General features: G+C 53.9%; 56 protein-coding genes and 1 tRNA gene (2 of these 57 running past the window's edge). 33 read left to right on the forward strand and 24 right to left on the reverse strand.

The features are described from left to right. Together gltK and COO59_RS05160 are read left to right on the forward strand one after the other, a co-directional pair. Positions 1–278, forward strand: partial view of a glutamate/aspartate ABC transporter permease GltK gene (gene gltK / locus COO59_RS05155; RefSeq protein WP_103059016.1) — the 3' end only. Its footprint begins 400 nt before the window's first position; 278 of the gene's 678 nt are visible here — the last part of the coding sequence; its start codon lies beyond the left edge, outside the window; the stop codon is at positions 276–278. After that, positions 279–1,004, forward strand: coding sequence for an amino acid ABC transporter ATP-binding protein (locus COO59_RS05160; RefSeq protein WP_103058761.1), 726 nt, complete (start codon positions 279–281; stop codon positions 1,002–1,004). A 48-nt stretch (positions 1,005–1,052) separates the two neighbouring features. Here COO59_RS05160 and COO59_RS05165 read toward each other — a convergent pair whose 3' ends face one another. Further along, the gene (locus COO59_RS05165) at positions 1,053–1,535 is read right to left on the reverse strand and encodes a zinc ribbon-containing protein (protein ID WP_103058762.1); all 483 of its coding nucleotides are present in this window, start codon (positions 1,533–1,535) and stop codon (positions 1,053–1,055) included. A 286-nt stretch (positions 1,536–1,821) separates the two neighbouring features. Between COO59_RS05165 and leuS the strand changes: the two genes are divergently transcribed. From leuS to lipA, 13 genes are all read left to right on the forward strand, one after another. Continuing rightward, on the forward strand, positions 1,822–4,404 hold the full coding sequence (leuS, locus tag COO59_RS05170) for a leucine--tRNA ligase (RefSeq protein ID WP_103058763.1): 2,583 nt from the start codon (positions 1,822–1,824) through the stop codon (positions 4,402–4,404). Between the two features lie 14 nt (positions 4,405–4,418). Further along, positions 4,419–5,021, forward strand: a complete 603-nt coding sequence (lptE, locus tag COO59_RS05175) for an LPS assembly lipoprotein LptE (protein WP_103058764.1) — start codon at positions 4,419–4,421, stop codon at positions 5,019–5,021. Further along, the gene (holA, locus tag COO59_RS05180) at positions 5,018–6,049 is read left to right on the forward strand and encodes a DNA polymerase III subunit delta (protein WP_103058765.1); all 1,032 of its coding nucleotides are present in this window, start codon (positions 5,018–5,020) and stop codon (positions 6,047–6,049) included. The genes lptE and holA overlap by 4 nt, the downstream gene beginning before the upstream one ends. Further along, the gene (nadD, locus tag COO59_RS05185; RefSeq protein ID WP_103058766.1) at positions 6,050–6,694 is read left to right on the forward strand and encodes a nicotinate-nucleotide adenylyltransferase; all 645 of its coding nucleotides are present in this window, start codon (positions 6,050–6,052) and stop codon (positions 6,692–6,694) included. Positions 6,695–6,782: 88 nt separating this feature from the next. Beyond that, entirely contained in the window at positions 6,783–7,100 is a 318-nt protein-coding gene (gene rsfS, locus COO59_RS05190; RefSeq protein ID WP_085067631.1) for a ribosome silencing factor, read from the forward strand. A gap of 3 nt (positions 7,101–7,103) precedes the next feature. Then, positions 7,104–7,574: a 23S rRNA (pseudouridine(1915)-N(3))-methyltransferase RlmH gene (gene rlmH / locus COO59_RS05195; RefSeq protein ID WP_103058767.1), complete on the forward strand. Its 471-nt coding sequence runs from the start codon at positions 7,104–7,106 to the stop codon at positions 7,572–7,574. A gap of 34 nt (positions 7,575–7,608) precedes the next feature. Further along, on the forward strand, positions 7,609–9,513 hold the full coding sequence (gene mrdA, locus COO59_RS05200) for a peptidoglycan DD-transpeptidase MrdA (RefSeq protein WP_103058768.1): 1,905 nt from the start codon (positions 7,609–7,611) through the stop codon (positions 9,511–9,513). Positions 9,514–9,521: 8 nt separating this feature from the next. Then, positions 9,522–10,634, forward strand: a complete 1,113-nt coding sequence (gene mrdB / locus COO59_RS05205; RefSeq protein WP_103059017.1) for a peptidoglycan glycosyltransferase MrdB — start codon at positions 9,522–9,524, stop codon at positions 10,632–10,634. 10 nt (positions 10,635–10,644) lie between these two features. After that, positions 10,645–11,727, forward strand: a complete 1,083-nt coding sequence (gene rlpA, locus COO59_RS05210) for an endolytic peptidoglycan transglycosylase RlpA (protein WP_103058769.1) — start codon at positions 10,645–10,647, stop codon at positions 11,725–11,727. Positions 11,728–11,875: 148 nt separating this feature from the next. Next, complete coding sequence (dacA, locus tag COO59_RS05215) at positions 11,876–13,087, forward strand: D-alanyl-D-alanine carboxypeptidase DacA (RefSeq protein ID WP_103058770.1); 1,212 nt, start codon at positions 11,876–11,878, stop codon at positions 13,085–13,087. A gap of 98 nt (positions 13,088–13,185) precedes the next feature. Next, positions 13,186–13,449, forward strand: coding sequence for a DUF493 family protein YbeD (ybeD, locus tag COO59_RS05220; protein ID WP_038627466.1), 264 nt, complete (start codon positions 13,186–13,188; stop codon positions 13,447–13,449). Between the two features lie 114 nt (positions 13,450–13,563). After that, positions 13,564–14,223, forward strand: a complete 660-nt coding sequence (gene lipB / locus COO59_RS05225; RefSeq protein WP_103058771.1) for a lipoyl(octanoyl) transferase LipB — start codon at positions 13,564–13,566, stop codon at positions 14,221–14,223. 172 nt (positions 14,224–14,395) lie between these two features. Next, positions 14,396–15,361 carry a lipoyl synthase gene (gene lipA / locus COO59_RS05230; RefSeq protein WP_103058772.1) on the forward strand — a complete coding sequence of 322 codons (966 nt, stop codon included), beginning with the start codon at positions 14,396–14,398 and terminating at the stop codon, positions 15,359–15,361. A gap of 190 nt (positions 15,362–15,551) precedes the next feature. Here the strand turns inward: lipA and tatE are convergent, their stop codons facing one another. The 5 genes from tatE to COO59_RS21730 all read right to left on the reverse strand — a co-directional run bounded on the left by tatE (position 15,552) and on the right by COO59_RS21730 (position 18,779). After that, positions 15,552–15,752, reverse strand: a complete 201-nt coding sequence (gene tatE / locus COO59_RS05235; RefSeq protein ID WP_103058773.1) for a twin-arginine translocase subunit TatE — start codon at positions 15,750–15,752, stop codon at positions 15,552–15,554. A 160-nt stretch (positions 15,753–15,912) separates the two neighbouring features. Beyond that, a complete protein-coding gene (locus COO59_RS05240; RefSeq protein WP_103058774.1) occupies positions 15,913–16,704 on the reverse strand; it encodes a deaminated glutathione amidase in 792 nt (263 codons plus the stop codon). A 55-nt stretch (positions 16,705–16,759) separates the two neighbouring features. After that, positions 16,760–17,185, reverse strand: a complete 426-nt coding sequence (locus COO59_RS05245; protein WP_103058775.1) for a GNAT family N-acetyltransferase — start codon at positions 17,183–17,185, stop codon at positions 16,760–16,762. Between the two features lie 340 nt (positions 17,186–17,525). After that, positions 17,526–17,735 carry a transcription antiterminator/RNA stability regulator CspE gene (cspE, locus tag COO59_RS05250; protein ID WP_038627478.1) on the reverse strand — a complete coding sequence of 70 codons (210 nt, stop codon included), beginning with the start codon at positions 17,733–17,735 and terminating at the stop codon, positions 17,526–17,528. A 960-nt stretch (positions 17,736–18,695) separates the two neighbouring features. After that, positions 18,696–18,779, reverse strand: coding sequence for a small membrane protein YohP (locus COO59_RS21730; protein ID WP_445084017.1), 84 nt, complete (start codon positions 18,777–18,779; stop codon positions 18,696–18,698). A gap of 288 nt (positions 18,780–19,067) precedes the next feature. Here COO59_RS21730 and COO59_RS05260 point away from each other — a divergent pair, with 288 nt between their 5' ends. After that, a complete protein-coding gene (locus tag COO59_RS05260) occupies positions 19,068–19,313 on the forward strand; it encodes a hypothetical protein (RefSeq protein ID WP_103058776.1) in 246 nt (81 codons plus the stop codon). Between the two features lie 88 nt (positions 19,314–19,401). On the opposite strand, the gene gntT is transcribed toward COO59_RS05260, so the two are convergent. Continuing rightward, positions 19,402–20,718 (reverse strand): gluconate transporter, encoded by a 1,317-nt coding sequence (gene gntT / locus COO59_RS05265; protein WP_103058777.1) that lies wholly within the window; start codon positions 20,716–20,718, stop codon positions 19,402–19,404. 294 nt (positions 20,719–21,012) lie between these two features. On the opposite strand from gntT, the gene COO59_RS05270 reads away from it, so the two are divergent. Further along, positions 21,013–22,155: an iron-containing alcohol dehydrogenase gene (locus COO59_RS05270; RefSeq protein WP_205960849.1), complete on the forward strand. Its 1,143-nt coding sequence runs from the start codon at positions 21,013–21,015 to the stop codon at positions 22,153–22,155. On the opposite strand, the gene COO59_RS05275 is transcribed toward COO59_RS05270, so the two are convergent. The 7 genes from COO59_RS05275 to COO59_RS05305 all read right to left on the reverse strand — a co-directional run bounded on the left by COO59_RS05275 (position 22,152) and on the right by COO59_RS05305 (position 30,238). Then, complete coding sequence (locus COO59_RS05275; RefSeq protein WP_103058778.1) at positions 22,152–22,973, reverse strand: Cof-type HAD-IIB family hydrolase; 822 nt, start codon at positions 22,971–22,973, stop codon at positions 22,152–22,154. The two genes, COO59_RS05270 and COO59_RS05275, sit on opposite strands and share 4 nt — an antisense overlap. Positions 22,974–23,148: 175 nt before the next feature. Continuing rightward, a complete protein-coding gene (locus tag COO59_RS05280) occupies positions 23,149–23,853 on the reverse strand; it encodes a molecular chaperone (protein ID WP_240614086.1) in 705 nt (234 codons plus the stop codon). Between the two features lie 16 nt (positions 23,854–23,869). Beyond that, positions 23,870–25,477 (reverse strand): fimbrial protein, encoded by a 1,608-nt coding sequence (locus tag COO59_RS05285; protein ID WP_103058779.1) that lies wholly within the window; start codon positions 25,475–25,477, stop codon positions 23,870–23,872. Positions 25,478–25,578: 101 nt separating this feature from the next. Next, entirely contained in the window at positions 25,579–28,074 is a 2,496-nt protein-coding gene (locus tag COO59_RS05290) for a TcfC E-set like domain-containing protein (protein ID WP_103058780.1), read from the reverse strand. A gap of 8 nt (positions 28,075–28,082) precedes the next feature. Then, entirely contained in the window at positions 28,083–28,760 is a 678-nt protein-coding gene (locus COO59_RS05295; protein ID WP_103058781.1) for an EcpB family pilus assembly chaperone, read from the reverse strand. A 53-nt stretch (positions 28,761–28,813) separates the two neighbouring features. Continuing rightward, positions 28,814–29,413 carry a common pilus major fimbrillin subunit EcpA gene (gene ecpA / locus COO59_RS05300; RefSeq protein ID WP_103059021.1) on the reverse strand — a complete coding sequence of 200 codons (600 nt, stop codon included), beginning with the start codon at positions 29,411–29,413 and terminating at the stop codon, positions 28,814–28,816. Positions 29,414–30,161: 748 nt separating this feature from the next. Beyond that, positions 30,162–30,238, reverse strand: a tRNA-Arg gene (locus COO59_RS05305). 181 nt (positions 30,239–30,419) lie between these two features. Between COO59_RS05305 and folD the strand changes: the two genes are divergently transcribed. Both folD and ybcJ read left to right on the forward strand, forming a co-directional pair. Next, positions 30,420–31,286, forward strand: coding sequence for a bifunctional methylenetetrahydrofolate dehydrogenase/methenyltetrahydrofolate cyclohydrolase FolD (folD, locus tag COO59_RS05310; RefSeq protein WP_103058782.1), 867 nt, complete (start codon positions 30,420–30,422; stop codon positions 31,284–31,286). Beyond that, complete coding sequence (gene ybcJ / locus COO59_RS05315) at positions 31,286–31,498, forward strand: ribosome-associated protein YbcJ (RefSeq protein WP_103058783.1); 213 nt, start codon at positions 31,286–31,288, stop codon at positions 31,496–31,498. Before folD ends, ybcJ begins: the two co-directional genes overlap by 1 nt. Positions 31,499–31,577: 79 nt before the next feature. On the opposite strand, the gene COO59_RS05320 is transcribed toward ybcJ, so the two are convergent. From COO59_RS05320 to cysS, 3 genes are all read right to left on the reverse strand, one after another. After that, on the reverse strand, positions 31,578–32,669 hold the full coding sequence (locus COO59_RS05320; protein ID WP_103058784.1) for an oxidoreductase: 1,092 nt from the start codon (positions 32,667–32,669) through the stop codon (positions 31,578–31,580). Continuing rightward, the gene (locus COO59_RS05325) at positions 32,662–33,420 is read right to left on the reverse strand and encodes a DeoR/GlpR family DNA-binding transcription regulator (protein ID WP_103058785.1); all 759 of its coding nucleotides are present in this window, start codon (positions 33,418–33,420) and stop codon (positions 32,662–32,664) included. Before COO59_RS05325 ends, COO59_RS05320 begins: the two co-directional genes overlap by 8 nt. 209 nt (positions 33,421–33,629) lie before the next feature. Further along, on the reverse strand, positions 33,630–35,009 hold the full coding sequence (gene cysS, locus COO59_RS05330; RefSeq protein ID WP_103058786.1) for a cysteine--tRNA ligase: 1,380 nt from the start codon (positions 35,007–35,009) through the stop codon (positions 33,630–33,632). 244 nt (positions 35,010–35,253) lie between these two features. On the opposite strand from cysS, the gene ppiB reads away from it, so the two are divergent. From ppiB to purK, 4 genes are all read left to right on the forward strand, one after another. Further along, positions 35,254–35,748 (forward strand): peptidylprolyl isomerase B, encoded by a 495-nt coding sequence (gene ppiB / locus COO59_RS05335; protein WP_103058787.1) that lies wholly within the window; start codon positions 35,254–35,256, stop codon positions 35,746–35,748. Next, a complete protein-coding gene (gene lpxH, locus COO59_RS05340) occupies positions 35,748–36,464 on the forward strand; it encodes a UDP-2,3-diacylglucosamine diphosphatase (protein WP_103058788.1) in 717 nt (238 codons plus the stop codon). The genes ppiB and lpxH overlap by 1 nt, the downstream gene beginning before the upstream one ends. A gap of 145 nt (positions 36,465–36,609) precedes the next feature. Further along, complete coding sequence (gene purE, locus COO59_RS05345; protein WP_103058789.1) at positions 36,610–37,119, forward strand: 5-(carboxyamino)imidazole ribonucleotide mutase; 510 nt, start codon at positions 36,610–36,612, stop codon at positions 37,117–37,119. Continuing rightward, positions 37,116–38,183 carry a 5-(carboxyamino)imidazole ribonucleotide synthase gene (gene purK / locus COO59_RS05350; protein WP_103058790.1) on the forward strand — a complete coding sequence of 356 codons (1,068 nt, stop codon included), beginning with the start codon at positions 37,116–37,118 and terminating at the stop codon, positions 38,181–38,183. Before purE ends, purK begins: the two co-directional genes overlap by 4 nt. Before the next feature lie 36 nt (positions 38,184–38,219). Here the strand turns inward: purK and ybbP are convergent, their stop codons facing one another. Together ybbP and ybbA are read right to left on the reverse strand one after the other, a co-directional pair. Beyond that, a complete protein-coding gene (gene ybbP / locus COO59_RS05355; protein WP_103058791.1) occupies positions 38,220–40,628 on the reverse strand; it encodes a putative ABC transporter permease subunit YbbP in 2,409 nt (802 codons plus the stop codon). Further along, positions 40,625–41,311, reverse strand: coding sequence for a putative ABC transporter ATP-binding protein YbbA (gene ybbA, locus COO59_RS05360; protein ID WP_103058792.1), 687 nt, complete (start codon positions 41,309–41,311; stop codon positions 40,625–40,627). The genes ybbP and ybbA overlap by 4 nt, the downstream gene beginning before the upstream one ends. Between ybbA and tesA the strand changes: the two genes are divergently transcribed. The 5 genes from tesA (at position 41,282) to COO59_RS05385 (ending at position 45,082) form a co-directional block, all read left to right on the forward strand. Continuing rightward, complete coding sequence (gene tesA, locus COO59_RS05365) at positions 41,282–41,905, forward strand: multifunctional acyl-CoA thioesterase I/protease I/lysophospholipase L1 (protein ID WP_133158589.1); 624 nt, start codon at positions 41,282–41,284, stop codon at positions 41,903–41,905. The genes ybbA and tesA overlap by 30 nt on opposite strands. Before the next feature lie 28 nt (positions 41,906–41,933). After that, positions 41,934–42,707, forward strand: coding sequence for an SDR family oxidoreductase (locus tag COO59_RS05370; protein ID WP_103059023.1), 774 nt, complete (start codon positions 41,934–41,936; stop codon positions 42,705–42,707). An 80-nt stretch (positions 42,708–42,787) separates the two neighbouring features. After that, positions 42,788–43,645, forward strand: a complete 858-nt coding sequence (locus COO59_RS05375; RefSeq protein ID WP_103058793.1) for a co-chaperone YbbN — start codon at positions 42,788–42,790, stop codon at positions 43,643–43,645. Between the two features lie 55 nt (positions 43,646–43,700). Next, complete coding sequence (locus COO59_RS05380) at positions 43,701–44,618, forward strand: SPFH domain-containing protein (RefSeq protein ID WP_103058794.1); 918 nt, start codon at positions 43,701–43,703, stop codon at positions 44,616–44,618. Beyond that, a complete protein-coding gene (locus tag COO59_RS05385) occupies positions 44,618–45,082 on the forward strand; it encodes an NfeD family protein (RefSeq protein ID WP_103058795.1) in 465 nt (154 codons plus the stop codon). Before COO59_RS05380 ends, COO59_RS05385 begins: the two co-directional genes overlap by 1 nt. Positions 45,083–45,115: 33 nt before the next feature. Here COO59_RS05385 and cueR read toward each other — a convergent pair whose 3' ends face one another. Further along, entirely contained in the window at positions 45,116–45,523 is a 408-nt protein-coding gene (cueR, locus tag COO59_RS05390) for a Cu(I)-responsive transcriptional regulator (protein ID WP_103058796.1), read from the reverse strand. A 190-nt stretch (positions 45,524–45,713) separates the two neighbouring features. Here cueR and copA point away from each other — a divergent pair, with 190 nt between their 5' ends. The 3 genes from copA (at position 45,714) to ybaK (ending at position 49,876) form a co-directional block, all read left to right on the forward strand. Beyond that, positions 45,714–48,299, forward strand: coding sequence for a copper-exporting P-type ATPase CopA (copA, locus tag COO59_RS05395; protein WP_103058797.1), 2,586 nt, complete (start codon positions 45,714–45,716; stop codon positions 48,297–48,299). Between the two features lie 126 nt (positions 48,300–48,425). Next, entirely contained in the window at positions 48,426–49,229 is an 804-nt protein-coding gene (locus COO59_RS05400; protein WP_103058798.1) for a TraB/GumN family protein, read from the forward strand. A 167-nt stretch (positions 49,230–49,396) separates the two neighbouring features. Next, positions 49,397–49,876, forward strand: a complete 480-nt coding sequence (ybaK, locus tag COO59_RS05405) for a Cys-tRNA(Pro)/Cys-tRNA(Cys) deacylase YbaK (RefSeq protein ID WP_103058799.1) — start codon at positions 49,397–49,399, stop codon at positions 49,874–49,876. Here the strand turns inward: ybaK and COO59_RS05410 are convergent. Further along, the gene (locus tag COO59_RS05410; protein ID WP_103058800.1) at positions 49,873–50,739 is read right to left on the reverse strand and encodes a LysR family transcriptional regulator; all 867 of its coding nucleotides are present in this window, start codon (positions 50,737–50,739) and stop codon (positions 49,873–49,875) included. The genes ybaK and COO59_RS05410 overlap by 4 nt on opposite strands. A gap of 87 nt (positions 50,740–50,826) precedes the next feature. Here COO59_RS05410 and COO59_RS05415 point away from each other — a divergent pair, with 87 nt between their 5' ends. After that, positions 50,827–51,258 carry a multidrug/biocide efflux PACE transporter gene (locus tag COO59_RS05415; RefSeq protein ID WP_103058801.1) on the forward strand — a complete coding sequence of 144 codons (432 nt, stop codon included), beginning with the start codon at positions 50,827–50,829 and terminating at the stop codon, positions 51,256–51,258. Positions 51,259–51,296: 38 nt separating this feature from the next. Here COO59_RS05415 and ushA read toward each other — a convergent pair whose 3' ends face one another. Continuing rightward, positions 51,297–53,009 (reverse strand): bifunctional UDP-sugar hydrolase/5'-nucleotidase UshA, encoded by a 1,713-nt coding sequence (ushA, locus tag COO59_RS05420; RefSeq protein WP_103059024.1) that lies wholly within the window; start codon positions 53,007–53,009, stop codon positions 51,297–51,299. A 501-nt stretch (positions 53,010–53,510) separates the two neighbouring features. On the opposite strand from ushA, the gene ybaL reads away from it, so the two are divergent. Then, on the forward strand, positions 53,511–55,202 hold the full coding sequence (ybaL, locus tag COO59_RS05425) for a YbaL family putative K(+) efflux transporter (RefSeq protein WP_103058802.1): 1,692 nt from the start codon (positions 53,511–53,513) through the stop codon (positions 55,200–55,202). 35 nt (positions 55,203–55,237) lie between these two features. Here ybaL and COO59_RS05430 read toward each other — a convergent pair whose 3' ends face one another. Both COO59_RS05430 and hemH read right to left on the reverse strand, forming a co-directional pair. Continuing rightward, the gene (locus tag COO59_RS05430; RefSeq protein WP_103058803.1) at positions 55,238–56,542 is read right to left on the reverse strand and encodes an inosine/guanosine kinase; all 1,305 of its coding nucleotides are present in this window, start codon (positions 56,540–56,542) and stop codon (positions 55,238–55,240) included. 56 nt (positions 56,543–56,598) lie between these two features. Continuing rightward, on the reverse strand, positions 56,599–57,000 hold the end of the coding sequence (gene hemH / locus COO59_RS05435; protein WP_103058804.1) for a ferrochelatase. Its footprint extends 558 nt past the window's final position; only the last 402 of its 960 coding nucleotides appear in the window; the start codon falls outside the window, past its right edge — the gene reads right to left on this strand; its stop codon occupies positions 56,599–56,601.

Consider the following 57,000-nt stretch of genomic DNA (forward strand, 5'->3'; position numbering starts at 1 on the left):
TGGGCATGACGCCGCTCCAAACCATGCGGCTGATTATTCTGCCGCAGGCATTTCGCGCCATGGTGCCGCTGCTGCTGACGCAGGGCATCGTGCTGTTTCAGGATACCTCGCTGGTTTACGTATTAAGCCTGGCCGATTTCTTCCGCACCGCCTCTACGATTGGCGAGCGTGACGGTACGCAGGTGGAGATGATCCTGTTTGCCGGTCTGGTTTATTTCATTATCAGTATTAGTGCTTCAACGCTGGTCAGCTATCTAAAAAGAAAAAGGACGGTATAAATGATTACCCTGAAAAACGTTTCGAAGTGGTATGGTCACTTTCAGGTGCTGACCGATTGCTCAACCCAGGTGAATAAAGGTGAAGTGGTGGTGGTTTGCGGCCCTTCCGGCTCCGGCAAATCAACCCTAATCAAAACCGTAAACGGACTGGAACCTATTCAGCAGGGCGCGATTGAAGTCAACGGGATCCAGCTAAACGATAAAAAAACCAATCTGGCCCAGCTGCGCGCAAAAGTCGGTATGGTATTTCAGCACTTTGAGCTTTTCCCTCACCTCAGCATTGTGGAAAACCTGACGCTGGCCCAGATAAAGGTACTGAAGCGCAACAAGGAAGCGGCGCGCGACAAAGGCCTGAAGCTGTTGGATCGCGTTGGCCTTTCCGCCCACGCGAATAAATTCCCCGGCCAGCTCTCAGGCGGACAGCAGCAGCGCGTGGCCATTGCGCGCGCGCTCTGTATGGATCCGGTTGCCATGCTGTTTGACGAACCGACGTCCGCGCTCGATCCTGAAATGATTAACGAAGTGCTGGATGTGATGGTGGAGCTGGCCCATGAAGGCATGACGATGATGGTGGTTACCCATGAAATGGGCTTTGCTCGCAAAGTGGCTAACCGGGTCATCTTTATGGATGAAGGCAAAATTATTGAGGATACCCAGAAAGAAGCCTTTTTTGCCGATCCGCGCTCCGACCGCGCCAAAGATTTCCTGGCCAAAATCCTGCATTAATTTCTGTCGCTGGGGCAGCCTGATGGCTGCCCTGCCACTGCTTTGCCTTTACGGCGTAAAAGGCTGCCGTTGAAAATGGTCATGCCCGCATTCGGGACAGAGCGTCAACGTTTCCGGCGTATAGATCGCCCGGGTAAAGTGGCACTTTTCACAAACCAGGTTTCCCAGCCCAACCACCTCCCCGCTCTGATAAACGCCGTGGTGGTTCAGATCCTGAAAAACTTCGCGCCACTCCAGCTGGCTTTTATCGGTAATATCGGCCAGCTCTTTCCACAGGCTTTCGCGTATCACGCGCATAAAAACGCTGTCTGTCGGGTCGCTTTCACTTTCTTGATAGCTGCGGGCAAACTCCTCCAGATCGCGCCGTACCGCTCGCGTGACTTCATTAACCTCGTTGCGTGACAGATCGCTGTGCATCATAAGCTGTTGTCTGGCACGCTCCACCATGCCGTCGATATCGCGTTCGCCCTGGGTTAAACGCTCGCTAAGCGAAGAGATCAGTTGCTGATAATGCTGCGCCACCTTATTCATATTTTCTCCTGTTATCGCGATTAATGACAACGTGCCTGCGCTCTCCGCGCTTTGGGTTTGTCAGCACTCTGTATCGGCGTTGCCTTTAATTCTAGCGCTTATCGCGGGTTTACTCCGCCTGCGTCGTTATTCGCCGCAAATTCTGCAGGCACGCTTCCAGCTTACAGAGAAATGGCCTGCCGGTCGCCGTCAGGTGTTGTTGCAGCAAAGCCTTATCGGCTATGCTATGCGGATCTTATCTACACAGTTCAGGCTTCGCGCTACTCATAAAGGACCACAGGCTGCCATGCAAGAGCAATACCGCCCGGAAGAGATAGAATCTCATGTTCAACAACATTGGGATCAACAACAGACCTTCAAAGTGACCGAAGAAGAAGGCAAAGAGAAATTTTACTGCCTCTCAATGCTGCCCTATCCTTCTGGTCGCCTTCATATGGGCCATGTGCGCAACTACACCATTGGCGATGTGATTGCCCGCTACCAGCGTATGCTGGGTAAAAACGTACTGCAGCCGATCGGCTGGGATGCTTTCGGTCTGCCTGCGGAAGGCGCCGCGGTAAAAAATAATACCGCACCGGCACCCTGGACCTACTCCAATATCGAATATATGAAGAACCAGCTGAAACTGCTGGGCTTTGGCTATGACTGGAGCCGTGAACTGGCGACCTGTCAGCCGGAATATTACCGCTGGGAACAGTGGTTCTTCACCAAACTGTATGAAAAAGGCCTGGTTTATAAAAAAACCTCGGCGGTTAACTGGTGCCCGAACGATCAAACCGTGCTGGCGAATGAGCAGGTCATTGACGGCTGCTGCTGGCGCTGCGATACCAAAGTTGAGCGTAAAGCGATCCCGCAGTGGTTTATTAAAATCACCGACTACGCCGACGAACTGCTGAACGATCTGGACAAGCTGGAAGCGTGGCCGGAACAGGTTAAAACCATGCAGCGTAACTGGATCGGGCGTTCTGAAGGGGTGGAAATCACCTTTGACGTGGCCGAAAGCGAGGAGAAAGTCACCGTCTATACCACGCGTCCCGATACCTTTATGGGCGCGACCTACGTGGCGGTCGCCGCAGGTCATCCGCTGGCTACCCAGGCTGCGATGAATAATCCGGCGCTGGCCGATTTTATCGCCGAGTGTCGTAATACCAAGGTAGCGGAAGCTGAGATGGCTACCATGGAGAAAAAAGGCATGGCGACCGGCCTGTTCGTCATCCATCCGCTGAGCGGCGAAAAAGTGCCGGTTTGGGTGGCTAACTTTGTACTGATGGAATATGGCACCGGTGCGGTGATGGCCGTTCCCGCGCACGATCAGCGTGACTGGGAGTTCGCCACCCGGTACAACCTGCCGATTAAGCCGGTAGTGCTTAACCTCGACGGCAGCGAGCCGGACATCAGCGCAGCGGCAATGACCGACAAAGGCACGCTGTTTAATTCCGGTGAGTTTGACGGCCTTGACCATGAAGCGGGCTTTAACGCCATTGCTGACCGTCTGGCGGAAAAAGGCGTCGGCGTTCGTAAAGTTAACTATCGTCTGCGCGACTGGGGCGTTTCTCGTCAACGTTACTGGGGCGCGCCGATCCCGATGGTGACGCTGGAAGATGGCACGGTGATGCCAACGCCGGCAGATCAGCTGCCGGTGATCCTGCCGGAAGATGTGGTTATGGACGGCATTACCAGTCCGATTAAAGCGGACCCGGAGTGGGCGAAAACCACCGTTAACGGCCAGCCGGCGCTGCGTGAAACCGACACTTTCGATACCTTTATGGAATCCTCCTGGTATTACGCGCGTTACACCTGTCCCGACTACGATCAGGGCATGCTCGATCCCGCTGCGGCTAACTACTGGCTGCCGGTCGATCAATATATCGGCGGTATTGAACACGCGATTATGCACCTGATGTATTTCCGCTTCTACCACAAGCTGCTGCGTGATGCGGGCCTGGTCACCTCTGACGAGCCGGCGAAACGCCTGCTGTGCCAGGGCATGGTGTTAGCGGATGCCTTCTATTATCTGGGCGAAAACGGCGAGCGTAACTGGGTTTCCCCGGTAGAGGTCAATGTTGAGCGCGATGAGAAAGGACGCATCGTGAAGGCGACCGATAGCTCAGGCCGCGAGGTGGTTTACGCGGGCATGAGCAAAATGTCGAAATCGAAAAATAACGGTATCGACCCGCAGCTGATGGTTGAGCGTTACGGTGCCGATACCGTTCGCCTGTTTATGATGTTCGCTTCACCGGCCGAGATGACGCTGGAGTGGCAGGAATCCGGCGTTGAAGGCGCTAACCGCTTCCTGAAGCGCGTGTGGAAACTGGCTTACGAACACAGCCAGCAAGGCGCTACCGTCGCGCTGAATATCAACAGCCTTAACGACGCTCAGAAAGCGCTGCGCCGCGATCTGCATAAAACCATCGCTAAAGTCTCTGATGATATTGGTCGCCGTCAGACCTTCAATACCGCCATCGCGGCGATTATGGAGCTGATGAACAAGCTGGCGCGCGCGCCGCAGGAAGGCGAACAGGATCGCGCCCTGCTGCAGGAAGCGCTGCTGGCCGTGGTGCGTATGCTTTATCCTTTCACTCCGCACGCCAGCTTTACGCTGTGGCAGGCGTTGGGCGGTGAAGGTGAAGTTGATAATGCGCCATGGCCGGTTGCTGATGAAGCCGCTATGGTGGAAGACTCGGTGCTGGTAGTGGTACAGGTTAATGGCAAAGTGCGCGGTAAAATTACCGTGGCGGCGGATGCGACTCAGGAGCAGGTTCAGGCGCTGGCCGCGCAGGAGCATCTGGTGGCGAAATACCTGGACGGCGTAACTATTCGTAAAGTGATTTACGTCCCAGGCAAACTGCTTAACCTGGTTGTAGGTTAAGTTCAGGAGGAACTGTGCGACATCCGATTTTTACCTTTTTACTCGGCCTGGCGGTACTGGTTACCGCCGGCTGCGGCTTTCATCTGCGCAGCACCACTCAGGTACCGCATGAGCTACGTACTCTGGTATTGCAAAGCAGCGATCCTTACGGTCCGTTAGCGCGCACGGTGCGTCAGCAGCTACGCCTGAATAATATTACGATTGTGGAAGCGGAAAATGCGGGTACCCGTACCGATCTGCCTACCCTGCGCCTGTCAGCAGAGCGTCAGGGCCAGGATACGGCATCGGTATTCCAGAACGGCGTCACGGCGGAGTATTCGCTGGTGATGACGGTCAGCGCCCAGGTGGTTATCCCTAATAAGGGGATCTATCCTATCAGCGCGACGACCTATCGTTCGTTCGTTGATAACCCGTTGGCGGCGCTGGCGAAGGATGCCGAGCAGGTTATCATTCGTGATGAAATGCGTCAGCGTGTCGCAGAGCAGCTGGTACGTAAGCTGCTAACGGTACACACCGCGCAGTTGAATGATAAAGAGACCCAGCCGGAACCGGACGTACTGGCACCGGGTGAGGATTCGCCGGAAGTCTCCTCCTCTTCAGCTACCAGTCTGCAATGATCAGGATTTACCCTGAGCAATTACGCGCGCAGCTCCAGGAGGGGCTGCGCGCGTGTTATCTGTTAATGGGCACTGAGCCGCTGCTGCTGCAGGAGAGCCATGATGCGATCAAGGCCAGTGCGCAGCAGCAGGGGTTTATTGAGCATTTCAACGTAGTGCTGGATAACCAGACCGACTGGGACAGCGTGTTCAGCACCTGTCAGGCAATGAGCCTGTTTGCCAGTCGCCAAACGCTGACCTTAACGCTGCCGGAAAATGGCCCCAACGCGGCGATAGCCAGCCAGCTGGAGAAGCTGAGTACGCTGCTGCACAGCGACATCCTGCCGATTATTATCGGCAACAGGCTGACCAAAGCGCAGGAAAATAGCGCCTGGTTTAAAGCGTTGAGTGCGCAGGCGGTGCTGGTGCCATGCGCAACGCCTGAACATGCGCAGCTGCCGCGCTGGGTTGCCGCGCGCGCCAAAAGTATGCAGCTGGATTTGGATGACGCAGCCTGTCAGCTGCTGTGCTACTGCTATGAAGGTAATTTGCTGGCGCTGGCGCAGGCATTAGAACGATTATCACTGCTCTGGCCGGACGGCAAACTCACGCTGCCGCGCGTGGAACAGGCGGTAAGCGACGCCGCGCACTTTACGCCTTTTCACTGGGTTGATGCGTTGCTGGCGGGTAAAAGCAAACGCGCCCTGCATATTCTTCGTCAGCTCGCCGCTGAAGAGAGCGAGCCGGTGATTTTAATCCGCACGTTGCAGCGCGAACTGCTGCTGTTGCTGACGCTACAGCGCCAGCAGGACAATATCCCGCTGCGCACGTTATTCGATCAACATCGCGTATGGCAAAATCGCCGCGCCCTGTTCAGCGAAGCGCTGCAGCGCCTGACGTTAATGCAAATTCGCCAGGCTATTCAGCTGCTGACGCGCCTGGAAATTACGCTTAAACAGGATTACGGGCAGCGGCTGTGGCCGGAGTTGGAAACCCTCTCGCTGCTGCTGTGTAATAAAGCCCTGCCTGCAGAATTAGGCGAATTTTAAATGGCTTCACTGCATGCGCTATTTGGCGGCACCTTCGATCCGATTCACTATGGCCACCTGAAAACCGTGCAGACGCTGGCGCAGGAGGTCGGCTTATATCAGGTCACGCTGCTGCCGAATAACGTACCGCCGCATCGGCCTCAGCCTGAAGCCAGCGCCGCACAGCGCGTTGCGATGGTGAAACTGGCGATTGCCGATCGTCCGCTGTTTAATCTTGATACGCGCGAGCTGGAACGTCAGACCCCTTCGTATACGGTAGAAACGCTGGAGCTGCTGCGTGCGGAACGCGGCGAACAACAGCCGCTGGCCTTTATCATCGGCCAGGACTCGCTGCTCAGCCTGCATAAATGGCATCGCTGGCAGCAGCTGATGGATCTTTGTCATCTGCTGGTCTGCCAGCGCCCAGGCTACGATCGTGCCATGCCGACGCCGGATCTCCAGCGCTGGCTTGAACAGCATCAGACGCAGGACGCCTCCGCTTTACATCATCAGCCTGCCGGTCTGATCTGGCTGGCGGATACGCCGCTGGTGCCGGTTTCCGCTACCGATATTCGTCGCCGTCGCCATCAGGGGCTTTCCTGTGACGATTTGCTTCCGCCCGCGGTTATCGACTATATCAATTATCAGGGCTTATATCGCCCTTAGTAAGCGCATGGTATACTGCGCCGCTCAATTTTTCAGGCGCCGCAAAGCGCGTTTTACAGCCAACAGAAACGCTTAAAAGGTGAACCTTTTGCAAGGTAAAGAACTCCAAGATTTCGTTATTGATAAGATTGATGATCTGAAAGGTCAGGACATTATTGCTATCAACGTGCAGGGTAAATCCAGCATTACCGATTGTATGATTATCTGTACCGGCACTTCTTCTCGTCATGTGATGTCTATTGCCGATCACGTTATGGAAGAGTCACGCGCTGCGGGACTGATTCCGCTTGGCGTAGAAGGGAAAAACGTTGCCGACTGGGTGGTAGTCGACCTCGGTGAGATTATTGTTCACGTCATGCAGGAAGAGAGTCGTCACCTGTATGAGCTGGAAAAGCTCTGGAGTTAAGTCGTGAAGTTGCAGCTTGTTGCCGTAGGCACCAAAATGCCGGACTGGGTTCAAACCGGCTTTATGGAATACCTGCGTCGCTTTCCAAAAGATATGCCGCTGGAGCTGACAGAAGTCTCCGCCGGCAAGCGCGGTAAAAACGCGGATATCAAACGCATTCTTGAAAAAGAAGGGGAAGCGATGCTGGCTGCCGTCGGTAAAGGTAACCGTATTGTGACGCTGGATATTCCCGGTCAGCCCTGGGAGACGCCACAGCTTGCCCAACAGCTGGAGCGCTGGAAGCAGGATGGCCGCGATGTCAGCCTGCTGATTGGCGGCCCGGAAGGATTGTCGCCAGCCTGCAAAGCGGCTGCGGAACAGAGCTGGTCTCTTTCAGCACTCACGCTGCCTCATCCGCTGGTACGCGTGTTGGTTGCAGAAAGCCTGTATCGTGCATGGAGCATTACTGCGAATCATCCTTATCATCGTGAATAATCCGATAAGGCAAAACGGACACCCCAAACAGCGGATGAAATCTCAACGTAACTCTTTTCGTGACTATACTGCCGAACAAACCCTGTTTGTACGACGGGCGCTGCTGGCGTTCGTCGGCATTTTGCTGCTCTCCGGAATTCTGGTCTTCAACCTGTATCATCTGCAGATCTTACGCTTCGAAGATTACAGCACCCGTTCCAACCAAAACCGTATTAAGCTGGTGCCGGTTGCGCCAAGCCGCGGCATTATTTATGACCGCAACGGCACGCCGCTGGCGCTGAACCGCACTATTTATCAGGCGGAGCTGGTACCGGAAAAAGTAGATAATCTTAAGCAGACGCTTCAGGATCTGCGGCCGGTGCTCGATCTCACCGACGATGATATTGAGAATTTTGAGAAAGAGCGTAAGCGGTCACGCCGCTTTACCTCTATTGCGTTAAAAACGGCGCTGAATGATGTTCAGGTCGCCCGTTTCGCCGTTAACCAGTATCGCTTTCCCGGCGTTGAGGTGAAGGGCTATCAGCGCCGTTACTATCCTTACGCCCAGACGCTGACCCACGTGGTGGGCTACGTTTCTAAAATCAACGATCGTGACGTAGCACGCCTTGATAAAGAGGGTAAGTGGCCCAACTACGCAGCGACGCACGATATTGGTAAGCTGGGTATCGAAAACTATTACGAAGATGTGCTGCACGGCAAAACCGGTTATGAAGAGGTTGAGGTCAACAACCGTGGCCGCGTTATTCGCCAGCTGCATGAACAGTCGCCGCAGGCCGGGCGCGACATCTGGCTGACTATCGATCTCAAACTGCAGCAGTATATTGAAACGCTGCTGGTAGGCAGCCGCGCGGCGGTGGTAGTCAGCGATCCGCGTACCGGCGAGATTCTGGCGATGGTTTCCACGCCGAGCTACGATCCGAACCTGTTTGTTGATGGCATTTCCAGCAAGGATTATAAAGCGCTGCTGCAGGATGAAAACCGCCCGCTTTATAACCGTGCGATTCAGGCCGCTTATCCTCCGGCGTCAACGGTTAAGCCCTATGTTGCCGTTTCAGCGCTTAGCGCTGGCGTTATCAACCGTAACACCAGCCTGTTCGACCCCGGCTGGTGGCAGCTGCCCGGCTCTGAAAAACGCTACCGCGACTGGAAAAAATGGGGACACGGTCGGCTGAACGTCACCCGCTCTCTTGAAGAGTCTGCGGATACCTTCTTCTATCAGGTTGCCTATGATATGGGCATCGATCGCCTGTCGGAGTGGATGAATAAATTTGGCTACGGTCAGCGCACCGGTATCGATCTGCCGCAGGAAAACCCTGGCAATATGCCTACGCGCGAATGGAAAATGAAGCGCTTTAAAAAGCCGTGGTATCAGGGCGATACCATTCCGGTGGGCATTGGTCAGGGCTACTGGACGGCAACGCCGCTGCAGATGAACAAAGCGCTGATGATTTTAATCAACGACGGGGTGATTAAAACGCCGCACTTGCTGCGCGCCACCCGTGAAAACAATCTGCTGGTGCCTTACCGCCAGCCGCCCACTCCGCCTATTGGCGATATTCACTCCGGCTACTGGGAGATCGCGAAAGATGGCATGTACGGCGTCGCTAATCGGCCAAACGGCACCGCGCACAAAAGCTTTGATAACGCCCCGTATAAAATTGCGGCGAAATCCGGTACGGCGCAGGTGTTCGGCCTGAAGGAAAATGAAACTTATAATGCGCACAAAATTGCAGAACGGCTGCGCGACCATAAGTTAATGACGGCATTTGCGCCGTATGATAAGCCGCGCGTGGCGGTAACCATGATTCTGGAGAATGGCGGCGCGGGCCCGGCAGTAGGTACCGTGATGCGCCAGATCCTCGACCACATTATGTTAGGCGATAATAATACGGTGCTGCCGGATGCCGCGCCGACACCGCCCGGTTATGAAGGTGAATAACGATGTCCATGAACGATAGCCCGCAAAAAAAGTCGATCTGGACCAAGATTCATATCGATCCCCTGTTTTTAATTATCATTTCCTGCCTGCTGATTTACAGCGCCTTTGTCATGTGGAGCGCCAGCGGTCAGGATCCGGGCATGATGGAACGTAAGATCGGCCAGATTTTTATGGGCCTGGCGGTAATGGTGGCGATGGCGCAGGTGCCGCCGCGCGTCTATGAAGGCTGGGCGCCTTATCTGTATATGATTTGCGTGGTGCTGCTGATTGCCGTAGACGCCTTCGGCCATATCAGTAAAGGGGCGCAACGCTGGCTCGACCTTGGCGTTGTCCGCTTTCAGCCGTCGGAGATAGCAAAAATAGCCGTCCCGCTGATGGTGGCGCGTTTTATTAACCGCGATATTTGTCCGCCGACCTTAAAGAATACCGGCATCGCGCTGGTGCTGATTTTTGTGCCAACGCTGCTGGTGGCCGCTCAGCCCGACCTCGGCACCTCGATTCTGGTGGCCGCTTCTGGCCTGTTCGTTCTGTTTTTGTCCGGTATGAGCTGGAGGCTGATTGGCGTGGCCGTACTGCTGGTGGCCGCCTTTATCCCGGTGCTGTGGTTTTTCCTGATGCACGATTATCAACGCGACCGCGTGATGATGCTGCTCGATCCGGAAAGCGATCCGCTGGGCGCCGGTTATCATATTATTCAGTCCAAAATCGCTATCGGCTCTGGCGGCCTGCGCGGTAAAGGCTGGCTGCATGGCACGCAGTCGCAGCTGGAGTTCCTGCCGGAGCGCCATACCGACTTCATATTCGCGGTACTGGCCGAGGAGCTGGGGCTGGTTGGCGTGCTGATCCTGCTGGCCCTTTATCTGCTGCTGATTATGCGCGGCCTGATTATCGCCGCTCGCGCCCAAACCACTTTTGGTCGCGTAATGGCGGGCGGGCTGATGCTGATTTTGTTTGTGTATGTTTTCGTTAATATTGGCATGGTAAGTGGTATCTTACCGGTGGTCGGCGTTCCTTTGCCGCTGGTGAGCTACGGTGGGTCGGCGCTGATTGTATTGATGGCTGGATTTGGCATCGTTATGTCAATTCACACACACCGAAAATTATTGTCTAAAAGCGTTTAAGAGGCTCTCGATGCGTAAGGATTGGCTTTGGGTGGGTGCGGCCTCGCTGCTGCTCGCCGCCTGTACGACTCCCACAGAACAGCAGGCGCCCGCTCCGCAGCAGCCCGCTTATAATGGCCCGGTCGTAGAAATTGGCGGCGTAGAGCCGCGCTATGAGCCGATAAATCCGGCAACCAATCAGGATTACAGCGTTAACGGCAAAACCTGGCGGATTATCAAAAATCCGTCCAACTACAGCGAAACCGGACTGGCCGGCTGGTATGGCGACAAAGCAAACGGCACCCGTACCGCTACCGGTGAAATCTTTGATCAGGAAGCGTTAACCGCAGCCCATCCTGCCCTGCCCCTGCCCAGCTATGTGCGGGTAACGAACCTTGCCAACGGCAGACAATTAGTAGTACGCGTTAACGATCGCGGCCCCTATACGCCAGGCCGCATTATTGACCTTTCACGCGCGGCCGGGGATCGGCTGAATATATCAAACAACACGCGCGTGCGTATCGATTACATCCAGGTGGCGCCGGACGGCTCGCTTTCCGGCCCCGGCACCATTGGCACTGTGGTCGCCAAACAGAACTACGCCTTACCGTCACGCCCCGATATTGGCGGCGGGATGCCCGTAATGGGAGGCGCCGCAGCGCCTGCCGAACAGCAGCAGGATATACATCCGATTGATAACGGTACGCTGACCAGCGATAACGCCATGGGCGCGCCGGTACATAGCAGCGGCTTCCTTGGCGCCCCGACGCCGCTGCATCCGGGCGTGCTGGAAGGCAGCGAGCCGGAAACACCGGCGGTTGTCACATCTCCTGTGGCAAGCAGCGCGCCTGCGGCGGCGGCAAGCTCCCCTGCGGCAGCCGGAAATTATGTCGTCCAGGTTGGCGCGCTAAGCGATGCCGATCGGGCGCGCCAGTGGGCTGATAAGCTGAAATCGCAGTTTGGCGTACCGGGTACGGTCGCCAGCAGCGGTAAACTGTATCGCGTCCAGCTGGGGCCGTTCGCCTCCCGTCAACAGGCGGCGGCGCTGCAGCAGCGGCTGATTAGTGAAGCCAGCCAGCAATCCTTTATTACCGTGATTCAAAGCGGCATGTAAAAATTAACGACGCCGACTTTGCGTTAACACGCCAGAAAGCAGGCTGGCTGTTTATTTTGTCAACGCAAAGTTGGATGCCTGTAAAAACGCCTTTTGCTATAGTAAGGCACTTTTTTCACTAACTTCCACGGATGATGTTGTCCCTAACATGAATACGCTGAAAACTAGTCACTATTTTAAGCGCCTGGCGGCGGGTACCGTGATTGCCCTGAGTCTGAGTCAGGCCGCGCTGGCTGAAGATATTAATCTTAAAACTATGATCCCTGGCGTACCGGATATTGACGCAGAAGCGTATATCCTGATCGACTATAACTCCGGGAAAGTCCTTGCCGAAAAGAACGCTGATGCGCGCCGCGATCCGGCCAGTCTGACAAAAATGATGACCAGTTATGTTATCGGTCAGGCGGTGAAAGCCGGCAAAATCCATCAGGACGATCAGGTTACCGTGGGTCAGGATGCCTGGGCGACCGGTAATCCGGTGTTCCGTGGCTCTTCGCTGATGTTCCTGAAGCCGGGCGATCGCGTACCGGTTTCCCAGCTGACGCGCGGTATCGTGCTGCAGTCCGGCAACGATGCCTGCGTCGCTATGGCGGATTATGTGGCGGGCAGTCAGGATGCGTTTGTCGGCTTGATGAACAACTATGTGAAAGCGCTGGGTTTACAAAATACCCACTTCCAGACGGTGCATGGGCTGGATGCCGAAGGGCAATACAGTTCCGCGCGCGATATGGCGCTGATTGGTCAGGCGCTGATCCGCGATGTGCCGGAAGAGTATGCGGTTTATAAAGAGAAAGAGTTCACTTTCAATAATATTCGTCAGATGAACCGTAACGGCCTGCTGTGGGATACCAGCCTGAACGTTGACGGCATCAAAACGGGTCACACCGCCTCTGCCGGTTATAACCTGGTCGCTTCCGCGACCGAAGGTCAGATGCGTCTGATCTCGGCGGTATTAGGTGGCCATACCTATAAAGGTCGCGAAGTTGAAAGCAAAAAGCTGCTGACCTGGGGCTTCCGTTTCTTTGAAACCGTTGCGCCGTTGAAGGCTGGAAAAGAGTTCGCCTCTGAGCCGGTATGGTTTGGCAACAGCGACCGCGTTCAGCTTGGCGTCAGTAAGGATATGTATCTGACCATCCCGCGTGGGCGGATGAAAGATCTGAAAGCCAGCTACGTGCTGAACAATACGGAACTGCATGCGCCGCTGCAGAAAAACCAGGTGGTCGGCACCATCAATTTCCAGCTGGATGGCAAAACCATTGAACAACGTCCGCTAGTGGTGCTGAATGAAGTGCCGGAAGGTGGTTTCTTTAGCCGCATCGTGGATTATATTAAGCTGATGTTCCACCACTGGTTCGGTTAAGGTGCGACGGCTGTTGATATCCACCCTTTTCGCCCATATATCCTGATTATGAGTAAACTCCCGCTACGGCGGGAGTCTTTTTTAGCACCGGAGTCTTTATGAAAACCAAACTGAACGAACTGCTCGAATTTCCCTGCTCCTTTACCTATAAAGTCATGGGTCTGGCGCAGCCGGAGCTGGTTGATCACGTGGTGGAAGTGGTGCAGCGCCATGCGCCGGGCGATTACACGCCAGATGTAAAACCAAGCAGCAAAGGCAACTACCACTCCGTCTCTATTACTATCAACGCGACGCATATCGAGCAAATCGAAACGCTGTATGAAGAGCTGGGTAAAATCGAAATTGTGCGTATGGTGCTGTAACAAATCGAAATTGTGCGTATAGTGCTGTAACGCTCCACGCATCAGCCTGGGCGGGTAGAGCTCGTCCAGGAGCGGCGTTATACTTCTTTCTTTCTTTGAAACGGAAAGCACGTTTTGCAGCAGCCTCTCCTTATTGTTCGCCCGTTGGGCCTGCGTCCCTGGGAATCCGTCTCTCTTGCAATGCATCAGTTTACCGATAGCCGTACTGCCGATACGCCAGATGAGCTGTGGCTGGTAGAGCATCCCCCCGTTTTTACCCAAGGCCAGGCAGGTAAAGCCGAACATTTGCTGATGCCCGGCGATATTCCCGTAGTGCAAAGCGATCGCGGCGGCCAGGTGACCTATCATGGTCCGGGCCAACAGGTAATGTATGTATTAATCGATCTGAAACGCCGCAAGCTGGGCGTTCGTCAGTTGGTTACCGCTATCGAACAAACGGTGGTCGAGACGCTGGCGCATTATGATGTTGCAGCCTATGCGCGCCCTGATGCGCCCGGCGTCTATGTGGACGGCAAAAAGATCTGTTCCCTCGGGCTGCGCATTCGTCAGGGCTGTTCCTTTCATGGCCTGGCCTTAAATATTGCTATGGATCTTGCGCCTTTCCAGCGGATTAATCCCTGCGGCTACGCCGGGCTGGAGATGACGCAGCTGAGTGCGTTTCGTACCGGCATTACGCCGGAAGAGGTGCAGCCGGTGCTGATTGAAAAATTTTTGCAGCAGGTCGCGATCCCCTCGGCCAGCTGGCAGCCCGCTGAGAGTTCCGCTTTTCTGTAACCGTGCCGGCTGCTTTACAATTTTGCAACTTTTTACTACGCCGTCAGGCTGTTTGTCAGCCGATGAAATGATATAATTTTTGCACTTTTTTCAAATAAAGTTGAAAAAGCAGCTGGCTCATTGAGTTACCGCCTCTTTTCAAACTGCAATCCAACCTGGAAACTGCAAGCTTATGAGTAAACCGATTCAGATGGAACGCGGCGTCAAATATCGCGACGCAGACAAAATGGCGTTGATCCCGGTGAAAACCGTAGTAACCGAGCGTCAGGAGTTGTTGCGCAAGCCGGAATGGATGAAGATCAAACTGCCCGCCGATTCCAGCCGTATTCAGGGCATCAAAGCGGCGATGCGTAAAAACGGTCTGCACTCTGTCTGTGAAGAGGCCTCCTGCCCTAACCTTGCAGAATGTTTTAACCACGGCACCGCCACTTTTATGATCCTTGGCGCTATCTGTACGCGTCGCTGCCCCTTCTGTGACGTTGCGCATGGCCGTCCGCTTACGCCGGACAGCAACGAACCGGCTAAGCTGGCACAGACCATTGCCGATATGGGCCTGCGCTACGTAGTGGTGACCTCCGTGGATCGTGACGATCTGCGTGACGGCGGCGCACAGCATTTTGCCGATTGCATCACTGCTATCCGTGAAAAAAATCCAACGATTAAAATCGAAACGCTGGTGCCTGATTTCCGTGGCCGTATGGATCGCGCGCTTGAGATCCTGACCGCGACGCCGCCGGATGTGTTTAACCACAACCTGGAAAATGTTCCGCGTATTTATCGTCAGGTCCGTCCCGGCGCCAACTATGAATGGTCGCTGAAGTTGCTGGAGCGCTTTAAAGAAGCGCATCCGAATATCCCGACCAAATCGGGCTTAATGGTGGGTCTGGGCGAAACCAATGCGGAAATTATCGAAGTAATGCGCGATCTGCGTCGTCATGGCGTCACCATGCTCACGCTTGGTCAGTATCTGCAGCCCAGCCGCCATCACCTGCCGGTTCAGCGCTATGTCAGCCCGGCGGAATTTGAGGAAATGAAAGAAGAAGCGCTGGCGATGGGCTTTACCCATGCCGCCTGTGGTCCTTTTGTGCGCTCTTCCTATCATGCCGATCTACAGGCTAAAGGGCTGGAAGTAAAATAACCCCCCTTTCCCCTGCCAAAAACGCAGCTTCCGGCTGCGTTTTTTATTGGTTCAGATAGCGGCATGCGAATGCTAAAAATAACAGCGCGCGGCTGTTGCCGCCAGGCTCCGCGCATAAAAAAGCCAGCTAAGCTGGCTTTTTTAACGCTGCTGCGAAGTTACATTTTGTAACTTAACGCTGCCGCCGGTTTTACTCTTTATGGGTGACGCGCTCTGCGGGCATCTCTTCTGCTTTCGCAGCCGATACCGCATCCTCATCCTTCATCGCTTTTTTAAAGCCTTTAATGGCAGCACCTAAATCGCCACCCAGCGAACGGAGTTTATTCGTGCCGAACAGCAGTACGATCAACGCACCGATAACCAGTAACTTGGCAATACTGATACCTTCCATAACACCTTCTTACATTAAACGAGAAGCCAACTGCTGCTATTAACGCGCAGAACGTCGTTTAATACAACTGTCACTTGTAACAGATTACAAATTTTTTTGAAGCGCCGCTTAAGCCAGCGGTTACTTATAGTGCCCCGGCGCCCCTGATACCGATTAAGCGTTATGCGCCCAGTTCAGGACGGCTAAAACGACGGTTGGCTAATACCGGCAGCATTTGACGGGCGCTTTTGATACGCTCCGCGTCCAGCTCAGCAAATACCAGCGCCGGGCCTTCCGCAGCGCGCGCAACGGCGACGCCCAGCGGATCGACAATCAGGCTGCCGCCAATATTGCGTGGCCCGCATTCACCTACCGCAATCAGATAACAGGTATTTTCTAACGCCCTTGCGGTGACCAACGTTTCCCAATGCATCTCTTTTAACGGGCCTCTGACCCAGGCAGACGGCAGCACCAGCACATCAGCGCCGTCCAGCGCCAGGCGACGCGCCAGCTCCGGGAAACGAATATCGTAACAGGTCATCATGCCGATTTTCATCCCGCCAATCTCCACCAGCGGCGGAACAACCTCGCCTGCGGTAACGCGCTGTGATTCCTGCATCGCAAACGCATCGTAAAGATGCAACTTATCGTAGCGTGCGATAATTTCACCGCCGCGCAAAGCAACCTGAGCGTTAATTGCCCGCTGTGGGCCATCAGGAACATATATGCTTAATATAGTAGTCATCGCGCTTTGTTGGCTGGCGGTCAGTAGCTGAGTAAGAAAAGGGCCATCCAGCGGCTGCGCCGCTCTCACCGCCAGCCCGGGATCGTGAATATCGGTCGCCAACACGGCTTCAGGCAGTACCAGCAATGTCGCAGCGGCTTGCTGCGCCTGTTGCATCAGCTGAATACAGGTTTGCGCATTTTTCTGCCATTCGCGCGCGACAGCAAACTGTCCCATAGCAACTTTCATCTTCCCTCCTTCTTAACGATGCCTTCGCCTGCCAGGACGCGGGTTATTTATCGCCTTACGCGAGCTGTTTGATCCGATAGCTGGGCGATTCGCTATAGCCTTCACGCGCATAAAACTGGTTAGCTTTAATGCGTGACTCATGGCAATGCACTTCCATACGATTGCAGCCCCGCTCACGCGCCAGCTGCTCGGCATGCTGCAGCAAATGCTGCCCTACGCCTTTACTGCGCTCACCTTCAGCAATACAGAAATAGCTGATACGAGCAAAATCGCCAGCCAGCGCCAGCTGCGGGACGAAATGTAACGATAAAAAACCCAGTACGGTTTGCCGGTCTTCCGCCACCATCAGCATTTCATCAGGATCGTCAATCAGCTGCTGTAAGCGGCTGTTCATCAAGCTTTCGGTATCACCGTAGCCTAATTCGGTCAGTAAAGAGATTAAGGCAAAACTGTCTGTAGCTTGAGCTGGCCGAATATTCATTGCGCCTCCTTCAGGTGCGCTTACTACGTTGGGATTACCCGTTTATAGCCGTAGTTAAGGCGGTGAAGCAAGCAGATGCAGCGAGCAAAACATAACTACCGCTTTTTATGTGCAGTCACGCAATAATTAATGTTTCCTTAATCTTGCGGCGACACACTGGAGAGAGATTTTATGGGGGAAGTAATAATGAAGAATCTGATGCCGCATTGCCTGTCTGAACTCTTTGCTCTGACGTTAAGCTGCGTTTCGCTGATTATTTTTATCGGGTTATATCTCTACCGCTAATACAGGCGAAAAAAAACCCGCCTGTAGGCGGGTTTTTAAAATTCTGACTGTTAACTTACAGAGCGATAACGTTAGCAGCAGATGGGCCTTTTGCGCCGTCAGTGATTTCAAACTCAACGCGCTGACCTTCGGCCAGGGTTTTGAAACCATTGCTCTGGATAGCAGAGAAGTGTACGAATACGTCTTTGCTGCCATCTTCCGGAGTAATGAAGCCGAATCCTTTGGACTCATTAAACCACTTAACGTTACCTTTGATCTTGGACATCTATATTACCTTTACATGAAAAATGGACACTAAACTGTGTCGGGGTTAAGTACAGCAATTGCCGCGCCTTTTGTCCAGTGTGTTGTGAAGAAAAAGTGATAAATATCGCTATTTTTTCGTAAGTGACCGTTTTGTAGCAGCCAGAAACCGCCTCGTAAAAAGGACACTTAAGGGTATTCCCGCCTCTTTTATTTCCTCAAGCTTTTATAAATTAAGCCTTTTTATCAGCAAATCGCTCTACCAGCCGTGTCGCTTTACAAAAAGCGGTAAAAATGGATTTTTTTTGAATGCCTCAACCTTTACCACAAAAAATTATCACGCGTGGTAATGAAAACCTCGCGCAAAAGATAAACAAGGTTTTTTAACGCCGTAAGGTTACTCATCGGGTATCCCATACAGCCTGGCTTCAGTTTTAGCTGTAAGTTTCCTGTAAGCCCAACAATCAGAGCGGATAAAAGTTGTTAACTTCTTTCCTGTTTCTAATGAGAAATTCGTAACCCGTGCTGTCTATTTACTCTCTTGTTGAGGAAAATCATTGAATGCAGCTTTTGATTATCTGATAAGCGACGAACGCTTAATGCAACTCATTAAATTAACTTACTTTTCATTAGGTTATCTGGTGATCATAACAACCTTAAACAGATTAAGTAAATTTATAGATCTTTCATATGTTTTTGCTAAGATATTTCTCGCCGCGAGATCAGTAGTAAGGAAGATAAGGATGGTCATGAAAGTAAGATGTACCGCCTGTGGCAGTAAAAGGTTTCGCTATACTACCGGGGACCAAAAAGGGAAATGTCACCACGGCGCGGTATGTGCTTATTGCTTCAAACCTTTTACCGTACAGGATTTGTTACCTCACACAGAGATAGATCCTATTGCTCGCTGTCTTATTGGACAACGCAATAGCCGGTTAGCGCCATAGAGAAGCGGCACCTGCCTGAGGTGCCGCCAATCGCATTAAAACAGAACTTTAAATACGCCGGTAAGCGTCAGTAACCCAACGATAAAAATAATCGCAATAATCCACAGAATAATTTTCATTCCATTCCCCCTCAGGCTGCCATGCCGACGGCGAAGCCGCCGATAAGTAAAGTTAGCTGCGGTTAGCTGTTAACAAAGTCTGAGTGCCACTTCGCTAACAACCACAACGTTATCTGTCGCTTAAGTATAGTTAAGACTGAGAATTCTGCTTTTTTGCGATTCAGATCGCGGCATTCGGTTTTACCGTAGCCTGCCGCTTCGATCTGCGCCGTAAAGGCCGCTAAACTTAGTGCGGGTGTTAACCCGGTGACTTAATGACTTTTTGTCAGTCTGCAAAAAGGAGGTCTTATGAGTACGATTGATACTAATATGGGCAGATATTGTCTGAAGGCGAAGCATGCCGGTAACCATATCAAGGGTTCTATTACCATCAACGATGAGGGCGGCGACCAGCTCTCTTTACAGGAGTTCGATGAGCATTATCTGGATGATGTGGTCAACAACGTTATCTATCCGGTAACCGGCGGCAACCGCGAAATTACACGGGCGCTACGCGAACAAATGATCAAAGCAGGTTTTACCCAGCCGCATTAAACAACCGGGGTCACCGCTGCGTGACCCTAACGCCTGGCAATCGGGGCAGCAGCGCAGCCAGGGTTGCCGACTTCGCTGCTGCCTTAGCTTAGATCAGAGAAGAAAGCAGCAAACACCCCACCAGCCCGCAGACGGAGATGATGGTTTCCAGCGCCGACCAGGAGCGCATGGTTTCACCAATGGTCAGGTTAAAATACTCCTTAAACAGCCAGAAACCGGGATCGTTAACGTGCGAGAAAATAACGCTACCGGCTCCCACAGCGATAACCATCAGCTCCGGGCTGGCGCCGGAAGTGGCAATCAACGGCGCCACGATGCCACCGGCGGTAATGGCGGCAACGGTTGCCGATCCCAGCGCAATACGCAGCACGGCGGCGATCGACCAGGCCATAAAAATAGGCGACAGGTTAGTTGCCTGCATCAGTCCGGCAATATATTTATCCACGCCGCTGTCTACCAACACCTGCTTAAAGGCGCCGCCGCCGCCAATAATGAGCAGCATCATGGCGATAATCTTGATGGAATCGGTCAGCGTATTCATCACCTCTGCCATACTGCGGCCACGATTAAGACCAAAGGTAAAAATACCAATCAGTACGGCAATCAGGGTTGCCATCACCGGATCGCCAAAGAACTCGGCCCAGGGCAGCAAGGCATGACCTTTTGGCAGGATCATCTCCGCCACGGCACGTAAGGCCATCAGGATAACCGGCACCAGCGCCGTCCAGATGCTCACGCCAAAACCGGGCATTTCCGCTTCGCTAAAGGTCTTAGGGTTATAAAGCCCTTCCGGGATGGGTTTATCAATATTTTTCAGAAAGCGTGCGTAGACCGGGCCGGCAAGGATTACCGTCGGGATCGCCAGCAGCGTGCCGAACAGCAGCGTTTTGCCCATATCGGCGTTAAACAGCGTGGCGATGGCCGTCGGGCCAGGGTGCGGCGGCAGAAAGCCATGCGTCACGGATAACGCGGTGGCCATCGGTACGCCAACGTAGAGCAGCGGCACGCGCGCCGACGCGGCAATACTGAAAACCAGCGGCAGCATCAGGACAAACCCCACCTCATAAAACAGGGCAAAGCCTACGGTAAAGCCGGTTAATACCACTGCCCACTGAATATGGCGTTGACCAAATTTAGCAATCAGCGTAGTAGCAATCCGCTGTGCTCCGCCGCAGTCCGCCAGGAGTTTCCCCAGCATCGCGCCGAAACCCATAATCAGCGCCAGGCTGCCGAGCGTGCTGCCGACGCCGGTTTTAATGGAGGCGACCACCTTATCGACCGGCATTCCCTGCATTATTCCCACCACCAGCGCAACCAAAATTAGCGCGATAAATCCATTAAGCTTGAAGCGAATCATTAGCAGGAGCAGCAGCGCGACTCCGACCGCAACGATAACTAATGGCATAACTTTTCTCCGGTGAATAGCCGCCAGGAACAACGGCACGACTTTATCATTGTGGGTCACGCCAGGGATAAACTGAGTGACATGCTTAGCAGCAAATGAAAACGCTACCGTGTTGTTACCGATAACATGGTAACGGTAACAATTTGTCACTGGAATGAGAGCCACAGGTAGAATTATTGATTTGCGAAGATGATCAACTTTTTGCCGCTATGTTAAGCGTTGGTATCTATCCATAGCGGAGCGGTTGGCTGTTAAACTCACCTCCACCTTATAAAAACCGTGGCGGAAATAAATATGCTAACCAGCCAGACGATCGCTAACCGACAAACGTTTTTTGGCCGGGGCAGCCTGCAACAGCTGCTGCCGCTACTTCAGCAGGCACCGCAAGCGACGCTGTTATTTTGCAGCCGTTCCTTTCTGAACAGTCCGCATTACGCAGCCATCAGCCCGGCGCTTAAGCCGTTGCTTATCGGCCATGAAGTCGTTACTCATGAAGCCTCGCCGGATAATATCGACCGCTGGGTGCAGCGCTGGCGCGGCCAGGTTGAGCGCGTAGTGGCTATCGGCGGCGGCAGCGTTCTGGATGCCGCCAAAGCCTTTGCCGCCGTTAGCCAATATTCGCTTAATACTCTGCGCTATCTGGAAAAGGTGGGCGATACGCCGGTCAGCGGCGCTACGCTGCCCTTAATTGCTATTCCGACTACGGCTGGCACCGGTAGCGAAGTGACGCAAAACGCGGTCGTCACCGACCAGGCTGATAACAAGGTGAAAGCCTCATTGCGTCACGCTAATTTTGTGCCTCAGATTGCCATTCTGGACGCTGATTTACTCGACGGCGCGCCGGATAAAGTGCTGGCCTGCTGCGCCATCGATACCTTTACCCATCTGTTTGAAGCCTGGCTTTCAGCCAAAGGGAATATTTTCACCCGCCAAACCGCGCTTAACGGCATGCGTCAGTTTATTAAGGGCTGGCCGGATCTTAATCGTCAGGACAGGCAAGGAGCCGAGGCGCGGGAAGCGATGCTGATGGCTTCGTGGCTGGGAGGGTTAAGCCTGAGCATGGCTGGATTAGGGATTATTCACGGTATTGCGGGCGAGCTGGGTGCCATAAAAAATTATCATCACGGTGAAGTCTGTGGTCGCCTGCTGTTTCCCTTTTTAGCGCTGCTGGATAACAGCGAGCATCCGCAGCAGCAGGCATTGATGGCTGAGCTACAGCTGGCGCTGTTTGGCGCAACGCATCCGGCGCCGGCGAACTTTCTGGCGCAGTGGCTACAGCAGCACGCTGTGTTTCCTTTCTGGCAGCAAAAGCCCACGCTTAGCGCCAGTGAAGTCGAGTGGATACTGGCGCGCGCCAACGGTAAAAACTCGCTGGTTAATTACAGCACGGCGCAACAGCGCTGGATGCTGGAACAGGCGTACAGCTGTACGGATTAATCGAAGGGAGGGCGACCATCCAGCACCTGCTGAATAATGTCCAGCACGCCTTCCTGATTATTTGACGGCGCCAGATACCCCGCCGCTGCCTTTACCCTTTCCGGCGCGTTGGCCATGGCGTAACCGAAGCCGGCCTGATTAAGCATCTCCAGATCGTTGCCGCCGTCGCCAAACGCCACAACCTGCTGGTTAGCGATCCCCCAACGCTGCTGCATCAGCGCCAGCCCGTGCGCTTTATGCAAGCCGGGAATAATCAGATCAACGGAACCATGGCCGCTGGTAACGGCGGTCGCTACGCCAGCATGATGACGCTCAATATCCGCCATCAGTATCGGAACATACTCATCAGAGAGATTCAGCGCGAATTTAAACAGACGATCGTTAATCTCATCCAGCCGGTTTATCGGCTGGAGGCGATAACAGTAGCGGCGCATTTTTTCAATATAGGCCGCTGGCGCAGAGGAAAAATACCAGGCGCTGTGATAGCCGCAAAGCACGTAATTCAGCTCAGGATAATGGCCGCACGCCAGCGTATCGATAATCTTCGTCACGTCGCCGCGAGGAAACTCGCCAACGAAGCGATCCTCGCCCGCATCGACGATATAAGCGCCATTTTCCGCCACGAAAGTGATTTCATTCGCGATCTCAGGGAAAAAAGTTCGCAGCTGATAGTACTGGTTGCCGCTGGCGACGACGAACCGGATGCCGCGCGCCTTCAGCTGTGCATATTGCTGGTTAAAGCGCGCGCGATTATAGTTTTTCCGATCGTCAAGAAAGGTGCCATCCATATCTACCGCAATAAGTTTTATATCCGCCATTATCCTGCCTCTGCTTACGCTAACTGATGCTTATCTTAGCTGACGATCCCGCCAGCTGCCGCAACTCCACCTTTAAGGTATCGATCGATAAAATTCGCCGGGCCGCATAACCCAGTAAACTTTGTGTAAAAAAAAGTTAGGATACCTTCTAATATAGCCAGCTTATCTAATACCATTATTTGGTCGTGGATGCTTTAGTACAGCCGTTTTCCACCGCGAAATATTTCCCCAGGGCAACAATAAATATTTTATTTTCAGCACGGACACTTTCAGACTGGTAGGTTTCCCCCGGCAGCATATGAAACTGAGTAGAGCTCTCATCATCGCCGTTGCATCCCTGTTGGATAATAACCCTAAAAAATGTGTTTCCCGTGTTTTTTAAACTGCCTTTATCTGCATCCAGGGAATATCTGATATGCGTTTCCCCTGGGCGAACGACAAGTATCGCGCTCATGGTCACAATCGGCACTATTTCCGTCGCCTTCTCATTCTTTCGGAACGGAATAAGCATCATCGCAGACTCTTTAAATACTATTCTGTAATAACGTTCGTTATTATCCTTAGGCCCCCGGTAAAAAACCTTAAAAGAATCTACGCCTCCCGGGGTATTCGTGAGACTAAGAGGCGACCAAATGACTTCCATCTCATCAACCTGGATGCGATTTTCATTGCCATTTCCCGGCTTATCAATTCTGTAGGCAGACACCGAATAAAGATTAGTTCGGCTGGTATCGTTGAAGACGGGGATAGAGATAAACTGTTTTTCAGGCTCGATGTCAAAAACCAATGAATTCAGGTAAAGACTCCAGGCGGGTTTTATTGTAAGCATCAACCCTAAAAGGAATAAGCCTGGTATATAAAATATACGCAACAGCAGCATGGCCTTCTCCAGGTTATTAATGCAGATTCAGATGATCAACGCCAATCCAGGTTGCCGTGACTTTCAGCTCACCGCTTGCATTAACGGTTCCCGTCCAGTAGCCGCCGTCCAGGGTGCTTTCTGAAAGAATATCATTCATCGGAAACGCTAACTGCAACTTTGTGGCGAAATAGTAACCTTCACTGGCAGAGGCGTCCCATGCTGTTTGCGTCCAGAGAGCATTGGTCATATTGACAGGCGGTTCCCCACAGCTGTTGCGTTCTCTGACGGTTGCGCCAGACTGAGAAGTATAGGAGAGGTAGGCAGGAACAGGCACTTTATAACTATTATCAGGTGAGCTAAAAATACAATAAGGAACGCCGCTAAGCGTCGTCGTATCGCCAATAACCTGAGCGGTAATACTATCTGCCTGGCGTGACGCAGACGTTGTTACAGTATATTCGAATTCAATAGCCCGATCGCTACCAATTATTCCCGGCGCATCAGGACCTCCCGCACTATTACTGGAGATAAGACTGATTCCATATTCTTTAGGGACGATATTAATCGAACTGGATGCGGTAAACTGATAATATCCTGAATAGTATACAATGCCATTAGTAAAACTAAATGTAAACATCGAATCATTATTTGTTATAGAAATACCCTTATCAACGAGGTTTTTTAAAAAAGTTTTAGACAAAAAAACATAAACATAGCCTGCACCTGTTTGTTTAAAAATATTTTTATATGCGGTTGAGCTATTATAATTATACCAGGTTGCACCATCACCGCTAAATTTTATCGAGCTGGGTTCAGGGTTAAAACCCAGGGTCGTGGTATTTAAAACCATGCCAAAAACCAGACTACTGGTTATATCTGCAGAGCGTTCATAGTTGTATGATACCATACGACACGTTATACCACTTATGTTGTTTACTACAGCGATAAAACAATTATCCGCATTTAACGAAGTAGATGGCGTTCCATCACTGGCTACCCATATTTCGGCAAGAGGATTGGTATGATTTAACGTAAGATGTCCTGCTTTTGTTAAAGTCATATGTACAGCACGCCAGATAGCATTAGTCATCAAATCCTTACATCTGATCCCAGTGGAATAATCATAATCCGTAGTGGTAACACAAATATTAGCAATATACTCATCGCTTGCGCCGACGGGCCTGGAAGCAAAATAATGATATGCTGAATCAGTTAACGATCCATAGGCATAGCTGCCATTTTCCTCACTATTACCCCCACGAGTATGGTAAAAACCATTTTCATCAATAATTTCGCCTGCTATATAACCTGATGCCGGGCAATTAGCTCCGGTGGTAATACAACGGAGCCCCTGAAAGGGAGTGTTTATTGGCGAATTTTCAATCCACATATCAAAATAATAGTTTGGCCATGACCAGATATAGCCTAAAAATCCAAGACTTGTCTGCTTAGTGGGAAACTTAGTCCATACGTTAGATCCGGTAAAGCGTGGTGAAAATGAGTTAGGCGTAATAAAATAACCGCCGTCTACGTCATTTTCAATAAACATATAATTATTACTGCCTGTATTTATCGTGATTGGCGTCACGGCTAAGCCTGAAAAGGAAACAAACAAATAAAGCAAAATTAATTTTACCCGCATAGCCTAACCTCTATCGCCCCGACCTTAAATTGCATAATATTTGCCAAAATATTATTTGACAGATTTTCATTTAAATGGTTTTTTATTAAGCGCTACTATTTTTACTTGTGCTGAAGTTGGCAATATATATCGCCAATCCAAATGGCACCACGCGCATCCTGCAGGTCAAGCCTGGTTTCACAGGCGCTCAGATTTTTTAAAAACATAGTTATAACACTATTTTGTTTATCAATATCCATTGAAAATTCTCCCCGCTCGTCCGTTCTGGTTTTCCCGGTATGACTATATATGTCCAGATTTGCAAAAGGTAGGCCGTCGTGCGTTTTAATCCTGCCGAATACCGTTACAAGCTGTTTTATTTCAGGGCTAATAACCTCAACGTTACCTGGATATAAAACAACCTTACTTTGACGCCCGCTGGCGACATTTACGCTATCTTTTGAACATTTATCATTCATAAGCTCAATTTTATACTGTTTATAAGGAGGTAAGCTTATATAATTATTTTGACCACTAAGAGGATAACTGCGCCCATTAATATTAGCCAGCATGGTTCCTGCGTTAGCAAAGCCGGTTTTTATCATCACGCCTGAAGTTTGGTTGCCTTTCCCCAGAGCAATACTATCTTTTGTCAAGCCAACGCTACCTTGCGAGCTCATATTAAATGTAGAACTACGGTCCGATGAATGGGATATTGATACGTTACCGGCATTATACTTTGTTTCATAAGAAGCATAACCATTAGCAGAAAAATCATCCGAATGATGGTTATTTTCATCTTTATGCGTCATTCGTTTCGATAGCGTTCCCCCCACCTGGGTGATAGCACTGTCGCTTATACTTTTACGTACGGTGGCATTTGCCAAAATGTTCCCTTTTTCACTCGATACACCCGTACTAAACCAGGCGGATAGTGGAACAGCAATATCAATATTAACGTACTTATTACGAATCGTGGGGCGATCGTCGTAATTATAATGCTGGATGCCAGAGCGTAGAGAGACTGAAGCATATCGATTTGAAAAAAAAGACTGACTATAATCTATATTAATATATTTGCTACCGGCATACCTGTCCTTCGTATTACTGACGGTAAAAATACCAAAATATTTCGCGATTTTTTTTAAATTTGCGGTAACGCCTGCTGACCAGGCATCATCTTTTTGTATTAATAACCTGTCGCCAATATAGCTAATTTGCCGCGAACCCCACAGGCTACCGTACCCCTGCGGCAGGCTAAAATTTAATGTTGAAATGCTACGTCTGCTGCCGTCGGTCGCCCATAATATCTGCTGGTTAATATTAAAAGCATCATTAATAATAAAGCTGGCTTCACTCTCATTGACAGCAGTGCTATCAAAACCATATAGCGTGGATTTTAAATTGACACCGGAAAGCCAGGGCTGAGTGATAGCCATCGCCACGCCCGTTACCCACGTTTCCTTACTATCAATACTGAATTTTTCACGCGAATGATAGTTGGCTTTATTATATTCAAGGCTTCCGCCAAAAATTTGCCACGTTAAATCACCTGAAACACTGGATTTACGGGAAAAAATTTTATTTATCTGAGTGTTTCGCTTGCTGACCACCTGTCCATTAACTATGACCTGGACATCGACATTATAGACCCCAAACGGCAGTCGTGACGTATCTAATTCATAACTACCCATCGGGAAATTCTGGATACTTAGCAATCGGTTGTCGCGGTAAATATGCACTTCGCCTGCTGCAGGTAAAAATACAATAACGGGTAATATTGAAAGCGTATTATCTTCGATCTGCGTACTGCTTCTGTTGCCAAAACTTGCACCATAGATACGACTGGAGTTTAACGCGCTCATGCTCGCGATCGATTGTAAGTTCCAGGTATCAACCATGCCGATAGTTAATCGATTCCCATCATAATCGCGTTCGTACATTGCGCGATAGATTTCGCTGGTACGGTATGAAGTACCTATTCCATAAATCGATCCATTAAGGTTAATATGATGTTCATGCCATGCCGTAATATTATCCATTGTGAAGTAACTGCTTGAGGTGTCTGTATTACGCAATTTGTTATAATAACTGCCAAAGGTATAATTAAATACATTTGTCATCCCCTCAACCGAGGAGCCACCCAGCATATTAGTTCGCGGCAAGATCGCCGGAACTAAAGCTTCACGATTAACATTAAGTTCAATATAAAAAGATTTGGCCTCTAAGGAGAGAAACACCTCATCGGCAATATCTAAACGTTTGCCATCCCCAAAGCTTACATTTTGCAATTTTAACAGTCTGGACTTAAGCGTTGACGATAGTTCTGTACGTTCTGGTTGATCAACCAAAACTATTTGATTGATATGGAAAGCGTCTTCTTTGATGCTTAAGACAACATCAGCTATTTTATGCTCACTTCGGTTATTTGAGACATCACCTTTATAGCGTATATATACAGGAACATTCATCCCTTGATTTAGCGCACTGACAAAAAACGCCGGGATTACATAATTATTAATACGTAAAGAGGCTGCTTTATTTGCTGAAAAAGCACTATTCGCAGTTATGCTAATAGTCAAAATAATTATTTTTTTTACACATCCACTGTGTTTCATATCGTCAACTAATTAACATTGATATATTTCTGTCCATGCCAGATGCCTATATGAGATTTACGGTCATCAAAATCTATATGCTGTAACTTTATGCTAACATCTGGCATCAGATAATAGCGTTCACGACATCCCTGCCCTAAATCCCTGGTTTTATCACGGCACGGGCCGTAAGAAATCACCCGGAATGAAGAGTTTCCTTTATTAGTCACCGTGTCACCTTGCCGTAAGAAATCAAATTTCTCTTTACGCGGGGCCACCACCAGAATAGTGTTTATAATGGCTGATGTCATAGCTTGCCCCTGTTTCCTGATAGTCGTTCCATCGTAATCTGTTACCGGCTCATCAGACCAGGATAAACGATAGTAACGCTCTTTATCATCTTCAGGGCCGTTATAAAAAATGCGGAAATTTTCTTTCGATTTCCCTGGCATTATCAGGTTTACCGGCGTGGCAAGGAGCTCAGATTTACTGTCCATAGGAATAACAATACCGTTTTCCATAGGTGATGAAATACGTTCAACTTTCAGGCTGACTAACCGTGCAGAATCGGTTGGGTTGCCTATTTCCTTTGCCAACGTTGAAGCTGCTGGTGGCATAATTGAAGTGACTTCACCAATATTAATTGCTTGTACCGAAAAAGGTATTAAATACGTAAGGAAAAAACTAATTAAGCTGTTTATTTTCATTCGGATGCCTTAACAGGAGGTGTTAGCCCCCTTTTTTAATACTCAGTTTGGCATTACGAAGATGTTACAGGTACGGTCCACACTGCAGTAAACTGGACCCGAACATCGCCATCCCAGTAGCCATCGTTCAATTCTTTAAACGGTGCCGATGTACTGCCATCGGAAGTCGCGGAGGCAATTGAAAAATTAAACGCCCCATGAGCAGTTGTGCGTGCAGTTCCGGTATAGGCTGAACTGAGCGCCAGTGAGTCAAGTCCAGCAGTCACATTATTTGCTGTATCAAACATGGTAACCGCTATTGATTTGCTTAATGGTTCCCCATTCCAGGACACGCCCACTTCCAGAGTTGAATCATCAGTGTTGCGAGTTAATGTGCTGCTTATAAGCTTTGAAGTCAGCATAAAATCGGTGGCGCCAGACTGGCCCTGAATGCTGATATCAAATGCGCCTTCCTGAGTATTAAATGCTTCAAGGCCTTCCGAATATTGAAAATTAAGCGACTTCATTGGTGTTACCACTAATGAACTAATTGTATCTTTGGATGCACTGGCATCCCAACTGGCTGTCGCTGAGGCTGTTACATCAGCTGATGCGTTGCAAGAGGCAAAAACAATAGCTGCAAAGACATAGCCCGACAAGGTAAGTTTTTTCATGTGTTTACTCCAAAACATAATGCTCTGTATTCAGGCGATAGACCGCACAAATTAGTTATCCACAGAGCAGTTTTTCATTTTAAAAATAAGTTATCTTAGACTGCAACCAGGACCATAATTGATCTGTCGCAATTTCCATATCTTTTATATTTGGTTAAAAGACGCGTCTATTCTAGATCACTATTTCTGGCATTGTAAAACAAAAAACAGAAAACACAGGCCGCTAAGTTCAAATACGGCATATCCCTACCAGAATATAGCTCTATTTAACTGATAAAAATATCTACAATAAAAATCATGCCATTGCTAATTTAAGAATTTTCCATTAATTACAAAAAAACTAAACTCTTCATTTAATATTAAGTTTTATAGTTATTGTCGTGTTAGTAGCAAATCCCCAGCAAAAATAGAAATGGCTATTTTTCAGTTTACTGGTTACTGGGAAATTAAATTATTCCTGACTCGTTACAGGAATGCCGGCTATCACAGGATCAATTAAACGCTGACCCGCTCCCCAGGATTAGTACACCACGATACTAGCAATGTTTTTATAAGCAATAGGAGGAAATTTCCGTGAAAAGCGTTTTTCCAACGAACAAAGCAACAATAACCTCCGGGAAGCCGAGACCGGGGTTTTCGCCCGAGCGTTCTGTCGTAAGCTGACGCGGTTTTTGACAAACGTGTCCCAAATCTGTCCTGCGTTGAAGATCTGAGAGCTGGAGGAGAGATCTAAGTGATTGATATTTAATGGCACGCCCTACAGGATTCGAACCTGTGACCTACGGCTTAGAAGGCCGGTGCTCTATCCAGCTGAGCTAAGGGCGCATTGGTGAGTTGCGTCGAATTATACGGTGCGCAGACAGCGAGTCAACGTTTTTGCAGCCGCGTCGCTCCCATCGCCGAAGTTGTAGCCAGCCAGCGTGATTCAGGGACTGACAGCAGCCTGTGCTTCTGACAAAATATGTCCCATTCCCCGATTCACTCAAACAGATGGATTTCTTCACTGATGGCAGCAAAAATTATTGACGGTAAAACGATTGCGCAGCAGGTGCGCCTTGAGGTTGCCGAAAAAGTGAAACAGCGTCTGGCGGACGGAAAACGCGCGCCGGGTCTGGCGGTGGTGTTGGTTGGTGAGGATCCTGCTTCCCAGATTTATGTCGGCAGCAAGCGCCGCGCCTGCGAAGAAGTCGGTTTTATCTCCCGCTCTTACGATTTACCCGTCACCACCAGCGAAACTGAGCTGCTTGAGCTGATTGACGCCCTGAATAATGACGGCGAAATCGACGGTATTCTGGTGCAGCTTCCGCTACCTGCAGGCATTGATAACGTCAAGGTGCTGGAGCGCATCGCTCCGGATAAAGACGTTGATGGTTTCCATCCCTACAACGTAGGCCGCCTGTGCCAGCGCGCCCCGCTGCTGCGTCCCTGCACGCCACGCGGCATTATTACGCTGCTGGAGCGTTATAACATCGACACCTACGGTCTGAATGCGGTCGTGGTTGGCGCCTCGAATATCGTCGGACGCCCGATGAGCCTCGAACTGCTGCTGGCTGGCTGCACCACAACGGTTACGCATCGCTTTACCAAAGATCTGCGTCAACATATTGAACATGCCGATCTGCTGGTAGTGGCCGTAGGTAAGCCAGGCTTTATTCCTGGCGAATGGATTAAGCCGGGCGCCATTGTGATCGATGTTGGTATTAACCGTTTAGCAAGCGGCAAAGTGGTCGGTGACGTTGAATTTGATACCGCCGCCGAACGTGCGTCCTGGATTACGCCAGTGCCGGGTGGCGTTGGGCCGATGACGGTCGCTACACTGATCCAAAACACGCTGCAGGCGTGCGAAGAATATCACGACAAAGGAACCGTATAATGGCGACATTTTCCCTGGGTAAACACGCACATGTTGATTTGTGCGATCTGCTGAAGCTTGAAGGCTGGGTAGAAAGCGGCGCGGTAGCTAAAAACCTGATTGCCGACGGACTGGTTAGCGTGGATGGCAAGGTTGAAACCCGCAAACGCTGCAAAATTGTGGCGGGACAAACGGTTGAGTTTAATGGCCAGCGCGTTACGGTAACGGCCTGACGCCGCCGCTGCGATCGGACAGCAGCAACGATTCGATGCTAAACAGCCGGCTAAGCCGGCTGTTTTCATTTCTGCGACGTTACTGAACCTGCGGAAAACGCAGCGCGCTTTTTTCCTCGTCGCTGAGTGCTGGCCGCCGGGACTGGCCGCTTTCTGACGCTTTTACCGCCGCCTCTAATACCGCCATGACCGCCAGCGCCTGCTCAGGCGGCACCGGATTCTCCTGCGCGCCGTTCAGCGCGTGAGCGATCTGGATATAATACTGGCGCTGATCGCCCGCTGGCGTAGGCAGCTGTGCTTGCTCTTCGCCACTGTACAGCACCATCGCTTCATCATCCTCACCCCACCCTGCGCTGCCGGGCGTTACGCCAGCCAGCAGCTGGCTTTCCTGACGGTCAGCCCGCCCTTTAATCAGGCTGCCTTTGGTGCCGTGTACGCTAAAGCGCGCTACGCCACCGGCCACCAGCATACTGCAGTGCAGGATCACCCGGTGCGATGGATAATTTAATACCACGTGCGCCCAGTCGTTAACTTCCGCATGGTCACGCAGCGTGGCGATATTGCCCTGCACGCTCTCCGGCAGTCCAAATAACTGAAGGGTCTGATCGATCAGATGCGGGCCTATATCGAACCACAGGCCGCTGCCCGGCACGTTCTGCTCGCGCCAGCGCACCCGAACCTGCGGGCGGAAACGATCGATATGCGATTCAAACTGCACCACCTGCCCAACCCGCCCCTGCTCTATCGCCTGGCGTACGCCGAGATAGTCGCTATCCCAGCGGCGGTTGTGAAATACCGACAGCAGCAGCCCTTTCTCCTGCGCCAGCGCGATCAGCTCACGCGCCTCCTGCATATCCAGCGTAAAAGGTTTATCCACCACCACATGCTTACCGGCTTCCAGCGCCTGGCGCGCCAGCGGCGCATGGGTGGTATTCGGCGAGGCGATCACCACCAGATCGATATCCGGATGCGCGATCGCCTGCTGCGGATCGTCGATCACGCGCATACCGGGGAGATCGGCATGGACTTTAGCGGCATTGCTGGAGGCGATAGCATATAAATTCAGGCCCGCCGTAGCGGAGATCAGCGGTGCATGAAAGGTTTTACCGGCAAAACCATAGCCAATCAGCACAACGTTAAGCATCTTTGCAGGCGTAGCGGTGTTACTCATGTTGTTCTCCTTCAGCGATAACAGAGACGTCGATGGAAGATAAAGCAGGCAGCTCATCCCAGCGACGATCGATAAACAGGCGTTGTATCTCGCTTAAATCCGCGACCCGATGAGGCTGGCAACGGTTTAGCTTTAAATGATCGGCCACCAGCCAGCGCTGGGCGCTAAACGCCAGCATGGCGCGTTTGATTTCAGCGTCCGCCTCGTGGCTGGCGCTAAGTCCAAGCGTGGGATGCACCGCGCAGGCGCCCAGCACGGCAATGTCGGCGCGATAGCGCTGCAACATCGCCAGCGTGGCGGCACCGGCGAACAGGCGCTGCGCGTTATCCCACTGCCCGCCCAGCAAAATAAGTTCAATATCGGGACGATCGCTAAGCGCCCAGGCAATATCCAGCGAGGCGGTAATCACCCGCGCCGGAACGGTCAATGCGGCGGCAACCGCCAGCACCGTATTGCCTGCATCCAGCATCAGCGTACTGCCCGGCGGGATCTGCGCCGCAACCGCTGCTCCCAGCCGCTGCCTGGTGGCGTTAAGTACCGCGCTGCGCGCCCGGCGCGTCATTACCGGCACGTCCAGCGCTATCGCCCCGCCATGATTTTTCTGCGCCAGCCCCTGCTGTTGCAGATCGTTAAGATCGCGACGCACGGTATCAACCGATACCTGTAATGCCCGAGCAAGCTGCGTCACGCTGGACTGCCCTTGTTCGCTGAGCAGCGTTAATAAGGTTTTCTGACGAGCAGCTTTATGCATAAGGATCCTCCGCAAAGCAATATACGGCAAAAAACAGCAAAAAGCCGCAAAAATAACGTATGCTGCGCGTGGATCAGCGTCTGGCTGCTAAAGGATAGCGTTACAAAGGGCTAAAGGCGGCGAGGCGTAAAAAAAAGAGAAAGAGGGAAAGCATCACTGCGCGCTAAACGGCAAAAAAAAAGGCCGGTCATCACCGGCCTTACAGAAGTTTATTTACGACGCCAGGTAGTGCCCTGCGGCCCATCCTCCAGCACAATGCCAAGCGCATTCAGCCTGTCGCGCGCAATATCCGCCTGCGCCCACTCTTTGGCCTGACGCGCATCGTTGCGCATTTTAATCAGCGCTTCGATTTCCGCAACGTCATCATCCTGCGCGTCGCCCTGCAGGAATAGCTCAGGATCCTGACCCAGCAGACCCAGCACGCCTGCCAGCTCACGCAGACGCGCGGCCAGCCCGTTAGCCACGGTCATATCTTCCGCTTTCAGGCGGTTGACCTCACGGGCCAGATCGAACAGCACCGAGTAAGCTTCCGGCGTATTGAAATCATCATCCATCGCCGTGCGGAAACGGGTAACGAACGCTTCGCCACCTGCCGCTTCAGCGTCGGCATCGGTATGACGCAGCGCGGTATACAGACGCTCCAGCGCCGCACGCGCCTGTTTCAGGTTTTCTTCGCCATAGTTAAGCTGGCTACGGTAGTGACCGGACATCAGGAAATAGCGCACCGTTTCCGCATCAAAATGCTGTAGCACATCGCGAATGGTAAAGAAGTTGCCGAGAGATTTAGACATCTTCTCGCGATCCACCATCACCATACCGGAGTGCATCCAGTAATTAACGTACGGGCCGTCATGGGCGCAGGTTGATTGCGCAATTTCGTTTTCATGATGCGGGAACATCAGGTCAGAACCGCCGCCGTGAATATCGAAATGTTCGCCCAGCTGTTTGCAGTTCATCGCCGAACATTCGATATGCCAGCCCGGACGTCCGGCACCCCACGGCGACGGCCAGCTTGGCTCGTCCGCTTTCGACATCTTCCACAAGACAAAATCCATCGGATTGCGCTTCACCTCCGCCACTTCTACCCGAGCGCCAGCCTGCAGCTGCTCCAGATCCTGACGGGAAAGAGAGCCGTAATTCGGATCGCTGTCTACGGCAAACATCACGTCGCCGTTGCTGGCGACATAAGCGTGGCCACGGGCGATCAGCTTTTCCGCCAGTTCAATAATTTCGCTGATATGGCGCGTGGCGCGCGGCTCCAGATCGGGCGGCAGAATATTCAGCGCGCGAAAATCTGCGTGCATCTCTGCAATCATGCGGTTGGTAAGATCTTCTACCGTTTCCTGATTTTCATTGGCGCGTTTGATAATTTTGTCATCAATATCGGTAATATTGCGTACATATTTCAGCTGATAGCCGCAGTAGCGTAGGTAGCGCGCTACAATATCAAAGGCCACAAAAGTACGGCCATGGCCGATATGGCTGAGGTCATAAACGGTAATGCCGCACACGTACATGCCCACTTCTCCGGCATGAATCGGTTTAAATTCCTCTTTTTGTCGCGTCAGGGTATTAAAAATTTTAAGCATTGAACTTTCCGTATAAGCGTGTGCGGATAAACGAAATCAGAAGGTCTATTTTTCACGTAAGCGCGACGCAATGCAAGAAAGGAGACAGCGCACCGCACCGGCGGCGGGCAGAAAGCCCTTCTGCGCTTACTGACGCCAGCGCGCGAATTATGTTATAAGAGGCGTCTGTTAAAACTGGCCCGGCACCCTGATCCAGGGAGCGGGTACAGCCTCTTAAAAACTCCAACCTTTACAGGATGAGATTATGGTTACTTTCCAGACTAATCATGGCGATATTGTGATCAAAACGTTTGATGACAAAGCGCCTGCGACCGTGCAGAACTTCCTGGACTACTGTCGTGAAGGTTTCTACGACAACACCATTTTTCACCGTGTGATCAACGGCTTTATGATCCAGGGCGGCGGCTTTGAGCCGGGCATGCAACAGAAAGCCACCAAAGCGGAAATCCGCAACGAAGCCAACAACGGCCTGAAAAACACCCGCGGCACGCTGGCGATGGCGCGTACTTCCGCACCGCACTCCGCTACCGCGCAGTTCTTTATCAACGTAGCAGACAATGACTTCCTGAACTTCCGTGACGAAAGCCTGCAGGGCTGGGGTTACTGCGTGTTTGCCGAAGTAGTAGAAGGCATGGACGTGGTTGAGAAAATCAAAGGCGTTTCTACCGGCCGCAGCGGCATGCATCAGGATGTGCCGAAAGAAGACGTGATCATTCAGAAAGTCACCGTTAGCGAGTAATGTCACGCACGCTATTTATCGCAGATCTGCATCTGTGTCAGCAAGAACCGGCAATTACTGCCGGTTTTCTGCGTTTTTTGCAGCGCGAAACGCAAAATGCCGATGCGTTGTACATTCTGGGCGATCTGTTTGAGGCCTGGATCGGCGATGACGATCCCAACCCGCTGCATCAGCAGGTTGCCGCTGCGCTGCGGGCGCTGCCGCTGCCGGTTTATTTCATTCATGGCAATCGCGATTTTCTGTTGGGCCGACGCTACGCCCGCGCCAGCGGTATGCAGTTGCTGCCGGAAGAGCAGGTGCTGAACCTGTACGGCAGATCGGTGCTGATTATGCATGGCGACACGCTATGTACCGATGATGAAGGCTATCAGCGTTTTCGCCGTAAAGTGCATCAGCGCTGGCTGCAAAAGCTGTTTCTCGCCCTGCCGCTGCGGCTGCGTCAGCGCATCGCCCTGCGTATGCGCGACGGCAGTAAAGATGCTAATCGGCAAAAATCGGTCGCGATTATGGATGTGAATCCTCAGGCGGTGGTGGATGCCATGCAGCGCCATCGGGTGCAGTGGCTGATTCACGGTCATACCCATCGTCCGGCGGTACATACGCTGACGGTTAACGACCAGCCGGCGGAACGTCTGGTGCTGGGCGCCTGGCACCGCGCCGGCTCAATGATCGAAGTGACCCCGCAAGGGCTTTCCCTGATCCATTTCCCTTTTTAAAAGCGGTGAGCAGGCCGCTTTTAGCGCCGTAATCCAGCTACGCAACCGTTTTCCTTGCGCCAGAGACATGATATTCTCTGTGCCCTTCCCGACCGCGTGAAAACCACGCCGGTGTCTTTTGGATAATCACAGGAGTCGCATCCGCATGTCTCTTAACGCCGCCCCGACCCGCATCGCCATCGTCATGGGTTCTAAAAGTGACTGGGCCACTATGCAGTTCGCTGCGGAAATCCTTACCGTTCTGGACGTTCCTTTTCATGTTGAAATCGTTTCTGCGCATCGCACGCCTGATAAGCTGTTTAGCTTTGCCGAAGGCGCGGCGGACAACGGTTTGCAGGTGATTATCGCCGGTGCCGGCGGCGCGGCGCATCTGCCTGGCATGCTGGCGGCGAAAACGCTGGTGCCGGTGCTGGGCGTACCGGTACAAAGCGCGGCGCTGAGCGGCATCGACAGCCTCTATTCCATTGTGCAGATGCCGCGCGGTATTCCGGTCGGCACGCTGGCGATTGGTAAAGCGGGCGCGGCCAATGCCGCCCTGCTGGCGGCCCAAATTCTGGCGACGCACGACCGCGAGCTGGCGACGCGCCTTACCGCGTGGCGTCAGGCGCAGACGGATGAGGTGTTGAATAACCCCGATCCGCGGGAGGAAGCATGAAGCCGGTTTGCGTTCTGGGCAATGGGCAGCTGGGAAGAATGCTGCGTCAGGCGGGCGAACCGCTGGGCATCGCGGTTTATCCGGTCGGCCTGGACGCTGAGCCGGAAGCGTTACCGATTCAGCAAAGCGTGATCACCGCTGAAATTGAGCGCTGGCCGGAAACGGCCCTGACGCGTGAGCTGGCGCGGCATCCGGCCTTTGTGAACCGCGATATTTTTCCGCTGCTTGCCGACCGTCTGACGCAAAAGCAGCTGCTTGATCGACTGGGGCTGGCGACCGCGCCGTGGCGCTTGCTCGCTTGCGCCGAACAATGGCCGCAGCTTTTTGCGCAGCTGGGCGAGCTGGCGATCGTTAAGCGTCGTACCGGCGGGTATGACGGACGCGGCCAATGGCGTTTGCGCGCCGGAGAAACCGACGCGCTGCCGGCTGATTGCTACGGCGAATGCATCGTTGAGCAGGGCATCAACTTTTCCGGTGAAGTTTCGCTGGTGGGCGCGCGCGGACATAACGGCAAGACGGTGTTTTATCCGCTGACGCATAACCTGCATCAGGAAGGGATCCTGCGCAACAGCGTAGCGCTGCCGCAGCCTGACCGCGCACTGCAACAGCAGGCGGAGCAGATGCTGAGCGCGATTATGCATGAGCTCAACTATGTTGGCGTAATGGCGATGGAATGCTTTGTGGTGCCGCAGGGGCTGCTGATAAACGAGCTGGCGCCGCGCGTGCATAACAGCGGTCACTGGACGCAAAACGGTGCGTCCATTAGCCAGTTTGAGCTGCATCTGCGCGCGATCCTCGATCTGCCGCTGCCGCAGCCGGTGGTCAGCACGCCGTCGGTGATGGTAAACCTGATCGGCACCGCGCTAAATCAGCAGTGGCTCAGTGAGCCGCTGGTGCATCTGCACTGGTACGAAAAAGAGGTGCGGTCCGGTCGTAAAGTCGGCCATCTGAACCTGAGCGATCCCGATGGACAGCGTCTCGCTGGCGCGCTACAGGGGCTGGTGCCGATGCTGCCGCCGGAATATGCCAGCGGCATTGAATGGGCGCAGGCGATGCTACGCTAAACGATATGGCGGTCTGCCCCAGGCGGACCGCCAGTGTCAGAAACTACGGAACAGCGCTTTACCGCGCAGTAGCCGAATGCCCAGCCAGCCGCCGCACAGCGAAAGCAGCAGCGCCCCGCTTAACGGCAGCGCAATCCAGAGTCGATAGTCAGGCTCCCACGGAAAATCGAATACCTTACGCTGCAATCCCCATAATGCCGCCTCGGCGCCCAGCACCGCCGCCGCGCCCGCCACCATGCCTGACAGCGCAAATTCATACCACAACGTTGAACGCAGCAGCTTTTTCCCGGCGCCCAGCGTGCGGTAAACCACCAGCTCCTGTCGCCGCTGGCGCATGCCAACCTGGACCTGCGCCAGCAGCAGCAGCAGCCCGCAGGCGATAACCAGAATCACCATAATCCCCAGCGCCTGGCTTACCTGCGCCAGAACCTGACCTATCTGGCGCATCATCGCCCCAATATCCAGCAGGCTGAGCGTCGGGAAAGCACGATTCAGCTGGGTCAGCGTCTCCGCGTCGCCATCAAGGCGGAAGCTGGTTAGCCAGGTTTGTGGCTGTTCATCAAGCGCGCCCGGCGGGAAGATAAAGAAAAAGTTAGGCCGCAGGCTTTCCCAGTCAACTTTACGCAGGCTGCTAATTTTAGCGCTGAACGGCTGCGTATTGCCGGTAAAGGTCAGGGTATCACCGAGCTTCACGCCTAAACGATCGGCCAGTTCCACCTCCATTGAAACCTCTCCGGCGCGCGGCGGCCACTGTCCGGCCACAATCGGGTTATGTTCCGGGCGGTGCGCTAAGGAGGTCAGATTAAGCTCGCGGTTTAGCGCGTTATCACGTCGTGGATCGGCAGGCTGCTGATTAATTGCCGTCAGGCGCACGCGTGCAACGGGATAAAAGGTACCGGGCTCAATCCGATGCTGCGTCAGAAAGTGCCGCACGTCTGCCACCTGTTCACGGCTGATGTTCAGTAAGAAATAGTTAGGGCTGTCGGCAGGCAACTGTTGCTGCCAGCGATCGAGCAGATCGCCGCGCAGCACCAGCAGCAGGGCCAGCAGCATAAAGGAGAGCGAAAAGGCGGCCAGCTGGCTTAAGGTTACCCACGGCTGACGCAGCAGACGATTTATCGCCAGACGCAGCGCCAGCCGACGCACGGTCAGCCGACTCAGCAACCAGAGCGCGCCCCACCCCAGCGCCGCCAACAATGCCGCCAGCAACAGGATCCCCGCCAGCAGCACCCAGAGCAGCTTGCTGCTGCCGACCAGCAGCACCAGCAGCAATACCACCACCAGCGCCATTACCGGCAGATAAAAGCGTAACGGCCAGATGGCGGTGATGGCGTCCTGTCGCAGCACGCGCAGCGGCTGCGTCGCTAACAGTAATCGATAAGGACGCAGCCCTACCAACAGCGAAATCGTAAACAGCGCGCCCAGCGACCAGATCCACGGCCAGACGCCGGCGGCAGGCAGCTCGCCGGGCAGCACCGGGCGCAGCATAATTATCAGCAGCCGCTCGAATCCGGTACCTAATGCGCTACCAGCCAGCGCCGCCAGCAGCAGCACCGCCAGCCACTGTCCGCCAATCAGTTTGTGTAAGGCGCTGCGCCCGGCTCCCAGCGTTTTCAACACCGCCACCAGGTCGTAGCGGCTGCGGCAATAGTGGCTCATCGCCACCGCAACGGCCGCGACCGCCAGCAGTAGCGTCAACAGGGCCGACAGCAGTAAAAACTGCTGGGCGCGCTGCATCGATCGGCCCAGCGCATCTTCTGAATTTTCCACGCTCAGCCAACGCTGATCGCTTTTTAACTGCGGCGTAAGCCAGCGATCGTAGCGGCTTAGCGCCTCCGCATCGCCAGCCATTTTATAACGCCAGGTCAGGCGGCTACCCGGCTGCACCGCGCCGGTTTTTTCAGCGTCAGCCAGGCTCATTAGCAGCCGTGGCGCGGTTTGGAAAGGATTAAAACCGGCATCCGGCTCCTGCAAAACCGCTCCGGCGATATGCAAACGGGTATCGCCGACATCCAGTTCATCGCCGGTTTTAACACCGGACAGCGCCATCAGCCGCGGCGCCAGCAGCACGCTGCCGGGCTGCGGTTTTAGCCCCGGCGGCTCGGTGCGTAATTCGCCAAACATTGGATAATGTTGATCGACCGCTTTTACCGCTGCCAGCTGCGGCGTCTCGCCCGCAAAGGTCATGGTCATAAAGGTCAGCTGGGCTGAGACTTTCAGCCCCAGCCGCTGCGCCTGATCCAGCCACGGCTGCGGCACCGGATGCGCGCTGCTTAGCGTGCGGTCGCCCGCCATAAGTTCGCGGCTTTGCTGCGTCAGCCCTTTTTCCATGCGGTCGCCCAGCTTACCCAGCGCCAGTACGCAGGCGACCGCCAACGTTAGCGCCAGCCAGACTATCAACAGCGAGGGCGAACGCCACTCGCGCCAGAACCAGCGCCAGATCATGCTTCCTCCCACAGTTTGCCGTCACGCACGCGTAGCCGCCGATCGCAACGCGCCGCCAGCTGCATATCGTGGGTAACCAGAATGAGCGTGGTGGCGCTGTCGCGGTTCATGGAGAACAGCAGATCGGCAATGCGTTCGCCGGTCTGTCGATCGAGGTTGCCGGTCGGCTCATCAGCAAACAGTACGTCAGGGCGGCCATTAAAGGCGCGAGCCAGCGCCACGCGCTGTTGCTCGCCGCCGGAAAGCTGCGATGGTAAATGATGCAGGCGTTTGCCCAGGCCCAGCTGCTCCAGCAGCGCCTGCGCCTGGTCGCGACTCTGACGTTCAGGATGGCCGCGCAGCAGCGCAGGCAACTGCACGTTTTCCAGCGCGTTCAGCCCAGGCACCAGCATAAAAGATTGAAACACGAAACCGACATGGCGCGCCCGCAGCGCCGCACGCTGTTCCTCGTCCATTTCCTGCAGCGGTTTGCCGCACAGCCTGACCTCTCCGCTGCTGCCATCATCCAGCCCGGCGAGAATGCCCAGCAGGGTGGACTTGCCCGATCCCGACTCGCCAGTCAGGGCGATGCTCTGCCCCGGTTTGACAACCAGGTCAACTCCGGTAAGGATGAGCAGCTGATGCTCCTCTTCACCGACGGATTTAGTAAGACGATGAACTTCAATAATGTTTTCCGCTGGCATTATCCCTTCCTGTTGTTATTACTGTTATTCACGCGTGTGGCGTCCGCAGAATCATTATTGGTTCTCGGCGATAGCCTGAGCGCCGGTTATCGCATGTCTGCCAGTCAGGCCTGGCCAGCCCTGCTGGATAAAAAATGGCAGCAGCAGCCAGAGGTGATCAACGGCAGCATTAGCGGCGATACCGCCGCACAGGGGCTGGCGCGCCTGCCTGCGCTGCTGCAACAGCACCATCCTCGCTGGGTATTGATCGAGCTGGGCGCTAATGATGGCCTGCGCGGTTTTCCGCCGCAAAACATTGAGCAGGACTTAAGTAAAATCATCAGCACGATTCAGGCGGCTGACGCGAAACCTCTGCTGATGCAGATCCGTCTGCCGACAAACTATGGCCGCCGCTATAACGAGGCTTTCAGTAATATCTATACCAGACTGGCGCAGCAGTACAATATTCCGCTGGTGCCCTTCTTTATGGAACAGGTTTATCTTAAACCACGCTGGATGCAGCAGGATGGTCTTCATCCCGCGCCGGATGCGCAGGCTTTTATTACCGATCTGATGGATCAACAACTGGCTCCCTTAGTTAAACATGAGCAATAAACGGCACAGTGGCCACGGACGTAAAGTTATGCAAAAAAACGTATTAATTACCGGCTGCTCCAGCGGTATCGGGTTGGTCGCCGCCAACGATCTTTTAATGCGCGGCTATCGCGTGCTGGCCGCCTGCCGCAAACAGGAGGATGTGGCACGAATGAACGCATTGGGATTTACCGGGATTCAGCTCGATCTCGACGATGCGCAGAGCGTGGCCCAGGCGGCAGAGCAGGTTATTTCCCTGACCGGCAATTACTTGTATGGCCTGTTTAATAATGCCGGATATGGCGTTTACGGCCCGCTGGAAACCCTGTCGCGTCAGCAGCTGGAACAACAGTTTGCCAGCAACCTGTTCGGCACCCACCAGCTGACTATGCTGCTGCTGCCTGCCCTGCGCGCCAGCGGTGACGCGCGTATTATTAATACCAGTTCGGTGATGGGCCTGATCGCCACGCCGGGGCGCGGTGCCTATGCCGCCAGTAAATATGCGCTGGAGGCCTGGGCCGATGCCCTGCGTATGGAGCTACACGGCAGCGGCGTTCGCGTCAGCCTGATAGAGCCCGGCCCTATCCATACGCGCTTTACCGACAACGTAAACCAGACACAGCAGGAGAAACCGGTTAAAAATCCTGGCATTGCGGCACGCTTTACGCTGCCGCCGGAAGCGATACTGCCTAAGCTGCGTCACGCACTGGAGAGCCGCCATCCGCGCCTGCGTTATCCTGTGACGCTGGTCGCGCATGCGATGAGTTGGCTGCGGCGCTTGCTGCCGGGTTGGATACTGGATCGCATTTTACGCGGCAACTAACGCGGCAGCGCAAATTTGGCTTGAAGCCGAAGGCAACGCCCCAATATCGTAACAAAGTCATCAGACAAAGAGACGCTTACATGTCATTACACGCTTCGATTATTGATATTAACGAATCAAACCTGCAGCAGACGCTGGAACAGTCTATGACGGTGCCGGTCCTGTTCTATTTCTGGTCCGAACGCAGCCAGCACTGCCAGCAACTCACGCCGGTGCTGGAGCGGCTGGCGCAGGAATACGCCGGGCAGTTCGTGCTGGCGAAGCTCGACTGTGATAATGAGCCGATGGTCGCTTCGCAGTTCGGCCTGCGCGCCATTCCCACGGTTTATCTGTTCCAGAATGGTCAGCCGGTCGATGGCTTCCAGGGACCGCAGCCGGAAGAGGCTATTCGCGCCCTGCTGCAAAAAGTGCTGCCGCGCGAAGAGGAACTGAAGGCGCAGCAGGCTATCGAGCTGGTGCAGCAGGGAAAACCGCTGGACGCGCTTCCGCTGCTGAAAGAGGCCTGGCAGCTAAGCAATCAGTCCAGCGACATCGGCTTTTTGCTGGCTGAAGTATTGATTTCCCTTAACCGCAGCGATGAGGCGGAAGGCGTGCTGAAAGTCGTGCCGCTGCAGGATCAGGATACCCGCTATCAGGGTCTGATAGCCCAGATCGATCTGCTGAGGCAGGCCGCGGATACCCCGGAAATCCAGCAGCTCCAGCAGCAGCTGGAAAGCGATCCGCAGAATGCCGAACTGGCAAGCAAACTGGCGCTGCAGCTGCATCAGGTTGGCCGCAACGAAGAGGCGCTGGAGCTGCTTTACCGTTTTTTAAAGAGTGATCTTAACGCCGCCGACGGCCAGGCGCGTAAAATGCTGCAGGAAATTCTGGCAGCGCTCGGTACCGGCGATGCGCTGGCGGCAAAATATCGTCGCCTGTTATACTCCCTGCTCTACTAATTTCTGCCGACAACGGGCCAGGGTTCGGCCCGTCATAAGACAGTCTGGAGGTTGTATGTTTACTGTGATCCCCGTGCTTATCGTCGTTGCGCTGATTATCGTCTGGTCAGGCATAAAAATTGTGCCGCAGGGCTATCAGTGGACCGTGGAACGCTTTGGTCGTTATACCAAAACGCTGCAGCCCGGTTTAAATCTTTTAGTCCCGTTTATGGATCGTGTTGGTCGCAAGATTAATATGATGGAGCAGGTGCTCGACGTTCCTTCCCAGGAAGTGATTTCCAAAGATAACGCCAACGTCACCATCGACGCCGTCTGTTTTATTCAGGTGGTCGATCCGGCGCGCGCCGCCTATGAGGTGAGCAATCTTGAACAGGCGATCGTTAATCTGACGATGACCAATATCCGTACCGTCCTTGGTTCGATGGAGCTGGATGAAATGCTGTCGCAGCGTGACAGCATTAATACCCGCCTGTTGCATATTGTGGATGAGGCGACCAACCCCTGGGGCATTAAAGTGACGCGCATAGAAATTCGCGATGTGCGCCCGCCGCAGGAGCTGATCGCTGCCATGAACGCCCAGATGAAAGCAGAGCGCACCAAGCGAGCCGATATTCTGGCGGCGGAAGGCATTCGACAGGCAGCGATTTTACGTGCCGAAGGGGAAAAACAGTCGGAGATTTTAAAAGCGGAAGGCGATCGCCAGGCCGCTTTCCTGCAGGCGGAAGCGCGTGAGCGCGCAGCGGAAGCCGAAGCACGCGCAACAAAAATGGTGTCGGAAGCGATTGCCGCCGGGGATATTCAGGCGGTGAACTATTTTGTCGCGCAGCAATATACCGACGCGCTGCAAAAAATTGGCTCTGCCAATAACAGCAAAGTGGTGCTGATGCCGTTGGATGCGACCAGCATTATGGGTTCCATCACCGGTATCAGCGAACTGCTGAACGAAAGCAGGCAGTCGCGGAGCAATAAATAATGTTGGCGGCCGTTATTAATCATCCCCACTGGTTCTGGTTAACGCTGGGCGGCCTGTTATTGATTGCGGAAATGCTGGGTACCAGCGGCTATCTGCTGTGGAGCGGGCTGGCGGCGCTGGCGGTAGGATTAATACGCTGGCTGCTGCCTTTTTCGTGGGAAACGCAGGGGATACTGTTCGCGCTGCTCACGTTACTCGCCGCCTTTCTCTGGTATCGCTGGCTGGCGCTGCGCCAAAAACAGCCCGGCATGCTGCTTAACCAGCGCGGTATGCAGATGACCGGTATGCAGCTGACGCTGGATGGAGATTTGGTTAACGGGCTGGGCCATGTTCGCGTCGGTGACAGCAGCTGGCGCGTGCAGGCCGACAGCGATCTGCCTGCCGGTACGCGTGTGGTGGTGATCTGCGTGGAAGGCGTAACCTTACGTATCAGGCCGCAGACACCTGAAAACTCCGGCCAGTAATTTTTTCCTGGGACGAATTGCCCTGTTCAGGCCCTATTTTTTTGTGCGATGGCAGCAGCCGGCAAGATTATCGATAATCGGGCAATCGGCGCTCTCATCGCCAGGACAAACTTCCGCCAGCGCCAGCAGCCGTTCCCGCATGGCATTAAGCTCATTAATGTGCGCTTCGATTTCCTTAACTTTCTGCAGCGTGCGCCTTTTGACATCAGCGCTGTGACGCGCCGGATCGTTAAACAGCTGCACCAGTTCACGGCACTCATCAAGAGTAAAACCTACCTGCCGCGCCTGCCGCAGCAGCGTGAGCTCTTCCAGATGGCGAGCCGTGTAGCTGCGGTAGCCGTTTTCGCTACGCAGCGGCGGCGTTACCAGCCCTTTCTCTTCATAAAAGCGGATCGCCTTGCTGGTTAAGCCGGTTCTTTTTGCCACATCGCTAATATTCATCCTATCCCCCTTTACGCTATTGCTGGCAGGATAACGCTGATTCGCCATCATGGGTGCAGGTAAATAGGGTTAAACCGGCTTTTCCCACACAAAATAATCAGCAGGTTAAAAACTTGACCTTTCCCTTAATGGAAGGTTTAAGCTTATAGCTCCGATAATTTATCGTGCCTGAAGAGTAAGGAGAAACCTTATGTCACATACCACCCTTTTAGCGCTGGACGGCCTCACCTGCGGCCACTGCGTTAAACGCGTAAAAGAGGCGCTGGAGCAGCGTCAGGATGTTCAGCAAGCGGATGTTTCGCTGAACGAGGCGCGGGTAACCGGCGATGCCGCAGCAGAGGCGCTGATCGCCACCGTTGAGCAGGCAGGCTACCACGCCAGTCTGCAGGATAATAGCTCCCCAAAGCCTGAACCGCTGCCAGCATCAGAAAACCAGCTGGCAGCGGATAATGTATCGACTCCCGCTCAGGCCGATGCCGCAGCGGAGCATTCACGTCCTGCAACCAAAGCCGACGCCGCAGCGGATAACGCGGCGCTTTCGACCCAGGCTGATGACGCCGCAGAAAATTATCAGCTGCTGATCGACGGCATGAGCTGCGCCAGCTGCGTTAGCCGGGTGGAAAAGGCGCTGGCGCAGGTCGAAGGGGTACAGCAGGCGCGCGTCAACCTTGCCGAGCGCAGCGCCCTGGTGATTGGCTCTGTACAGCCGGATGCGCTGGTGGCCGCCGTAACGGCAGCGGGCTACGGCGCTGAAGTGATTGGCGACGAGAGCGAACGGCGTGAAAAGCAGCAGCTCAGCGCCCGACAGGCGATGCGGCGCTTTAGCTGGCAGTCTGCGCTGGCGCTGGCGCTCGGCGTGCCGCTGATGATTTACGGACTGTTTGGCGACAATATGATGCTGACCGCCAGCAATCGCAGCGGCTGGCTGGTAATCGGCGTGTTGACGCTGCTGGTGATGATCGTCGCAGGCGGACATTTTTATCGCAGCGCGTGGCGCAGTTTGCTGAACCGCTCCGCCACGATGGATACGCTGGTCGCGCTGGGCACGCTGGCCGCCTGGCTCTACTCTATCAGCGTCAATCTGTGGCCGGAATTTTTCCCGGTCGCCGCGCGTCATCTTTATTACGAAGCCAGCGCGATGATTATCGGCCTGATTAATTTGGGCCATGCGCTGGAACAGCGGGCGCGTCAGCGTTCATCAAAAGCGCTGGAACGACTGCTGGATTTAACCCCCGCCACGGCACGCGTTATCACCGCTGACGGCGAAAAAACCGTGGCGTTAAGCGATGTGCAGCTGGGGATGGTGTTAAGGCTGGTGACCGGCGATCGCGTTCCGGTTGACGGCGCTGTCACCGCAGGCGAAGCCTGGCTGGATGAGTCCATGCTGACCGGTGAACCTCTGCCGCAGCATAAGGAAGAGGGTAAAGCCTTACATGCGGGTACGCTGGTGCAGGACGGCAGCGTTCTGTTCCGCGCCAGCGCTATCGGTAAAAACACCACGCTGTCGCGCATTATTCAGCTGGTGCGTCAGGCGCAAAGCAGCAAACCGGCAATCGGGCAGCTGGCGGATCGCATCTCCGCGGTGTTTGTTCCGGTGGTGGTGCTGATCGCGCTGCTCAGCGCCGCCGTCTGGTATTTCATCGGCCCGCAGCCTTCGCTGGTCTATATGCTGGTGATCGCCACCACCGTGCTGATTATCGCCTGTCCCTGTGCGTTAGGGCTGGCAACGCCAATGTCGATCATCGCGGGCGTTGGACGTGCGGCGGAGTTTGGCGTACTGGTGCGCGATGCCGATGCGCTACAGCGCGCCAGCGAACTGGATACGCTGGTATTTGATAAAACCGGGACGCTGACGCAGGGCGCGCCGCAGGTCGATCGGGTCATCGCCTTTAACGGCTTTAGCGAAGCACAGGTTTTACGCTGGGCGGCGGCGCTGGAACAGGGTTCCAGCCATCCCCTGGCGAAAGCGATTCGCGATCGCGCCGGTGAAATGGCCCTGCCGGAAAGCAGCCAGTTTCGCACCCTGCGCGGTATGGGCGTTAGCGCTCAGCTGGAAGGCAAACCGATGCTGCTGGGAAACGCCGCCTTACTGACGCAGCAGCAGATTGAGGCAGAACAGGCCGTATCGCTGGCCGATGAGCAGGCGGCCAACGGCGCGACGCCGGTATTTCTGGCGGTGGCGGGCAAGCTGGCGGGCCTGCTGGCCATCCGCGATCCGTTGCGTAAAGAGAGCGTTAGCGCGCTGCAGCGCCTGCACGGGCTGGGCTATCAGCTGATCATGCTGACCGGAGATAATGAAATCACCGCCAACGCCATTGCGCGCGAGGCCGGGCTGGATCGGGTGATTGCGGGCGTATTGCCGGACGGCAAAGCGGCGGCGATTATTCAGCTGCAGCAGGCGGGCCGTAAAGTGGCGATGGTCGGCGACGGCATTAACGATGCCCCCGCGCTGGCTCAGGCCAACGTCGGTATAGCCATGGGCGGCGGCAGCGATGTGGCGATCGAAACCGCCGCCATTACGCTGATGCGTCACGATCTTCACAGCGTGGTCGATGCCCTGGCGATTGCCAAAGCCACGCTGCGTAATATGAAGCAGAATCTGCTGGGCGCATTTATCTACAATTCGCTGGCGATTCCTGTCGCCGCAGGCGTTCTCTGGCCGCTAACCGGCACCCTGCTCAGCCCGGTGATCGCCGGCGCGGCAATGGCGCTTTCCTCGATTACCGTCGTCAGCAATGCCAACCGGCTGTTGCGCTATCAGCCACCCGGACAATAAGCGCGCAACGCGGAACTATCCATCCTCCAGGCGCTGACTACCTGAACGGAAGTCAGCGCTTTCACCTGTTCATCGGTAAATGAAACCGCTAGCATGGGGAGTTTACTGGCGGCAAAGGGTGAAAGAATGGATAGATGGCGGCACAACCTGACCATGCTGTTGCGCATGCTGGTCCCGAAGCATTACCGTTGGCCAGCCACGGATGTCTGGCTGCCAGGCAAGCGTCAGCTGCATCTGGTCGGCAGTATCCATATGGGCACCCGCAATATGATGCCGCTGCCGCCGGAACTGCTGGAGCGTCTGGAAAAGGCGGATGCTTTGATTGTGGAAGCGGATATTACCGGCAGCGCCTCACCTTTCACCTACAGCGAACCGCAGCCGCCGCTGGCGGAAAGAGTGGATGCCACTACCCTGCAGCAGTTGAACCGTCTGTGCGATGAGTTGAACCTTAATCTGGCACAGCTTGAAGCGTTACCTTTATGGCAAATCGCGCTGACGCTTCAGGCGCAACAGGCGCAGCGGCTGGGTCTACGTCCCGACTACGGCATCGATTATCAACTGTTGCAGGCGGCGCATGCGCAGGGGCGACGCATTATTGAACTGGAAGGCGCTGGCGAGCAGCTCGATATTCTTAAAACCCTGCCGGAAAACGGTCAGTCGCTGCTGGCCGATACGCTGGAACACTGGCATACCAATGCTCGCCTGTTGCAAACCATGATTAGCTGGTGGCTGGAAAAGCCGCCGCCGCAGAGCCGAACGGCATTGCCGACCACCTTCAGCACCGAGCTAAACGATCTGCTGATGAGCCAGCGCAACCAACGCTGGAATACGCTGTTGCGCGATCTGCCGCCGGGACGTTATGTTGTGGCGGTTGGCGCGCTGCACCTGTACGGCGAGGGTAATTTGCCAGAGCTGCTAAGGCGCAGATAAAAAAAAGGCCAATATTGCTATCGGCCCGTCAAAGAGGAATTTGTTTATGATTTTGGTTATTCATCAGCAACTGAATTACTGACGCGAGGCGATTCTCTCTCAAAGCCTGCGATTTCACCAGCGCTATTTTTCACCAATTTGTAATTTTTCACCGTCAGGAAAAAGCGATGACGCCCGCGATAAAACTGCTGGAAAAGAAAAAGATCCCTTTTACGCTGCATCCCTATGAGCATGACAGCAACGAAACGCACTTCGGCGATGAGGCGGTGCGTAAGCTTAACCTGAATCCGCAGCAGGTGTATAAAACGCTGCTGGTCACGCTTAACGGTGACGGCAAACGGCTGGCCGTCGCGGTCACGCCCGTCGCCAGCCAGCTCGATTTGAAAAAGGTGGCGAAGGCCCTGGGTGCCAGAAAAGCGGAAATGGCCGATCCGCAGCTGGCTCAGCGCGTTACCGGTTACCTGATTGGCGGCATCAGTCCGCTGGGGCAAAAGAAACGTCTGCCGACGGTAATCGATACTCAGGCTGCCGCGTTTCCCACCATCTTTATTTCGGGCGGCAAACGCGGCCTGGATATAGAACTGGCGGCCAGCGATCTGGCTACGCTGTTAGAGGCAAATCTTATGGATATCGCTCGCCGGGATTAGGCGCGCTGCGCGCAGAGCCGATCGATCATCCAGCGCCCTGCCGGTCCTGGCGGGGTGCGGGTTGACCAGACGGCATCCACCGCAATATTCTGCGGCCAGCCCGCAACCGGCAGCATACGCAATACGCCGTGTCCAAACTGCTCGACCAGCCAGCGCGGCAGGATCGACCAGCCAAACCCCTGCTCCGCCATCTCCAGCAACAGTAAATAAGAGGGCGCCGACCAAACCTGGCCGCATGAAATATTTTCTCTTATGCCAGCCCAGGTGTTCAGCTTTAGCTGTCTGACCGGTGCCAGCTCCGCCTGGCTAACCTGCACCTGAGCGGCAAGCGGATGATCGCGATGAATAAATACCGCCATTTGCGCCTGCACCTGTAAACGCGAGGCGGCAATGGTTACGGGTAATGCTGACTGCACGCGGATAACGCCAAGATGGATGCGGTTGTTTTGCAGTAGCTCAATAACATCTTCGTCCTCTGCAATCATGCATTCGAATTCAATATGCGGATAGCGCGCGGCAAAGCGTTTCAGCAGCTGTTCATGATGATCCGCCTGCCAGAAATCGGAAATCGCCATGCTGAGACGAGGCTCGACATCATTCGACAGCCGCACCGCCAGTTCATCAAGCCGCTGGCTGGCTGCCAGGATCTCCTGAACCTGACGCAGCGCCCGCGCTCCCGCCTCGGTCAGTACCGGCTCGCGCCCTGCGCGATGAAACAGCTTAAACCCCAGATCCGCTTCCAGATTCGCAATGGCGGCGCTAACGGTAGACTGGCTTTTTCCCAGCGCGCGCGCTGCCGCAGAAAAAGAGCCTTTTTCCACCGTCTGAACAAATGCCTGCAAGGATTCCGGTGAATAACGCATCGTTCTATCGCTTTTTTCGATGGGAGATAGTTTCATTCTACCCCAGAGAACGATGAAAATAAGCGCCAGCTTATTTAAGGAGACGTTATGCATACCCGTTCGTTTAAAGAACGCTTGTTACATGCGGTAGGTTTTGAGGCGTTGGCTATCCTGATAGTTTCACCGCTGGCGGCGGCGGTCATGAACAAACCGCTGTTCCAGATGGGCGCGTTGGCCCTGGCGCTTTCAACTATCGCGATGGTGTGGAATATTATTTATAACGCCCTGTTTGACCGGCTGTTTCCGCGCGATCGGGTTACGCGCGGGCTGGGGCTGCGCATTATTCATGCCCTTTGCTTCGAAGGCGGCTTTATTATTATCGGCCTGCCGGTGGCGGCGAAGATGCTGGGCATCGGGTTGCTACAGGCTTTTATGCTGGAAGTTGGCTTCTTCCTGTTTTTCTTGCCCTATACGGTGGCTTATAACTGGATATGGGACAGACTGCGGGAAAAATGGCGGACTCCCTGCCATAGCGGATAAAATCAGGCCCGCCGACTTAAACGGCGGGCCTGCTGCTATTATTCACCGTTGAGCCAGGCCAGGATCATCTGGGGATAGCTGCGGCGGCGGCTTTTCTGCTTTTCCTGCTCCTTCTTTTCCGCCGCGCTACGGTAAATAATTTCACCTTTTGGCGCATACGCCTCCGCCTTCAGCGGCGACTGCTGTTTGATATACTGCTTCAGCACTTCCGCATCAACAAAACCGGTATTAACAAACCCCGGCAGCGTATTGATCGCGGGATAGCCATCACCGCCGTTGGCGTTAAAGCTTAGCGTCGCCATGCGGTACGTTTTGTCTGCCTGCAGCGGCTCGCCGTTAATTTTCACTTCGCTAACGCCCTGCCCGTCCGCGATCAGGCTGACGTTGGCAAACTGCGCATAAGCACCGGAATCCACCTGCTTATTCGCCACCACCGCCAGATATTTTTCTACCTCGCTGCCTTTCATCTCCACCCAGCACAGCGTGTTGCCGAACGGCTGGACTTTGAGCACATCTTTATAGCTAATCGATCCCGCTTCAATAGAATCGCGCACGCCGCCGCCGCTCATGACGGCAAAGTCCGCTTTGGTTCGGGCAATCTGCGCAGCAAGGATCAGGCGCGCCAGATTGGTCTGCTCAAAGCGGACCTTGCTGCGATCCCCTTCCAGCCGCGCATCAACGCTGCCCACTTTCACCCTCAGCTGCGCCTCGCCTTTTTTCTGGAAAGGCATCAGCAGCTTCATCATGGCGCTGTTTTGCGCAATTTCCGGTTGGTAGTTAATCCATTCATCCTTACCTTCGCTGTTCTTCACCTTATGCTTCAGGTTAACCGGGATCAGCTGATAGTTCTCCAGCGTCAGCACGCCGTCACGGAAGGTAAAATCGGCCCGGCCAACATACTTGCCCCATTCATGCGCCTGTACAATCCAGGTGCCGTTCTGGCGATCGGGCACGCAGGGCGAGCCGGGAACATAATCGACCTGCTTCAGGTTATCCTGCGCCATACACACCGGGTCCTGAGAGTGGCCGCCGACAATCAGATCGAGATAGCCCCGCGGCAAAGCGCGCGCCATTTCAACATCGCCCGGCGCGTTAGAACCGTGATTACCATTGTCGTAATGGCCCATATGGGTGGCGGCAATGATCACGTCCGGCTTTTCAGTGGCGCGCAGCGCCTCCACCACTTTCTTCGCTTCGCTGGCGGGAGGCCGGAATTCAATATCGGTCAGGTATTCAGGATTGCCGATTTTGGCGGTGTCATCGGTCGTCAGGCCGATTACCGCTATTTTTAAACCCATCCGGTTAAATAGCGCCCAGGGCTGGAATAACCGTTGGCCGCTGCTTTTTTGGTAAATATTCGCCGAGAGCAAAGGAAACTTAGCCCATTTTTGCTGCTGACGCAGTACGGAGAGCGGATTATCGAACTCATGGTTACCGATAGCCATCGCATCATAGCCGACCAGGTTCATGCCGCGAAAATCGGGTTCCGCATCCTGCAGATCGGACTCCGGCACGCCAGTATTAATGTCGCCGCCGGAGAGGATCAGCACCGCGCCGCCGTGCGCCTGGACATCATAGCGAATAGCATCCATTAGCGTTTTCTGCGCAGCCAGGCCATATTCGCCCTGCTCGTTATGCCAGAAGCGCCCATGGTGATCGTTGGTGTGCAGCACGGTAAATTTATAGACGCGGCCCTTTTCCCACGCCTGCGCCTGCGATGAAAGCATGCTCAGGGAGAGTATCCCGCCCATGATAAGGGTATTGATAAAACGCAACGCTATTCTCCTTGTCGACGAACTTTCTGGCCGCGCCTGCCCGTAGCAGCCGGACATTTACTGCCATAATAGTAAGGCACGCCAGCGGATTTGTAACGCAGCCGTTGTACTAACGCCAGTTATGCCTGAAGCGCGGCAGCCCGCAATGCAGCCTGTAACATTGCGCCATAACATTTTTCACAACGGGAAATTACCGGTGAAATAGCGTTCTTCTCATCTTTATAGTCTTTTACGGTGGTTTCATTACTCTAATGTGACAAGTTAAACCTGTTTAGTACGCTATTTTTGCAATTCGATAACGATTAGTTACGGTCTCTATCAAGCCTTGCGCGCCATAAGTAAAAAAAATAGCGCCCATCTGGTTTTTTTTAGATATTCCGCAGTTTTTTCTCTTTTTAGACGTTTATTTTCAGGCTGATCCTCTCATATTGTTTTACACTGGTTACAACCGGACATACTTACCCAGAAGGAGACAGCATGCACCACAGCACCCCGCTGATTACCACCATTGTCGGAGGCCTTGTTCTCGCCTTTCTTTTAGGAATGCTCGCCAGCAAGCTACGCATTTCTCCTTTGGTAGGCTATCTGCTGGCGGGCGTTCTGTCAGGTCCTTTTACGCCGGGTTTTGTCGCTGATATGAATCTGGCGCAGGAGCTGGCGGAGCTGGGCGTTATTCTGCTGATGTTTGGTGTCGGGCTGCATTTCTCGCTAAAAGATCTTATGGCGGTCAAAGCGATTGCCATTCCCGGCGCGATTGCGCAAATCACCGTCGCTACGCTATTGGGTATGGGGCTTAGCATGGCGCTGGGCTGGGATTGGATGACCGGTCTGGTGTTTGGCCTCTGCCTTTCCACCGCCAGTACCGTCGTCCTGCTGCGGGCGCTGGAAGAGCGTCAGCTGATTGATACGCAGCGCGGCCAGATTGCGATCGGCTGGCTGATTGTTGAAGACTTAGTGATGGTACTCACGCTGGTGCTGCTGCCGGCGATTGCCGGTATGCTGGAAAAAGGCAACGCCAGCTTTGCGCTGCTGGCGTGGGATTTACTGTTTACCATCGGTAAAGTCGCCGCCTTTATGGTGCTGATGATGGTGGTAGGCCGTCGGGTCGTTCCCTGGATTTTGGCACGCAGCGCCGCCACCGGTTCACGTGAGCTGTTTACGCTGTCGGTGCTGGCGCTGGCGCTGGGCATCGCCTTTGGTGCCGTTGAGTTTTTTGACGTTTCCTTTGCGCTGGGCGCCTTCTTCGCCGGAATGGTGCTGAATGAGTCGGAGCTAAGCCATCGCGCTGCGCACGATACGCTGCCGCTGCGCGATGCTTTTGCCGTACTGTTTTTCGTGTCGGTGGGCATGCTGTTCGATCCGATGATCCTGCTCCAGCAGCCGCTGGCGGTGCTGGGCGTGTTGGCAATCATCGTTTTAGGAAAATCGCTGGCGGCCTGGCTGCTGGTGACCCTGCTCGGCCATTCACGGCGCACCGCGCTGACTATCTCCGTTAGCCTCGCCCAAATCGGCGAGTTCGCCTTTATTCTTGCCGGTCTGGGTATTTCGCTGCATATGCTCAGCGATGAGGGCCGTAATCTGGTGTTGGCCGGCGCTATCCTGTCGATCATGCTCAACCCGATTCTGTTTACCCTGCTGGAACGCTATCTGGAAAAAAACGAAAATTTCACCGAGCAAAGCCAGGAAGAAGCCGCGGAGGAAGAAAAACAGATCCCGGTTAATATCTGCAATCATGCGGTGATCGTTGGTCACGGTCGCGTTGGCAGCCTGGTGGGCCAACTGTTGGTGGATGCCGAAATCCCTATCGTGGTGGTAGAGAACTCCCGCACGCGCGTCGAAGCGCTGCGTGAGCAAGGCATCAGAGCCATTCTGGGTAATGCGACGCGCGTTGAAATCATGGAGCTGGCGCGGCTGGACTGCGCACGCTGGCTGCTAATGAGTATTCCCAACGGCTATGAGGCCGGTGAAATTATCGCGACAGCGCGTGAAAAACATCCGCATCTGGAGATTATCGCCCGCGCGCATTATGACGATGAAGTGCACTATATTCTTGAGCGCGGCGCCGATAACGTCATTATGGGCGAGCGGGAGATCGCGAACAGTATGCTGGCGATGCTGAAATCCGGGCTGGAAGCGCGGCCCATGCTAACGCCGCATCATCCCGCATAATCAGATTACGCGGCGTAACGCCGCGTAATGGTGGATTATCGCTCCCAGTACGCCTCTTCCAGGCTATCTTCCCGTTCCGGCAGGCCGCGCGTCAGACGCGGCGAGTGCTGGTTCAGCACCTGATAGCTAACGCGGTTAGCATATTTACAGACCTGAGCCAGAGAGGAATAGGTAAGGTAGTTGCGTACGTGCTTGCTGGAGTTAGGCACGTTGTTACGGTGGTAGCTGTTGGCGGTAATATCATGCAGCAGCGCCGCCAACGCACCGTCGCCCGCGCCGTTGGTGTTCATGATCTTTTCCGGTCCGCCCATATAGGGCGCAATATGCGAATAGATACGCAGCGGCTGCTGACAATCCTGGTAACGCATCGCGCGGCTGAATTCATACTGATTAAATTCGGCAATCGCGCCGGGCAACAGAGGCAGATTGGTTTTTCGCTTCGCGCTTTCTTCGGTGTAGCCCGCCATATACAGCCCATTAGGGCCGGCGGTGCAAAGTACCAGATCCACCCACTCCAGCGCTTTATCCGCCGCCAGTAGCGGATCGGCATGGCCGGTCAGCTCCAGCCCTTCCTCTTCGTTCATCGCCAAAATAGAAACATGCTCGCGCAGGAAGTCACGCCAGAACTGCGGATTCTCGGCGATGACATATTTGGTTCCCAGCGTCAGCACCACCGGCACGTTATACTGTTTCGCCCAGGCGATCGCCTGCATGGTGGCTTCCGGCATCGGTTCACCAGATTTGCAACGCACCAGATAGGAGGTCAGCACCAGCGCCGAGGCGCCAGCAATGACCTCTTCAGGAATGCTTTCCGCACGCAGCTGATTCATCATGCCGGGGCTGATCGCAAAAGTGCGTTCGCCGTTATCGCTAATCAGCGTAAAGCAGCGGCCAATGGCACCATCCACGCCCTGCAAATAGTTAAGGTCGGTACGGCTGGAGGTATTACAAAGATAGCGGTAGGCATAGCCGCCAATCTGCACGTTATTACACATCACGCCCAGCAGTACCGAGCGATCATCGGCCAGCACCGAGTAGTTATGCATGGTATTGCCGATGGTGCCGCCGGCAAACTGATGGGTAATTAAATTTTCACGCATCAGTTCGGCATAGAGCGCTTCCGCCACGTCATCTTCAATAACCAGCGAGTGGCCAACGCTAAGCCCGTAACGCGCCACAAAAGCGTTATCAACTTTTGCTTCTATATCCACCAGCGTCTGATCGATGCCGACTATCCAGCTGGTGCCGGTTTCACTTTCAGGTTGAGCGGGCTGTAACAGCGGATCGCGGGCGTTGACGGGAAAATAGTGTTTGGATTTGCGTTGGCCGGGAAATTTCATGGTTGATAGCTTCAGAATAGACAGGCGGAGAATGATACCACACTCCCCGCGGTTACTCAGCGCTGCGCATTCACCAGCGTCAGCATCATGGCGATATGCTCGTCATCGTCGTTCAGCGCCGGAATATATTCGAATTTCTCACCGCCAGCATGCATGAAAAACTCACGGTTCTGCTCGCCGATCTCTTCCAGCGTTTCCAGACAGTCGGCGGAGAAGCCAGGGCTCATAATCTGGATATGACGCACGCCTTTCGCCGGTAAGCCACGCAGGGTTTCATCGGTGTAAGGCGTCAGCCAGGGCTCACGGCCAAAGCGCGACTGGAAGGTCATCTTCACCTCGTTATCGCTCAGCCCAAGCGCACGCGTCAACGCCTCGGTGGTGTCGCGGCAGCGCTGCGGGTAATCATCGCCCTCATTGGCGAAACGCTGCGGAATACCGTGGTAGGACATCACCAGCAG

Source organism: Mixta theicola (assembly GCF_002895925.1).
Taxonomy (GTDB): domain Bacteria; phylum Pseudomonadota; class Gammaproteobacteria; order Enterobacterales; family Enterobacteriaceae; genus Mixta; species Mixta theicola.

Bases quoted from the DNA above. Each gene is read 5' to 3' on its own strand.
- COO59_RS05275 (WP_103058778.1), bottom strand. From the start codon at position 22,973: ATGGCGGATATAAAACTTATTGCGGTAGATATGGATGGCACCTTTCTT.
- ecpA (WP_103059021.1), bottom strand. From the start codon at position 29,413: ATGAAAAAACTTACCTTGTCGGGCTATGTCTTTGCAGCTATTGTTTTT.
- COO59_RS05240 (WP_103058774.1), bottom strand. From the start codon at position 16,704: ATGAAAGTTGCTATGGGACAGTTTGCTGTCGCGCGCGAATGGCAGAAA.
- COO59_RS05430 (WP_103058803.1), bottom strand. From the start codon at position 56,542: ATGAAATTTCCCGGCCAACGCAAATCCAAACACTATTTTCCCGTCAAC.
- cysS (WP_103058786.1), bottom strand. From the start codon at position 35,009: ATGCTTAAAATTTTTAATACCCTGACGCGACAAAAAGAGGAATTTAAA.
- tatE (WP_103058773.1), bottom strand. From the start codon at position 15,752: ATGGAAGGTATCAGTATTGCCAAGTTACTGGTTATCGGTGCGTTGATC.
- COO59_RS05295 (WP_103058781.1), bottom strand. From the start codon at position 28,760: ATGAAAATAAACAGCTTAATTAGTTTTTTCCTTACGTATTTAATACCT.
- COO59_RS05160 (WP_103058761.1), top strand. From the start codon at position 279: ATGATTACCCTGAAAAACGTTTCGAAGTGGTATGGTCACTTTCAGGTG.
- COO59_RS05385 (WP_103058795.1), top strand. From the start codon at position 44,618: ATGTTGGCGGCCGTTATTAATCATCCCCACTGGTTCTGGTTAACGCTG.
- holA (WP_103058765.1), top strand. From the start codon at position 5,018: ATGATCAGGATTTACCCTGAGCAATTACGCGCGCAGCTCCAGGAGGGG.
- COO59_RS05280 (WP_240614086.1), bottom strand. From the start codon at position 23,853: ATGCTGCTGTTGCGTATATTTTATATACCAGGCTTATTCCTTTTAGGG.
- COO59_RS05400 (WP_103058798.1), top strand. From the start codon at position 48,426: ATGGATAGATGGCGGCACAACCTGACCATGCTGTTGCGCATGCTGGTC.
- purE (WP_103058789.1), top strand. From the start codon at position 36,610: ATGTCTCTTAACGCCGCCCCGACCCGCATCGCCATCGTCATGGGTTCT.
- COO59_RS05290 (WP_103058780.1), bottom strand. From the start codon at position 28,074: ATGAAACACAGTGGATGTGTAAAAAAAATAATTATTTTGACTATTAGC.
- lipA (WP_103058772.1), top strand. From the start codon at position 14,396: ATGAGTAAACCGATTCAGATGGAACGCGGCGTCAAATATCGCGACGCA.
- COO59_RS05285 (WP_103058779.1), bottom strand. From the start codon at position 25,477: ATGCGGGTAAAATTAATTTTGCTTTATTTGTTTGTTTCCTTTTCAGGC.
- COO59_RS05380 (WP_103058794.1), top strand. From the start codon at position 43,701: ATGTTTACTGTGATCCCCGTGCTTATCGTCGTTGCGCTGATTATCGTC.
- leuS (WP_103058763.1), top strand. From the start codon at position 1,822: ATGCAAGAGCAATACCGCCCGGAAGAGATAGAATCTCATGTTCAACAA.
- COO59_RS21730 (WP_445084017.1), bottom strand. From the start codon at position 18,779: ATGAAAATTATTCTGTGGATTATTGCGATTATTTTTATCGTTGGGTTA.
- COO59_RS05375 (WP_103058793.1), top strand. From the start codon at position 42,788: ATGTCATTACACGCTTCGATTATTGATATTAACGAATCAAACCTGCAG.
- mrdA (WP_103058768.1), top strand. From the start codon at position 7,609: ATGAAATCTCAACGTAACTCTTTTCGTGACTATACTGCCGAACAAACC.
- lpxH (WP_103058788.1), top strand. From the start codon at position 35,748: ATGTCACGCACGCTATTTATCGCAGATCTGCATCTGTGTCAGCAAGAA.
- dacA (WP_103058770.1), top strand. From the start codon at position 11,876: ATGAATACGCTGAAAACTAGTCACTATTTTAAGCGCCTGGCGGCGGGT.
- ybbA (WP_103058792.1), bottom strand. From the start codon at position 41,311: ATGCCAGCGGAAAACATTATTGAAGTTCATCGTCTTACTAAATCCGTC.
- rlpA (WP_103058769.1), top strand. From the start codon at position 10,645: ATGCGTAAGGATTGGCTTTGGGTGGGTGCGGCCTCGCTGCTGCTCGCC.
- ybaK (WP_103058799.1), top strand. From the start codon at position 49,397: ATGACGCCCGCGATAAAACTGCTGGAAAAGAAAAAGATCCCTTTTACG.
- COO59_RS05270 (WP_205960849.1), top strand. From the start codon at position 21,013: ATGCTAACCAGCCAGACGATCGCTAACCGACAAACGTTTTTTGGCCGG.
- copA (WP_103058797.1), top strand. From the start codon at position 45,714: ATGTCACATACCACCCTTTTAGCGCTGGACGGCCTCACCTGCGGCCAC.
- ybaL (WP_103058802.1), top strand. From the start codon at position 53,511: ATGCACCACAGCACCCCGCTGATTACCACCATTGTCGGAGGCCTTGTT.
- nadD (WP_103058766.1), top strand. From the start codon at position 6,050: ATGGCTTCACTGCATGCGCTATTTGGCGGCACCTTCGATCCGATTCAC.
- COO59_RS05260 (WP_103058776.1), top strand. From the start codon at position 19,068: ATGAGTACGATTGATACTAATATGGGCAGATATTGTCTGAAGGCGAAG.
- mrdB (WP_103059017.1), top strand. From the start codon at position 9,522: ATGAACGATAGCCCGCAAAAAAAGTCGATCTGGACCAAGATTCATATC.
- COO59_RS05325 (WP_103058785.1), bottom strand. From the start codon at position 33,420: ATGCATAAAGCTGCTCGTCAGAAAACCTTATTAACGCTGCTCAGCGAA.
- gntT (WP_103058777.1), bottom strand. From the start codon at position 20,718: ATGCCATTAGTTATCGTTGCGGTCGGAGTCGCGCTGCTGCTCCTGCTA.
- ushA (WP_103059024.1), bottom strand. From the start codon at position 53,009: ATGGGCGGGATACTCTCCCTGAGCATGCTTTCATCGCAGGCGCAGGCG.
- COO59_RS05245 (WP_103058775.1), bottom strand. From the start codon at position 17,185: ATGAATATTCGGCCAGCTCAAGCTACAGACAGTTTTGCCTTAATCTCT.
- COO59_RS05370 (WP_103059023.1), top strand. From the start codon at position 41,934: ATGCAAAAAAACGTATTAATTACCGGCTGCTCCAGCGGTATCGGGTTG.
- tesA (WP_133158589.1), top strand. From the start codon at position 41,282: ATGAACTTCAATAATGTTTTCCGCTGGCATTATCCCTTCCTGTTGTTA.
- COO59_RS05165 (WP_103058762.1), bottom strand. From the start codon at position 1,535: ATGAATAAGGTGGCGCAGCATTATCAGCAACTGATCTCTTCGCTTAGC.
- ybcJ (WP_103058783.1), top strand. From the start codon at position 31,286: ATGGCGACATTTTCCCTGGGTAAACACGCACATGTTGATTTGTGCGAT.
- ybbP (WP_103058791.1), bottom strand. From the start codon at position 40,628: ATGATCTGGCGCTGGTTCTGGCGCGAGTGGCGTTCGCCCTCGCTGTTG.
- ppiB (WP_103058787.1), top strand. From the start codon at position 35,254: ATGGTTACTTTCCAGACTAATCATGGCGATATTGTGATCAAAACGTTT.
- COO59_RS05410 (WP_103058800.1), bottom strand. From the start codon at position 50,739: ATGCGTTATTCACCGGAATCCTTGCAGGCATTTGTTCAGACGGTGGAA.
- COO59_RS05415 (WP_103058801.1), top strand. From the start codon at position 50,827: ATGCATACCCGTTCGTTTAAAGAACGCTTGTTACATGCGGTAGGTTTT.
- folD (WP_103058782.1), top strand. From the start codon at position 30,420: ATGGCAGCAAAAATTATTGACGGTAAAACGATTGCGCAGCAGGTGCGC.
- COO59_RS05320 (WP_103058784.1), bottom strand. From the start codon at position 32,669: ATGAGTAACACCGCTACGCCTGCAAAGATGCTTAACGTTGTGCTGATT.
- cueR (WP_103058796.1), bottom strand. From the start codon at position 45,523: ATGAATATTAGCGATGTGGCAAAAAGAACCGGCTTAACCAGCAAGGCG.
- ybeD (WP_038627466.1), top strand. From the start codon at position 13,186: ATGAAAACCAAACTGAACGAACTGCTCGAATTTCCCTGCTCCTTTACC.
- purK (WP_103058790.1), top strand. From the start codon at position 37,116: ATGAAGCCGGTTTGCGTTCTGGGCAATGGGCAGCTGGGAAGAATGCTG.
- cspE (WP_038627478.1), bottom strand. From the start codon at position 17,735: ATGTCCAAGATCAAAGGTAACGTTAAGTGGTTTAATGAGTCCAAAGGA.